Here is a 57,671-nt window from a genome sequence, read left to right as displayed (position 1 = left end):
TAGGCCCGGGCCAAGCAATGCACCACCAGTTGGTGACCTGAACGCGGCCTAGCGCGTCATGCTCACGATCAGCATGACCACGTTGCCCAGAAGACTTACTCCCAGCAGGATCAGAAGCAGCATCACCGCCGGGTGGCTGAAGGGCGAAGAGCCGTTGCCCACCACGGGCTGCGGGGCGGCGAGCACGCCCGTGTCCTCGAGCTGATCCGGCGGAATCATCGTCCCGCCCGTCAGGCCCGAGAGATCCATCTCCTTGTGCGCGAGACGCGGCTTGGCCCCGGCCGCAATCAGCCGCAGATCCTCGATGAGATCGCGGCAGTTGTGGTACCGCTCGCGCCGGCTCTTGGCCATCATCATCTCGATGACTTCCGACACGCCGGCGGAGAGTTTGGGATTGACGTGATCAGGCGGCGTGAGGTCGGCCTTGAGGTGCTTGTGCATCACCGCCGTCGGATTCTCGCCGTCGAAGGGCACCTGCCCCGTGACCATGTGGTAGAACATCGCGCCCAGCGAGTAGATGTCGGCCTGCGCGCCGATGTTCACTTCGCCCCGGATCTGCTCGGGGCTGATGTAGTACGGCGTGCCGAAGGCGCGGCCCTCTTCCTCCTTGGCCGCTTCGATATCCGACACCGCGCGGGCCAGGCCCATGTCCGCAAGTTTCGCCACGCCTTCCTTGGTGAACATGATGTTCTTGGGCTTGACGTCGCGGTGCACGAAGCCCTTTTCGTGCGCGTGGTTGAGCGCATCGGCGATCTGGAGGATGATGTCGATGGCGTCCTTCTCGGGGATGCGGCCCTTCTTGGTGAGGATGTCGTAGACCGTGCCGCCCTCGACGTACTCCATCACAAAGTAGTGGAACTCGCCCGCCTTGCCCACGTCGTACGCTTGCACGATGTTGGGGTGGTTGAGTTTGGCGGCGGCGCGGCCCTCTTTGTAGAAGCGGTCGATGAAATTGACGTTGCTGTTGTACTTCTTGGGCAGCACCTTGATCGCCACCATGCGATCGAGGCTGATCTGCCGCGCGAGGTACACGCTGGCCATCGCGCCCGCGCCCAGCTTCTTCTTGATCGAGTAGCCCGGGATCTGCTGGGTGGACTTCTGCGCCTCGACCTCGCGACGGAGGCGGTCAAGTTGGCGCAGCGTGACGTAGTTGTTCTGGAGGAGCAGGTCGGCGAGCGAGGCTTCTTTGGCGTCGGACTGCTGCCGCTGCACCTCGAAGCAGTGGGCGACTTCCTGGCTGGTGGCCAGACCCTGCTCGACGACGATCCGCCCCAGCAGCGTATCGACATTGCTCGCCGCGCTGGGATCTTTATCGGTCATCGATGGTTGGGTCTGACTCTGGCTCATCAAGTCGCTCAACTGCATGCCCCGTGGTTGCCGGGCCGGGAACCGAGGATCAACGCGGACCCTCAATGGGCAAAACATCGGCAATCGGCCGCGTCCGGTCCACGCAACTCACAGGGTTCTATACGCCGCCGCCGGCTGCGGCGGTTCCAGCATATTGCCCCAATCTAGATCAGGGCCGCTCCCTCCCTGAGCACATAACCCTTGGTCCGTTCAATCTTTTCCATCATCTGGCGAATTGCAGCCGCTCCGTCGGCATCCGTCCGCCCGCGCCGGGCCGGCCCGGTGAGCACCCGGCCACACTCCACGAGCCAGTCGACCAGCCCATGATAATCCGCCTGGCTCACAAACTCCGCTGCGATCAGGGCTTTGGCGCCTTTTTTCCCCTCGATGACCTCGGCAAGGTTGGCCATGTTGTGGTAGTTGCCAAGCGGCAGGCACAGGCAGATGGCCTCATACCCGTAGGCCTGAAACGTCGTCGCCTCGCAGGCGCCGCCGGGCATGAGCCTCCGCTGCCACTTGAAACCGCCGCGGCGCTTCTCCATCTCCATCGCCACCCGCGCCGTCTCAAACGCCAGGCCGTGGTGAAAGATGCTGATCCGATCGCCCACCCGCAGGATCGGCCCGCCGCCGATGGGGCTGTCGGCAAAGCTCCGAGAGTTCTCCAGCGCAATCACCTTGGCCCGCCTGGGGATGAGCCCGCTCTGCGATGCCGCGATCGCGCCGATGAAGCCGATCTCTTCTGATCGAGTCAGCAGCACCCGCACGTCGCCGGCGCCGCGGCTCTGGCGCAGCACGTCCATGGCCGAGAGCGCCGCCGCCACGCCCATCAGATCGTCGCACGCCGGCGCCTCGATGAGGCCCTTGCGCACCCGCGCGGGTTTGAGGTCCCACGTGGCGAGGTCGTCGACCTGCACCGCATCGGTCGCCTCGTTCAGGCGGATGACGACTTCGTCGAAGAGCTTTCCTTTGCCGTGTTCAATCACCGTGCCGCGATGGGCCGCGTCGCTTGCGTCGTAGACGAGCACCTTGGCCTTGCGGAAGTACGGCGGCCGCACGCCGCCGCGAAACTCGGCTTGCAGCGTGCGGCTGTCGCGCACCTTCTTGATGACAAACGCGGGGTGATCGAGATGGGCCGTGATCAGCAGCGGCCGCCCGCCGCGCCGGGCGCCCTTGCGGCTGATGAGCATGTTGCCGGCCTTGTCGCGGCGGAGCGTGAGATTGGGCCGGTCCCCGAGCCAGTCGTTGATCCAGTTGATGACGCGATGCTCGCGCGCCGCCGCCGTGGGAATGCTGGTGAGCTGCAATGCCCACCGAAGATGCTGCCGCCGAGTTCGAGCGTCAATCATGAGCGGAAAGTGTAACAGCGTCTGAATGTCGCGTCAGGTCCGCCGATCGATCTCATGCAGAGGGCGTGGCTCGCGCCCGCTCCGCCACGCGCCGCCTAACCTTCACGGATGACTGCCCACGCGCCGCCTCTGCTCGACGTCCGCGACCTGCACACCCACTTCCCCGTGCACAGCGGCGTGCTGCAGCGCACGACCGGCTGGGTCAAAGCCGTGGACGGCGTGTCATTCACCATCGCGCCCGGCGAGACGCTGGGGCTGGTGGGCGAGTCCGGCTGCGGCAAGACCACCGTCGGCCGGACCATCCTCCGCCTCATTCCTGCCACCAGCGGCCAGGTCCTCTACAAGAACCGCGACGTGCTCAAACTCAGCCGCCGCGAGATGCAGCCGCTGCGCCGCGAGATGCAGATCATCTTCCAGGATCCGGCCGGGTCGCTCAATGCCCGGCTGCGCGTCGGCCGCATCGTGGGCGAGCCCATCGAAGTGCACGGCCTGGCCCGCGGCGCCGAACTGCGCAAGCAGGTCGAGCAGCTGCTCGACCGCGTCGGCCTGCCGAGCAGCGCCGCTGACCGCTATCCGCACGAGTTCTCCGGCGGTCAGCGGCAGCGCATCGGCATCGCGCGGGCCCTGGCCCTGCATCCCAAACTCATCATCTGCGACGAGCCGACTTCGGCTCTGGACGTCTCTATCCAGAGCCAGATTCTCAACCTGCTCAAGGACCTGCAGCGCGACATGGGCCTGTCGTACCTGTTCATCAGCCACGACATGGCCGTCGTGCAGCACATCTGCGATCGCGTGGCAGTGATGTTCCGCGGCCGGATCGTCGAAATGAGCGACCGCGAGGCCATCTACGCGAACCCCCAGCACCCCTACACGCAGACGCTGCTCGCGGCCGTGCCCGAGCCCACGCCGCGCCGCCGCCGCCGGCACACGCCGTACGTGCCCGAAGATGAATTGGCGCCCGCGTCGGCGCCGGTCAGCGCCTGAATCGAGCCCTCCGATGTACCGACCCGGCACCGATCCTGAGAACGTGCAGATGTCCGACGTGCTGTGCGACTTCTGCCACGCAGCATGGACGGCGGACCTGCCGCTGGTCGAGGGGCACGAGGGCAGCGTGATCTGCGGCCGGTGCGTGTCGGTGGCGTACGCTGAAGTCGTGCTGGCGGGCGGCGGGGTGGGGGAGGTGGCTGGACTCAGGTGCCGCATGTGCCTGGAGGAGCGCGATGAGCCGCAGTGGGAGAGCCCGCTGGACGGGGCAGTGCGCATCTGCCGCCGGTGCATCGAGATGGCCGCCGGGGCGATGGAGAAGGACCCGGACACGGCTTGGCAGCGTCCGGGCGGCTGAGGCGCGGCGCCCAAAGGGATTTTGCGCGATTTTGCAACTTTTCCCGAGCCGCGCGGGGCATCCTGTGGTAAATTATGGGTACGGATGAGCGGGCGGCGTGCGCGCTGATCATGGCCGCCGCTCCGGGGCACCCATTCAATGGTCCGGGCCGCGGCCGCGCCGGTGATCCTATCGATCTCCGGTTGAGACAGGCTGTTACGCACCCGCGGAAAGGACCGTGATCATGTTCACCTCCACCACCTCCCGCCGTTTCCCGGCCCGAAGCCGCCGACCCGTCGCGCGTGCGCCCCGCGGCTTCACGCTCATCGAACTGCTGGTGGTCATCGGCATCATTGCCCTGCTCGTCGGCCTGCTGCTGCCTGCGCTGGCGGCGGTGCGCCTGCAGGGCAAGGTGACGCAGACGCGGGCCCTGATGAAGAATCTCGGCGACGCGGTGGACAGTTTCGTCCTCACCCACAACCGCCAGCCCGGCGCCTTGAGCGAGCGCGAACTCTCGAGCGACAACAACAACTACAGCGAACTGAGCGGCACCGAAAATGCCATGCTCGAGCTCATGGGCGGGATGAACTCCAACGGTGACGACACCTTCCAACTCGCCGGTATCGACATCTGGCGCGATGACATCGGCCTCGGGCCCACCATCGGCGGCACGAAGTACGATTCCTACTTCAAACCCAATCCGCGCGACCTCTATTACGTCAACGGCCAGACGGCCGGCTCGGGCGGGCAGGAAGACGTGACCAACAACCTGCCGCAGGAAGGCGACCGCGCTCTGCCCGATCTCATCGATGCCTTTGGCGCGCCGATCATTCTCTGGGCTAACAGCGGCTCCAAGCCCAAGGGCCTGCGTGACATTGGCGGCCGGCCCGCGGTCGTCGCCTTCAAGGCCCAGGCGGGCAACACCAGTCAGGCCGCCCCGTATTACTACTCCTCGTTCCAGAGTTACACCAGCGCCCCGGCCCTGGTCGTTGGCCGCAGCGGCGGCACGCCTGTGAACCAGCGCGACCGCAGCTATCTCGCCGAAACGGCGTCATCGATCGGCGGCGGACCGGCCCGCGAACTCTGTCAGGCCATCGCCGGTCATCCCACGCTCGATTCCACGCCGCGCGGCGGCTACGTCATCATGTCAGCCGGCAAGGACAACATCTACTTCGACAAGCAGCAGGTCGAAAGCCCCCAGCAGAACGGCCGCTGGAGCGACGTCGATCTCAAGCGCTTCGATGACATCGTCCAGTACGGCGGGTCGTGAGGCGCACGCATCGAGGCATGCCGACACCGAGGCATCGAACGAGAACCCCAGAGCCGTCGGCGCAAGCCGACGGCTTTTTCGTGTTCAGCGCCGCACATAACGGTCGATCGTCCGGTTGACCTGCTTGTACACCCCAAACGGACCGGCCAGGCTCAGCCACGCCGCGTCGTAGCGGTCGCTGCCTGCGGTGGCAAACGCCAGCGTCCCCAGGCCGAAGACGCGCTCGCGGATGGTCTGAATGACCGCGATGTGCTGGATCTGCTGGAGGGGGGCGTGGAAGTAAGCCCGACGGAGCACGCCATACACGGCGATGATGCGCCGGTCGGTCAGGACGTAGGTCTGGTTCCACCACTCCGCCGCCTGCCAGCCGAGGCGGACGAGGGCGACCGTCGCGCCGAACAGGAACGCATCGCGATCCGACCACGCGGCATTGGGCAGCGGCGAGATCTTCGACAGGTACGCCAGCAGCAGCGTGAGCGCGGCGATGAGCACCAGGCTGCCCAGCGAAGCGAGGATGATGTACAGCGGGCTGGGCTTGAGCCACATGATGATGATCTCGTCATCACCGAGCAGGTCGGCCGGCAGCGCCGCGCGCGCCTGGGCCACCGGCCGCGTGATGCCATCCACGGCCTCGCCGCCCGCGGCGTAGGCCGCCGGTGGCGCCGCGCCGACGCCGCCGCGCTGAGCCCCGGATTTCCCGGTTCGCCGCGCGCGGTCGGTTTCGTCATTGGGGCGGGACGTCATCGCAGCGCCTCGGGACGAAGGGTCACGATATCGGGCAGGTTGCGGTAATAGTCGTTGTAGTCCAGGCCGTAGCCCACCACGAACTCGTCGGGAATGTCAAAGCCGACGTAATCGACGGGGAACGAGCGGGCCTGCTCCCGGTCCTTGCGCAGCAGCACGCACGTGCGCACCTCGGCGGGGCGCTGCTCCGCGATGATGTCGCGCACGAGCGTGAGCGTCTGCCCCGTGTCGAGGATGTCATCGACGATGAGCACGTGCTTGCCGGCGAGGTCTTCGGGCAGCCCGCTGCGAATGAGTGCGCCTTTGCTCTCAATCGATCGGCCCGGATAGCTGCTCACGCTCATCACCCCGATTCGCAGTTTGTGCGGCAGGTGGCGAATCAGATCGGCCACGAACACCATCGAGCCTGTCAGCACCGGCACGAGCATGACCTCCGTCGGATGGTTCGCCAGCACATCGAGGTCGTCGGCAATCGCCTGGCCCAGTTCGGCCACGCGCGCGGCGATCGCATCCCGGCTGAACAGCACCCGATCGACATCATCATGCATGGCGTGAGACGCCTGGGGCATCCGGTATCATTGGAGGTCGGGCGGGCGAGTCGAGCGAGGAAACGAACGGAACCCCAATGAGCATTCCCGTGAGGCATACCGCTGCGGCGCTGGTGGCCGCCGCCGCACTGGCCCTGAACCAAGGCTGCCGGGCGCCGGCGGAAGCGATCGAGCCCTCGCCCCAGGCTCCGGGCGTCGGTCCATCGCTCCTGGACTCGATGCAGCGCGGCATGGAGGTGTATCGCCTGCTCAACCGGCCGTACCGGCACAAGGAGAAACTCGAAGACGTGCTGGCGCCCTACTCCGCCGAGCCGCTGGGGCTCAGCGCCGAGCAACTGGACCGCCTCCGCAGCGAGGGCCTGATCGTCGTCGCCATCCCCGTGGAATTGCTCGCCGACCGGAAGAAGTCGAGTGAGTTCCTCGTGGCGCTCACGGGTGAGCCGATCGTCGAACGTATTCACCTCGGCTTCGTGCCCGAGTGGAAGGCTGTGGTCACGGCGCCGCGGCTCGACAGCCCGCGGCTCGTGCGCGTGGGCGGGGAGATCGGCGAGTTCACGGACGGCCGTTTCCGCATGCTGATGCGCGACTACCCGCTGATCGACTCAAAGGCGCCGATGCTGAGGCTCGAGGCGGTCGTGCAGTTCCACCAGCCGCGCCGCGACCCGCTTTCGCCCGATCCGGTGCGCGAAGCGCGCATGGGCGTCTACGTGCCGACGTCGGCGCTGCGCGTGGATCTCGATGGCAAGTGGGCGGTGCTGGTGACGGCCATCGCGCCCGTCGGCGTCGCGGCCGGCCCGCCGTCGACCAAGCCGGCGGAAAGCGAAGCGGAGGCGCCGCCGGCGGAAGTGGAGCCTGAGGCTGAACAAAACAAGCCTGCCGGAGAGCAAGGTGCAGGGCTCGTGCCGGTTGGCGCCCAGCCGCAGCCCGCGGGTCCCGCCAGCCCGCGCATCCGCACCGCCGGGGAAGAAGCGCTGGTCAGCCCCGACGGCGACACGCGCTTCGTGCTCATCTTCGTGCCGCACGTGAAATGAATCGTCGAATGCATCGCCTTCATACCAAGCCGCTACGCCACGCCGACAGCCTGGGCGTCGCGGTCCGTCAGCCAGCCGCCGTCGCTTCGCTGCTTCACGGAGCCATCGCGCTTCCAGCTTCGCTCGCAGCGAGGCTCATCGACGAGCGAGACGACGCTTGCTGCGCCCGCACCGACGAACTTCACGCGGCTCACGCCTAGCAGGTCGGCGAATTCAGCCTCGAATGAGTCGCCCGTCGCGTCGGCAAAGCGGGTGGCGAACGCCGCCAGGGCGCCGTCGGCGTTTTCCACGTGCACCTCGGCGTCGAGGGGATTCTCGATCACCTGCGCCGCCCGCGCTGCTTCAAGCGTCTGCTGCGCTGCCTCGCGCGCGGCCATGACCTGGGGCCAGGCCGCATCCGCCGCGACGTCGAACGCCTCGATGTACGTCGTCAGCTGCACGCAGCGCGAGGTGTCTTTTGCATCGACTTTCCAGAGCGAGCGGTACGCTTCGTCAGCCGTGTGCGGCAGGATGGGCGCCAGCAGTCGGCACAGCCCGTCGCACAACTCCCACATCGCCCGCTGCGTCCGCCGCCGGCGCACGCTGTCGGGCCGATCGCAATAGAGCCGGTCCTTGGTCGCGGCGAGGTAGACGGCGCTGAGCGTGTCATTGCAGAAGTCGTAGAGCGCGCTGTGAGCCGCACGGAAGTCGTAGCGGTCGTACGCAGCGCGCACCTTCTGCGACATGCGGTTGTACTCGCCGAGCACCCAAGCATCGAGACTGGCGCCGGGCATCGTCTCGCGCTGCTCGGCCGGTGTGTAGTCGTCGAGGTTGCTCAGCAGGAAGCGCAGCGTATTGCGCACCTTACGATACGACTCGCCGGCGACGTCAAAGAGCGAGTAATCGACCTTGATGTCGCCCTCGAAGTTGATCGACGCGACCCACCAGCGGCAGACGTCGGCGCCGTACTTCTTAAGCAGGTCTTCGACTTCGATGGTGTTTCCCAGGCTCTTGCTCATCTTCTTGCCGTCTTTGTCAACGGTAAAGCCGTGGGTGAGCAGTGCCTTGAAAGGAGCGCGCCCCGTGGCGCCCAGAGCGGTCAGCAGCGACACCTGGAACCAGCCGCGATGCTGGTCGGAGCCTTCGAGGTAGAGTTCGACGCTCTTGCCGTGCGCAAGATCGGCCTGGCCGCGCTGATCCATCACCGCGTGCCACGAGCAGCCGGATTCGAACCAGACGTCGAAGATGTCGCTGGATTTGCGCAGAGCCTCACTCAGGCTTTGCCACGCATGGGCTTTAAGCGCTGGCGGCGCATCAGGATCGCTCGCGGGGTCGTAGCCTTCAAGCAGTTGCGCTGCGCTCATCGTGAACCACGCATCGCTGCCCTTAGCGCGGACTTTTTCCGCGACGCACAGCACACTGCGCCTGGTCAGCAGGTAGTTGCCGTCGGCGTCGAAGAACGCAGGGATCGGCAATCCCCACGCGCGCTGCCGGCTCAGGCACCAGTCGGGGCGCGATTCGAGCATGCCGCGCATGCGGTTGCGGCCCCACTCTGGGTAGAACTTTACGTCATCGCGCGTCTGGTCCAGCGCCAGCGTGCGCAGATCGACATCGCCGGCGCGCGGCTTATCCACGGCCGCGAACCACTGCTCGGTGGCGCGGAAGATCACCGGCGTCTTGCCGCGCCAGTCGTGTGGGTACGAGTGCGTGAACTTGTGCGAGAAGTACATCGCTCCGCTCTCGGTCAGGCGTGCGGCGATGGCGTCGTTCGCCTTCCAGATGTCCATGCCGCGCAGCCAGTCCGGCACCGTCTCGTCGTAGGTACCGTCGGCGCGCACCGGGCAGTAGATGTCGAGCCCATTGGCGTGGCCGGTCTGGAAGTCTTCGGCCCCGTGCCCCGGCGCCGTGTGCACCAGGCCGGTGCCGTCTTCGAGCGTGACGTACTCGGCCGAAACCACCGGCGAGACGCGCGGGCAGAACGGATGGCGATAGGTGAGCCCGACCAGGTCGGCGCCCTTGCAGCGACCGAGTTCAGCGCTGCCGTGCGCGCTGTTCTTCTCCCGCAACGCCTTGACCTTGGCATACAGCTCGGCCGCGACCACCGTCGGCCGCCCGCCCATCATCGCCAGAACGTATTCGTAGCGCGGGTGCACCGCCACCGCGAGATTCGCCGGCAGCGTCCACGGCGTGGTCGTCCAAATCATCTGCGACGGCCTGAGATCGGCGAACTCCTTCGGATCCTTGCCAGCCAGGCCGAACGCCTTGAGCAGCCCTGCGACATCTTCGACCTCAAACCACACGTACACCGACAGGTCCTGCCGGTCGTAGTACTCAAGTTCCGCCTCGGCCAGCGCGGTCTGGTTGGCGATCGACCAGTGCACCGGCTTGAGCGCGCGATAGACCAGCCCGTGCTCGACGAGGTCGGCGAAGACCTCGAGCGTCGCCGCCTCATACTCGGGCTGCATGGTCAGATACGGATGGTCATAGTCAGCGACGGTCAGAAGTTGTTTCATCTGCCCCGTCTGCAGTTTGATGAACTTTTCGGCGTACTTGCGGCACTCGCACCGCACTGCCATGCGCCGGTCGTCATCGCTGAGCGTGTCGAGTTTGGCGGCCTTGCCCGACTCGACGAGTTCGGTCATCACCTTGTGCTCGATGGGCAGGCCGTGGCAGTCCCAGCCGGGCACGTATGCCACGTCTCGCCCCTGCATCGTCCGGGTGCGGACGACGAAGTCCTTGAGCACCTTGTTGAGCAGGTGGCCGAGGTGGATTGAGCCGTTGGCGTAAGGCGGGCCGTCGTGGAAGGACCAGAGGTCGCGCCTTTCGTCGGCGGACAATTGCCGCAGGGCATCGTAGAGGCGCATGCCGTCCCACCGCTTCATGCTGGCGGGCTCGTTCTGAACCAGGTTGGCCCTCATCGGAAACGCTGTCCTGGGCAGATTGAGCGTCTGCTTGTAGGACGGCTTGTCGCTCGGGGCCTTGGCGGAGGCGGGACTGGACGATTCGCTGCTCATGGCTGAATTCTCTCGAAAAAGCGACCGCAGGCGGTCAACTCGTGGGTGCAAGTCTACCGGTTCAAACGCAACAGGCCCCACCGGAGGCGGGGCCTGAAATCGGTTGTTGCTGGTGCTCGCCAGAGCCGCGCCGATTCCCCGCCGCCTCAGTGGGGCATGGTAATGCCGATGCGAATCGAGATGGCGGCGGTCAGGGGCTTCATGGTCGATCGAGTGTATTCATCGGCAGAAAAGGATCAAGTCGCCAGTTTCAACAGGACGGGCACGTCGCTCACTCACCCTGCTGCGCCAAGACCTCGAAGATCGCCTGCGAGCGCAGGACCAGGCCGCAACCGGCGTCGAGATGCCAGGCCTGGGCGTGGACCTCCCACGGGTAGCACTGCACGTCGAGCACCGAGAGGCTGTCGGCGCGGCTGTCATCCTCGCGCCAGCGGTGCATGAGCGACTTGTTCTCGACGGCGTGCTCGTGCATCTCGCGCAGCGTCGCCCGATAGAGGTTTTCGGAGACGATTTCGGTCTGCACGCTGGTGATGTAGTTCAGCCGCCCGCCGAAGCGCGACTCGTGCTCGCGCTCGCCGGCGCAGGGCAGCGACTCGACCACGCCGCGCCGGGGCACTGCGGGCTCGTTGGGCGTCAGCACTTCGACGATGTGCTCGCCGCCGTGCGTGAAGGTGATCACGTGCGCGCCGCGCGCCAGCCAGGTGTCGAGTTCATACTGGTGCGAGCGACTGGCGCGGCGCTTGCGGATCTCGAAGAACTCCGGATGCACGGCGCGGGAAAAGAGCATGAGCCGGTAGGCCTGCAGCGACGCCAGCGCCCGCGGAGACAGTGTGCTCATGTCGGCTCCTTTCAACAGAGGAAATCCCCATCTCCCCAATCTGATTCCCGCTTTCCCCCCCGGCCCTTCACTTCCCGGCAATCGATTTCATGGATCAGTCGTACGGCGTCGATCTGCACAGGACAACCGTCAAGTCTTGCAGAGGTTGCACACGACTGGCCGATGGACGACTGATCGGTGCGGGATGAATCGGGTCGATTCGATCCGGCCGAATCGGGACATTCACCAGACGGAAAGCAGCATGCCGCCTCTTGAGCACCGCTTGCGCCACGTGAACCGCCTGAGCGATGCCGCCGCCGTCGCCGCGCTGGCCGATGCGCTCGAGCACGCGGAAGTGGACGAATGTCCGGCACTTGCAGACGCGCTGCTGCAGCGGCCATGTAGCGAGGCCGTGGGGGTGCTCATCCGGCGCTGGCACGACCTCGATGATGACCTGCGCCGCCGCACCGCCGACCTGGCCGGGGGCGCGCCGGCCGCCATCGCCGCCGCGGCCGAGGCGGCCGAACCGGTCCAGCGCCGAAATGCATTAATGTTGATCGGACGAGCAGGTCAGATTCGCGGACTCGACGAGGCGGTGAAGAATCTCACGCACCACGACCCGCTCGTGAGCCGGGCGGCGGCCGAAGCGATCGATCGCCTCACGCTGCTCCACCTCGGCCGGGGGTCCGATGAGAGGGCCCGCAAGGCCGATGCCCAGCGGCTCGACGAAGCCCTGGCCGAGGCGCTCGACGCCTATCCGAAGCACCGGCAGACGGCGGTGCTCGTCGCGGCGGCGCGCTTCATCGCCACGCCGGGGCCGGCGCTGCGACGCTGGATGGCCGATCGCGATCATCCAACCCACATGGCGATGCGCGGCTTCATGAAGCGCCTGCCCGAAGAGCAGCTCGCGCCGCATCTGCTGACGTGGCTGGGAATCGATTCGCTCGGCTCGCAGGCGCTTGAACACATCGCCCGCCTCGCTCCGACGCCCCATTTCGCCGCGATGATCGCCGATCGCGCCCACCTGCTCCACCTGCCGCAACAGCAGGCGCGGCTGCGGCGGCTCGATCCGCGCCGGCCTGCGGCGCCGCCTTCGGCCATCGCACTTGAACTCGATGCCGCGGCTCAAGCCGCGCTGCCCGAGTGGATCATGACCGTGCCCATATCCGACGAGCAGCGGATCATGCGGCTGTCCGACGGCCTCGCGTTTCGCACGCCGCGCGCCCGCCTGGCGGCGTTCCGGGCCCTGGCGAATTTGCGCGATGGGCGAGCCGACGCCGTCGCGATGCGATTCTGCTTTGATGAAGACGAGCGCCTGGCGGCGCTGGCCGTGCGGCACTGCATCCGGCGGCGCGTGGCGGGCCTCGCCGAGACGCTGCGCCAACTGCTCCGCGGCCCGCACCGCAGCGTGCGCACCATCGCCGCGGCGCATTCCAATCGCGCCGACTTCGAATCGATGTGGTCGTACTGGTCCGGCAGCGGCCCGCGCGTCGAGCAGCGACTCGCGGCGCGCCTGCTCATGCGCGAACAGCCCGAGGCGATCATCAGCGAAATCCGCCGCCGCCTCAGCGCCCGGCAGCGCGAGACCTGCCTCCGCGCCATCCGCCTGGCCGGCGATCTGCAGATCCTCCCCGAGATCGAACTCGAACTGCTCGCGCTCACGCGCGGCGCCGACGTGCGCCTCTGCGCCACTGCGGTCAAGGCGCTGGGCGCGATCGACAGCGACTCCTCGCGCCAGGCCGTGCTTGCCGGCCTGCGCCACGCCGACGTGCGCACGCGCGCCAATGCGATCGAAGTTCTGGCTCCGCCGCTGATCGAAACCTGCCGCGACGTGCTCGAGCAACTCTGCAAGGCGCCCGACAACCGCCCTCGCGCCAACGCCATCGCCGCCATCGCCCGCATCGACCGCGACGCCGCGGCAGCGCGGCTTGAGCAGATGCTCGGCGATCCGCGGCCGCTGCACCGTCTCAGCGCCCTGTGGGCGGCGGAGGTGTCGGCGCTGACGCCCTGCGCCACGCGCGTGGCCGAGCTGGCCCGGCGCGATGCGAGCCGCCCGGTGCGCGAGCGCGCCCGCCGCACTGCCCGCCGCCTGCTGGCCGCGATGACGGCACATCGACCCGCGCCGCAGCAGTCTGCTCAAGACGCCGGGCCCGCGGAGCGGGAGGTCACGCCTCGCGAGGTCGTTGCGCTTCATCCAGCAAACGCAGCCGCGCCGGCGGCGGCCGGGCCCCTTTCGCGCCTGGTCGCGCTGCCGCTCATGCCGGTGTCCCTGGCGCAGTCCTCGCGCCTCGAAGACATCTCGCGATCGTTTGTCGGACGCGAATCAGACTGGCCGTGGCTGTCGTGGAGCGCACTGGGCGTGGTGCTGCTTGGCGCCGGCGTCATAGGTGCGACTCTCATGGCGCTGCGCTGGAGCGTTCGCGATGCCCGCCGTCACGGTCCGGCGTACCGCGCCGTCGCGGCCGGGCTTGGCCTGAGCCGCCGGCAGCGCCGCCTGCTCGACGCCCTCGCCGTGCGCAGCGGCCGCATCAATGCAGCGGGCCTGCTGCTCAGTCGCGGCACGTTTGATCATCACCTCCGCGCCTGGCGCCAAAGCGGCGCGAAGCACGCCGATGCGCAAGGCGACCAACTCGCCATTATCCGCGCGCGTCTCTTCGGGTGATCGGCTCCGGCGTGCGCCGCTGCGGGGTCGGCCCGTCATGCCTGCGCAGGCAGACATCCAGTCGAGCGTGTTGCTGCGATCGCTTTCCGGCTCACCGGCTCTCGGCATCGCAACGCGACTTCGACACGCTCGGTTCAGGGAATCGCCACGCCATGCCACGTGAACTTACGGCGATAGATTCTCACTCGCGACCGGCCGCAGCATCACCGTCGGCAGCAGGTAGTTCACGTTGTGGTACGCGTACACTTGGCCGGAGATGATGATCCGCGCCGCATCGCCTTCAGACTGCGCCACGCGCACCAGGCGCTCGAGCAGTCGGCAGGGCAGCAGCACCATCGGCGGATCCATCAGTCCGCTGCTGTCCGAGTCAAACGTCACCATCCACTCGCCGCCGGTGTCCGAGCGGCTGATGCGCCCGGCGCGCGAGACGATGAACGCCCCCTCGCGCACGAGGTCCGCATGATTCGTAGTGACCATCGTGCCTGTGCGGAACGGGTTGGTCGTGGGCATGAAGTAGTTGCGGCCTTCGTAGGCGTACACCCGCCCCGAGATCTCCACCGGCCCGCTCGTGGCGACCTCGTTCAGGTTCGCCTCGATGCGCTCGGTGACGCGGCTGGGCATGAGCATCATCGCCTGGTTCTGCTGGCGCGGCCGATTCGGATCGGCATCGGGAAGAAAGTGCAGCACGCCCAGCGACTCAGTGCGCGTGAGCACGCCGGTGCGCGACATGAGATAGGATCCCTCGGGCAGCAGCCGGCCGCGCGGCGGCAGGAGGGGGTCGAACTCGATCGCCGCCGCCTCGCGCGGCGCTTCCACGCGCGTGGTCGGGTTCGTCGGATCGTCCCGCTCGAGTTGGCGACGGATCTCCTCGATGGAGCGCTGCGGCGGCGGCTCGCTCGGCTCGGTCTGCTCCGCCGGCTTCTCAGCGGGCGGCGTCGCAGGCTGGTCCTGCGCAAGGACGGAACCAGCCGTGCAGAGCAGCGCCAGGCCGAGGCAGGCAAGATGAATGCGGCTGAATCGAAAGTCTGAAAACATGGCGTGCTCCTGCGGGCTCCACGGCCTCCCGACGGCCCAATGAAATCCTAGCGGCCGCAAAACCGCGGCTACAGGCGATTCCATCAATAACGGCGCTTGTTTGTCGCCCGCTTCAGTTTAGACTTGGTTGATGGCGATACTCGCGGCGGCGCATCGCATCGACTGGCCAGCCATTGCTTTGTGGCTCGGTGTGCTCGCGGCCCTGATCCTCGCTGCCGCGTTCGTCGTAGTAATGGTGCGGAGGGCACTGCGGACGGATGAAAACGGCGCCGCGCCCGCCTTTACGCTTCAGGATCTCCGCGAGATGCGATCGCGCGGCGACCTGACCGAGGAGGAATACCAGGCGGCCCGGGCCGTCGCTCTTGGACACGCGGCACAGACAACTGATGCGGCCCCATACGCGTCGGTTTCGCGCGGGCTATCGGACACTGCCCGCAAGGGGAAGAAATGAACGCCGGCCCTGATGCTCTGTGGCGAGCGTTGAAGAGAAGGGCCCGGCTCGACGATAAACTCTCAGGCTCTGCGCCTTGCGGCAAATAACGCGATCGGTTGCAGTTACAGACAAGGGGAACGTGGATCAATGGCCAAGAATCGGGATGGCGACTCCGGCGGGACTGACCCAAACAACCGTCAGGCCGGCGATGGCGCAGACAGCAAGAGCGGCTTCCGGGGCCGGCGGGTCACCACCTGCTCGTTCTGCGGCAAGACCTCGCGCGAAGTCGGCCCCATGGTCGAGGGGCCTAACGACGTCTACGTCTGCTCCAACTGCGTGGACCTCTGCCAGAACATCTTTCGGCAGGAGCGGCGGCGCATGTCCGCCGGTCGGCAGACGTTTTCCACCATCCCCAGCCCCCGCCAGATCAAAGAGTTCTGCGACCAGTACGTGATCGGCCAGATCGAGGCCAAAAAGGCCCTCTCTGTCGCCGTCCACAACCACTACAAGCGCCTCAGCCAGCTCGACAAGGACACTGGCATCGAGATCGACAAGAGCAACGTCCTGTTCATCGGGCCCACCGGCTCGGGTAAGACGCTGCTGGCCCGCACGCTGGCGCGCATGCTCAACGTCCCGTTTGCCATCGGCGACGCCACCACGCTCACCGAAGCGGGCTACGTCGGCGAGGACGTTGAGAACCTGCTGCTCAAGCTCCTCCAGGCCGCCGACTACGACGTCGAGGCGGCGCAGCGCGGCATTATCTACATCGACGAGATCGACAAGATCGGCAAGACCAGCCACAACGTCTCGATCACGCGTGATGTGTCCGGTGAGGGCGTGCAGCAGAGCCTGCTCAAGATGCTCGAAGGCACCGTTGCCAACGTGCCTCCTCAGGGCGGCCGCAAGCACCCCGAGCAGCAGTACATCCAGATCGACACGACCAACATCCTCTTCGTCGTCGGCGGCACGTTCGTCGGCATCGACGAGATCGTCAAGAAGCGCCTGGGCAAGCGGCGCATCGGCTTCAGCGCCGATCAGGGAGTCGATGAGCAGCGCGCCATCGACGAAAAGGCAGCGCTCATGAAGCAGGTGACCGCCGACGACGTGCTCGAGTTCGGCCTCATTCCCGAACTCGTCGGCCGCCTGCCGGTCATCACGCCGCTGCTGCCGCTGGACTTCGATGCGCTCATTCAGATCATGACCGAGCCCAAGAACGCGCTGATCAAGCAGTACCAGCACCTGTTCACGCTGGAAGGCGCGCAACTGGAGTTCACCGACGACGCGATGCGCTGCCTCGCCGAGCGGGCCATGGCCCGCCAGACCGGCGCCCGCGCCCTGCGAGCCGTGTTCGAGGAGGTCATGCTCGATCTCATGTACGACCTGCCCGACGCCGACTCCGAGGGCGTGACCTACATCATCGACCGCCCCGCGATCGACGCGAAGTACACCCTCGCCCAGCTCACCACCAAGCGCAAGAAGGAATCGGCGTAAGCCGCGCTCGCATCGACACTTGCCACACTGAGGCGGCCGCACGTCGGCCGCCTCGTCCGTTTCTCACACGCGCGGGCGTTGTCTCGATGCGGACACCGACGTATCTTCATGCGTCGTCTGTCTCGCCGCGCGGACGCGGCGAGGGTTTGGATGTGTGGCTGAGGAGCGCGCTCGACCGCACCGGCCGGCCGCGCCCCGAACAATCAGGAAGCAAAACCATGTTCAGGAGAGAGAAGAGTCATCCCCTTGCGGGAAGGTGGTTCGTGCGCGCGCTCGCGGTCGGCGCTGTCCTTGCCGCCGCCTCGTCTTCATTGGCGCAGTGGAGGACGGTCTGGCAGACCCGCACCGACAACGGCGCGGGTCAGGAGGAAGTCGATTTCAACGTGAAGATCGACAGCCAGGGTAATGCCGTGACCGTTGGCTGGGCCTACGACCCCGCCACGGATTACGACGTGCTGCTGCGCAAGTACGACCGCACTGGTCGCCTGCTGTGGACGCAGACTTACGACGGCCCCGGCCACGGCTACGAGTTCTTCGGAAGCCTCGCCATCGACGCCAACGACAACATCATCATCTGCGGCTCGTCTGCGGGAGTCGGCGGCGACAGCGACATCACGACGCTCAAGTACGATCCCAGCGGTCAGCTCACGTGGGCGCGCCGTTACAACGGGCCCGGAAACGGCGACGACGAGACCTTCGGGATCGAAGCGGTCGGCCTCGATGCCGCCGGCCGTGTCTATGTGACCGGCTATCAGTACGCCGCCGACGGGTACTGGGAATACGTCACGATCAAGTACTCCGCCGCCGGCAGCCAGTTGTGGGTGCGGACTTTCCGGGGCCCGCTGGACAATTCCTACGGCTGGGTGATCGCGGTCTCGCCATCGGGCAACGCCTACGTCGGCGGCGACGTGAGCAACAACAACGGAGATCGCGACTACGGCCTGCTCAAGTATGACCCCGCCGGCAACCTCCTCTGGTCCCGACTCTTCGACAGCCAGTACCACGGCGACGAATCGCTCTACGCCATCTCCATCGACGGCTCCGAAAACGTCTTTGCCACCGGCATCTCCGATTCCGCCTTCCTTAACAGCGACTTTGAATACTGCACTGTCAAGTACGACACCAACGGGTCGTTCCAGTGGGAAGGACGCTACGGCGGCAACAGCGGCTATCACTACAGCTGGCTCGTCCTGCCCGATGGCGCCGGCGGCGCCTACGTCTCCGGCTCAACCATGACCACGGGCGGCGAAAACGACGCCGGCACCGTCCACTGGGACAGCAATGGCAACCTCGCCTGGGCGCAGATCTTCCGCAGCGACTGGTTCGGCGACGACTGGGGCAACGACCTCGCCCTCGACGCCGACGGCAACCTGCTCGTCGCCGGCTTCGGCTGGTACGGCTATGGCCGCGGCGACGACGCCTGGCTGCTCAAGTATTCACCCGACGGGCAATTGCTCGACACCGTGATCACCGACGGCCCCGCCCACGCGGACGACTTCTGGTCCGCCGTGGACGTGGATGATCTGGGACGCGTCGTGGTCTGCGGCTCTTCGGTCGGTATCGGCACAGGAACCGACTCGCTCGTCGCCAAGTACACCACCGCGCCGCCACCGCTGCTCGTCGTCAATCCTGACCCGCTCCTGCCCGGTCAGCCCGCGACCTTTACCTTCTCCAACGTGGAGCCCTCCTCCGACTGCTACCTCGGGTACAGCACGTCCGGGACGAGCAACCTCTTTGTCCCATTCCTCAATGTAACGCTCTCGCTGCAGAACCCGCGGCAGGCGGGGGGCGTGGCGGTCAGCGATCCGGCGGGCACCGCGGTCTGGACGCTGCCCATTCCACGGGGATCTTCCGGGGCCAGCGTGTGGTTCCAGGCCGCGCAGTACAACCAGGCAAGCAATGTCGTGGCCACGCAGGTGCAGTAGCGCGCCGGAAACGATCGTCGAAATCAAGCCGGGGCAAGGCTCAGCGCCGCCCCGGTTTTTCTTCGCGCGCAGACGGTTCGCCGCCGAATCTCATGAGGTCGCCATGAAAGCGCCAGATCAGGGCGACTTTCTCATAGCAGGTCCGATGCGCCGGCGGCATACTCATATCATGTAACATCGGCCCAAAGAGGTTTCAGCCATGTTCACGAGAGTCCTGACCGCCGTCGTCGCGAGTCTGGCAACGGTGCTGGCTCCGGCGCGCTCGGGTCTGGCGCAGCCCGTTCTCACTCTCGAAGGTGAATGCCCGGGTCTGCTGCGGGCGGAAGTTCGAAATGCACGGCCTGAGAAGTTCATTCTTCTCCTCTTCGCGCCTCACGAAGGGACTTTTGTGCTGCCGCGCGGCAACTGGTGTCAGGGCGTTCAACTCGGGCTTGGTTGGCGAGGGCTGCGGCAAGTCGCGGGAGTCGTGGCGGATCAGAACGGAGTGGCGCTCTTTGAAGGCGAAGTGAACTCGCTGGCGTGCGGCGGATTTCTCCAGACACTGAACTATCCAAGCGGTGGCTGCGAGATCAGCAACGTCGTGCGGATCCCACGATAGGAGGAACGGCCATGAAAGCGAATCGTGCATTCCAACTCGTGCTCATCGCGGCGGCGTCCCTGGCCATTTGGAGCGCGCCGGCGACAGCGCAGCCGGTGCTGACGCTCGAAGGCTCGTGCCCGGGCTTCGTGCTCGCTGATGTCCGTGGAGTGCGGCCGGATCGGTCCGTTCTGCTGCTGTTCGCTCCGATGAGCGGCTCCTATGTCCTTCCCTTCGGCCACTGGTGCGCGGGAACAAGACTCGGTCTGAACTGGCACGGGCTGCAGATTGCGACGGCAGCACGGGCGGATGAAAACGGATTCGCCTTCTTCGAAGGAACCGCCGGCCCGCGCGCCTGCGGCGGCTATCTGCAGACGCTGAACTATCCGGACGCAAGCTGTCAAACGAGCAACGTCGTGCAAATACCGCACTGATCCCGGACAGGCCGGCGCCGCCTGGCCGCGCACGCAGCGGTCCCGGGCCCCGTTGAAGGTCCTGTTCCCCGCCGCATCTCAACCTTCCCAACCCGCCGTTCTCAGGCGGGTTGTGGCTTTTCACCCGCCCGGCGGATGGGCCCTTGGCGGACCCCATATGATTGGGCCAATGCAGCGGCTGCCCGATCGGCAGCGGAGGACATCCGGAATGCAGTATGACCCGACGCCCGCGGCGCGCCCGCGGACGCTTCCCAGGCTTTTGTTTGCGCTTCTTGCCACGGCCTTGCTGGCGCCGGCCGCGCTGGCCCAGCCCGCTTCGCCCGTGGCGGTCGATCCCGTCCGCCGCGAGTCGGTCACGCGCATGCACCGCATCACGGGCGAGATCGCCGCCCGGCGCCGCTCGACGGTCGCTTCCGAAGAGCCCGGCATCGTCCTCCGCGTGCCCTTTGACGCGGGTGATACGGTCAAGGCCGGCGAAGTGCTTGCCGAGCTCGACTCGGCCATACTCGAACTCAACCTGCGCGAGCAGGAAGCCGAACTGGCCGAGGCCCAGGCGAGCGTTGATGAACATCGGGCCCGCAGCGAGTGGGCCGATGCCGATCTCCAGTCGCTCGAGGAACTGCAGGCTCGCGGCGCCGCCCAGCCCAAGGAAATCTCCGACAAGCGCAGCGAGGCCCTCGCCGAACGCGCGGCCCTGCGCCAGGCGCAGGAGAGTGTCCGCCTCGCCCAGGCGCGGATCGATCTCATCACGCAGCGCCTCGAAAACAAGACCATCCTCGCGCCCTTCGACGGCGTGATCGTCATCAAGCTCGCTGAAGTCGGCCAGTGGGTCGGCGTGGGCGGCGACATCGCCGAACTCGTCGAACTCGGCCAGGTCGATGCCGTGCTCGACGTGCCCGAGTCGCTCGTCTCGCAGTTGAGCGTGGGCATGAGCCTCGAGATCCTGCCTGCGGCGTTCGAAGACGCCGTGATCGGCTCGATCCGAGCGATCGTGCCCATCGGCGATCCACGGGCCCGGACCTATCCGGTCAAGGTCGCGCTCGAGAACGAAGACGGCCGCTATAAGCCGGGCATGGCGGTGAAGGGCTGGGTGCCGTCCAAGGAGTTTGATGAAGCGCTGACCGTTTCGCGCGATGCGGTGCTTATGTCGCCGACGGGGCCCTATGTCTACGCCGTGCGCGATGGCGCGGCGTATCCGGTAAACATCGACATCCGCTCAAGCGCGGGAATCGGGCGCTTCGTCGTCAGCGGTCCCCTCGAGGAGGACGTGCTGCTTGTAACCGAGGGCAATGAAAAACTCTATCCCACGGCCAAGGTGATGATCGTGCGCAACGAGGCCGAGGCGGCGGGTGCAACCGCATCGCCGTCCGCCCCTTCCAACTGAGAGAAACAGACCGCACCGGCGGCGGCGCCGGTTGCGCTCGCGCAGCAGCAACGGAACACGTATGGACATCATTCGAGCCAGCATTGAGAAGCCCGTCGCCGTCGTGGTCGGCGTGCTGCTCATTCTCCTGTTTGGCGTGCTCGCGCTGAACACGATCCCGATTCAGTTGACGCCCAACGTCGATTCAACGGTCGTCACGATCTCCACTTTCTGGGAAGGCGCAAGCCCGCAGGAGGTCGAGCAGGACATCATCGAAAAGCAGGAGGACAAGCTCAAGGGGCTCTCCGGGCTGCGCAAGATGACGAGCCAGAGCCGCGAGAGCAACGGCCAGATCACGCTCGAATTCGAAGTCGGGACCGACAAGGACGCGGCGCTGCGCGAAGCGTCTGACAAGCTCCGCGAAGTGTCGAGTTATCCCGAAGGCGTCGATGAGCCGGTCATCGAAGCCTCCGACCCGATGAACCGCGACTACATCGCGTGGATCATCTTCGAGACGGACGATGCGGATTTCAACATCCGCACGCTTCAGGACTTCGCCGAAGACAACATCAAGACCGCCTTCGAGCGCGTGCCGGGCATGTCCACGGTCAACGTGCTCGGCGGGCTCGAGCGCGAGGTGCAGGTGCGCACCGATCCCGTGCGCCTCGCCCAGCACGCGCTGACCTACGGCGACCTGTTCGATGCGCTTCGCCGCGAAAACGTCGATCTCTCCGCCGGCTCCATGGAAGAAGGCAAGGCGAGCATCACGCTCCGCACCGTCGGCCGCTACCGCACCGTCGAAGACGTCGAGCAGACGGTCATCACGCGCGACGCCGGCGGGCCGATCTACGTCCGCGACGTGGCCGACGTCGTCATGACGTACAAGAAGCCGTCCTCGTTCGTGCACTCCAAGGGCAACGTCGTCATCGCGATCAACGCCCAGCGCGAGGTCGGGTCGAACGTCATCGAAGTGATGGATGGCTTGCAGCAGTCGATCGCGCAACTCAACCAGCCCGGCGGCCTGCTCGAAGTCCAGTCGCGTAAACTCGGCCTGAGCCAGCCGCTCCAGCTCCGCCAGGTCTATGACCAGACCGTGTACATCGACCAGGCAATCGGCCTGGTGACGAGCAACATCTACATCGGCGGCGCCATAGCTGTGATCACGCTGCTGCTGTTCCTGCGCTCCGTTCGTTCGGTGGGCATCATCGCGTTGGCGATTCCCATTTCGGTCATCGGCACGTTTGTGGCCATGGTCGCGATGGGGCGCAACCTCAACGTGATCAGCCTGGCCGGCCTCGCGTTTGCCGTAGGCATGGTCGTGGACAATTCGATCGTGGTGCTGGAGAACATCTACCGGCACATCGAGATGGGCGCCACGCCGCGCCAGGCCGCCTACCGTGCGCCACGCGAGGTGTGGGGGGCGGTGCTCGCCTCGACGCTCACCACCATCGTTGTGTTCATCCCCGTGCTGTTCATCAAGGAAGATGCGGGGCAACTGTTCCGCGACATCGTGCTGGCGATCTGCTCGGCCGTGGCGTTGAGCCTGGTCGTCTCGATCACCGTCGTGCCCTGCGCCGCGGCGATCTGGCTCTCGCTCGGTTCCGGCATGGCCAAGCGCCGCAACACCGCATCGAACAAGCCCGCCGCCGACGAGCCGCGCGGCATCAGCGGCGCGCTGGGCCGGCTCGTTTACGCGCTGTGCGGCAGCATCATCGCGCGCGTCGCCATCGTCATCTTCTTCGCCGTCGGCTCGATCTGGGGCAGCATCGCGCTCATGCCCCCGACCGACTACCTGCCCAAGGGCAATCGCAACCTCGTCTTTGGCATGCTCGTGCCCCCGCCGGGCTACAACCTCGACAAACAGGCCGAGCTGGGCGCGCGAGTCGAGGCCGAGATTCGTCCCTTCTGGGAGGCCGGCGAACTCAAGGGCGATCCGCAGGCCTATGAAAAAGCGCTCGAACAACTGCCGCCGATCCCGACTTTCAGCTGGGCCACCGGCCAGCCCGGCCCGCCGGTCCGTCCGCCGTCGCTGCAGAATTACTTCTTCGTTGCGTTCAACGGCTTCATGTTTCATGGCGGCGTGAGCGATGACGGCAAACGCGTCGTCGATGTCGCCACGCTCTTCAACCACGCCACGCGCGCTGAAAATCTTCCCGGCGTCACCGGCTTTGCATTCCAGGCGCCGCTGTTCCGCCTTTCGGGTTCGAGCGGATCGTCGATTGACGTCGAGTTCTCCGGCGAAGACATCGATCAGGTGAACGCCGCCGCGGGCGCTGCGTTCAACCTGTTCAACCAGGAATTCGGTTACGGCAAAGTGCAGAGCCAGCCGGGCAACTTCCAGATCGCCGCGCCGCAGGTCAACGTCATCGTCGATCGCCTCCGCGCCGCCGAACTGGGCCTGTCCACGCGCGACGTCGGCTTGGCGGTGCGTGCCTTGGGCGAAGGCGCCAACATCGGCGAGTTCCGCATTGGCGGCGAGTCGATCGATCTCAAGGTTCTCGACGGCGACGCGATCGAAGACGGCCGCTGGGCCCGGCGCGACATCAGCGCTCTCTCCGACACGCCCATCGCCACGGCCACCGGCCAGAACGTGCCGCTCGCGTCGGTGGCTCGGCTTGTCCGCACCACCGCGCCTCAGCAGATCAACCACGTCGAGCGCCAGCGGGCCGTGTCGCTCGAAGTCACGCCCGACAAGGACATTCCGCTGGGCGAGGCGATGGACAAGATCACCGCGATCGTCGAAGACCTCCGCCAGCAGGGACAGATCCCCGAGACGGTGAACACCGACCTCGCCGGCTCGGCGGACAAACTTACGTCGGTGCGCAAAGCGCTGCTCGGCGACGGCACGCTCATCGGCCTGCTCTCGAGCCGCTTCTTCCTCGCGCTGCTCATCAACTACCTGCTCATGTGCGTGCTCTTCGAGTCGTTCCTCTACCCGCTGGTCATTCTCTTCAGCGTGCCGCTGGCGACCTTCGGCGGCTTCCTCGGCCTGCGCCTCGTGCACAACTGGACCGCGGGCGATCCGTACATGCCCACGCAGAACCTCGACATCCTCACGATGCTCGGCTTTGTGATGCTCCTGGGCACCGTCGTCAACAATGCGATTCTCATCGTCTACCAGGCGCTGAACTTCATGAATGGCTACGGCGAGAGCGAGCAGGACGTCGTCGAGAAACTCTCGCCGCGCAAGGCCATCGCCGAGTCCGTCCGCACCCGGCTGCGGCCGATCATGATGACGGCGATGACCACCGTCGGCGGAACCGTTCCGCTGGTCGTCATGCCCGGCTCGGGCAGCGAGCTGTACCGCGGCCTGGGCAGCGTGATGCTCGGCGGTCTGATCATGAGCACGCTGTTTACGCTGGTGCTCGTGCCGATGCTGTTCAGCCTCGTGATCGATGCGCGGCTGTGGTTGACCAACTGGCTCGCCGCGGCGGGGGGGTCATGGGGCCGGCCGACGCTCCACGTCGCCGCCCCGCAGCCGCATCACGCCGCCGCGCCACGCAACGAGTCCGATGAGGATGAATCCACCCCCGCGCGCCAAGCCGAGCCGCAGCCTGTCGCCAAGTAGCAGGTGCCGAGCGCATCGCTGAACGAGCCCCGCCGGCAGGGTCTCGTCATTTCCGCGCAGTGTGGCCCTTGCATCTGGGGTCAATCCGCCAGCACGACCACGTCGCCCGGATCGATGCTGACCTCCACCTGCGCGCCGGGCTGGCGCTGCTGCGGATTGAGTTCGAGCGCGTGGATGGTCACATCGCCGGCCAATTCGATCTCGTGTCGCGCCGCCTCGCCGTGGTAGACGCTGTCCACGATCGTGCCCTGCCACTGGTTGCCCGCTGCGCCGTTGCCCGCCGCCGCGCCCAGGCGCCACGCTTCGGGCCGGATCGAGCAGGTGAGGTTCCCGCTGCGCGGCGTGTCTTCGTGCAGGCCGCGCGCCCGCACGTTGCCCATCGGCGCGTGGAGGATGAGTTCGCCCGCTTCGGCGCCCACGACTTCGGCGCTGATGAAGTTCGTGTCGCCGAGGAAATCAGCCACGAATCGGTTGTCCGGCCGCTGGTATACATCGCGCGGCTTGCCGACCTGCATCACCCTGCCGTCGCGCAAAACCGCCAGTTCGTCGGCCATGGAGAGCGCTTCGACCTGGTCGTGGGTGACGTACACCGTGGTGATGCCCGTCTCGCTGCACAGCCGGCGGATCTCGCGGCGCATCTCGCTGCGCAGCCGGGCGTCGAGGTTCGAAAGCGGCTCATCGAGCAGCAGGACCTTCGGTTCGATCACCAGGGCCCGCGCCAGCGCGACGCGCTGCTGCTGGCCGCCCGAGAGCTGGTTGGGCGTGCGCTTGGCGTAGTCCTGCATGCGCACGGCCTTGAGCGCCGCGGCCACGCGGTCGTCGCGCTCGCCGCGGCTCACTTTGCGCACCTTCAGGCCGAACGCGACATTCTCGAAGACGCTCATGTGGGGCCACAGGGCGTAGTTCTGAAAGACCATGCCCGTCTGCCGCTTCTCGGGCGGCAGGCGCGTGACGTCCTGATCGTCGAAGCGGATCGTGCCGCGGCCGGGCACGATGAAACCGGCGATCATGCGCAGCAGCGTCGTCTTGCCGCACCCCGACGGGCCGAGCAGGAAAAAGAGGTGCCCGTCGGCGATGCGCAGCGACACCGAATCGACCGCCACGGTCGAGCCAAAGGCCTTGCGAACGCCATCGAGCGTGATCGCGGTCATGGGATCGGCATGGTAGCCCCACCCGCGCACGCCTGCGCCGACTCGGGCGTGAGATCGGTGTTGGTTGACCTGGCCCTTTCGGCGGCGCGGCCGTAGGTCGGGACAAGGCTCTGCGCCGGCCCGGCGATGCGAGTTTGACGATCAAGTGAGCAAACTTCGCCTTGCAATAACCCGAGCCCCGACCGTAAGGAAGGGTCTTCGCCGAGCCGCGTTCTTCGCGCTGCATCTCGGCGGCCGCGCGGCGCACGCTCAACACCCGTGCTGACGCTTGGTGCTCGGTTCAGGTCTTCGCCGCTCAGCGTCCTTCGCGCTGCATCCGGTCATTGTCCTTCGCGCCGTATCGCCGCGGCCGCGCCCTCCGCGGGCCGCACGGTGTACTCGCCTACCATCCGCCATGTCCACGCCCCTCCAGCGCCGCATCGACGCCATTCGTCAGGGGCGGTCCATTCGGCCGGACCGGGCTCAGGCGCTGGGCGATTTCCTGCCGCAGCAGTTCGAGCGCGAGCACCGCAAGCCGTTCGACCGGCTGGCCGAGTTCATTGAAAGGTGGACGGCGATCATGCCGCCCGGGGTCGTTGAGCGATCGCGCCTGAGCGCTTTCAGCAGGGGGGTGCTGACGATCCACGTGGATGGCTCGGCGACGCTCTACGCGGCCGAGCGGCTGCTCAAGTCCGGTCTGGAGCAGCAGTTGCGCCTCGCGGGGCGCAAGGCGATTCTCCGCCGGGTGCGCCTGGAGATCGACTCATCGCTGGCGCCGCAGCCGGCACTCGAGTCGGACGAAAATCGGCCGTTTTGAGCGCGCCAAGGCCGATTTTGGCCATCTCGGGCCAGGCCCTCACTGACAGTTCGTATCCACATTCCTATAATGGAGGTTTCATTGCTTACGCCTTTTTGCCGTCCGCCGAGGGAGCCCAGCCGAATGCTCGGAAAAGTCTTCAAGGCCTATGACGTTCGTGCCGTCTACCCCAACCCGCTCAACGAGCAGACTGCGTGGAAGATCGGCTATGGCACGGCCCGCTACCTCCTCGAGCAGGCGAGCGCCTCGGGCGACACCGACCCGATGATGCGGCACATCATCGTCGGGCGCGACATGCGGCCGAGTTCGCCCGCGCTCTCCAAGGCCCTCATGGACGGCATCCGCACCTACGGCGCGCACGTCATCGACGTGGGCATGGTCGATACGCCGTTCATCTACTTTGCAATCAACTACCTCGACTGCGCCGGCGGCGTGATGGTGACCGCCAGTCACAATCCCATCGAGTACAACGGCTTCAAGATCAGCGGCCGCCAGGCCCTGCCCATCGGCCAGACGACCGGCCTCGACGAGATCAGCAAGTACGCCGCGATGGCGGACTTCGAAAAGATCGCGCCCGGTCCCGAACCCGCCGGCCGGGTTGAAGAGCGCGATTTCTGGGATGGCTACCGCGAGCACGTGCTCTCATTCCTCGATCTCAAGGATCGACCGATGAAGGTCGTCGTCGATGCGAGCAACGGCATGGCGGCCACGATGTTCAAGAAGGTCTTCAAGGGTGCGCCCAATCTGGAGATCATCGAACTGCATTTCCGCAATACGACGGGCAAGTTCTCGCACGATCCCAACCCGCTCATTGCCTCGAACCTCGCCGACGTGCGCCAGAAGGTGCTCGAGACCGGCGCGCACTGCGGCATCTGCTTCGACGGCGACGCGGATCGCGGCATTTTCGTCGATGACAAGGCCGAGATCATCGGCTGCGACCACCTCACCGCTCTCATGGCGACGCACTTTCTCAAGAGCCATCCTGGGGCGGGAATCGTCTACGACCTCCGCTCCAGCCGCGCCGTCGAGGAAGAGATCCGCGCCGCAGGGGGCAAGCCGATCCAGTCGCGCGTCGGGCACGTGTTCATGAAGAAGATCCTGCGGGAGAAGCACGCCGTGTTCGGCGGCGAACTCTCGGGCCACTTCTACTTCCGCGACAACTTCTACGCCGACAGCGGCGCCATCATCTTCGCCCAGGTGCTCAGCCTGCTCGCGGAAAGCAGGAAGCCGCTGGGCACGCTCATCAAGCCCATCGCCCGCTACTCGCAGTCCGGCGAGATCAACTTCATGAACGAGGAAAAAGACCTCGCGCTCGAGGCCCTCGAAGAGCACTTTAAAAACGTCGCCGAGATCGACCACCTTGACGGCCTGACGATCGACTGCTTCCGCAAGGAAGGCTGGTGGTGCAACGTCCGCCAGTCGAACACCGAGCCGGTGCTGCGGCTGAATCTCGAGGCCCGCAACGAAGTGATCCGCGACCGCATGGTCAACGAGATCGCCCCGATGCTCGGCCACCGCGTCGAGCATTGATCCGGGCGGCGTCGCCGGACGGTGCGCCGTCGTCGAAGCGGCGCATATCCTCACCGATGCAACACACCCACCCCCGCCGCGGCGCGTGCGCGCTGATTGTCTTCACGTTGACTGCTGCCGCCCTGGGCCAGGGCGAGGGCATTACTTCCACAGCTCTCAAGCCGCCAGCGCCGGCGCCCGGGCCGACGATGTTCACCCAGCTCGACGCCGCGCAAACCGGCATCGACTTCGAGAACCGCATCGACTGGGACAACCCCCGCAAACACCTCTACATGCACAGTTACGCCGGCGGTGGAGTGTGCATCGGCGACTACGACGACGACGGCCGGCCCGACCTCTACCTCACCAGCCAGATCGGCCGCGACCGCCTCTACCGCCAGGTCGGCGACATGGTTTTCGAAGACGTCACCGATCAGGCCGGCGTCAATCTCGGCACGGCATGGGGCACGGGTGCGACCTTCCTCGACATCGACAACGACGGCGATCTCGATCTGTATGTGTGCAACTACGACGCCCCCAACCTGCTCTACGTCAATCAGGGCAATGGCACGTTCATCGAGTCGGCTAAGAAGGCCGGGCTCGATTTCCGCGGCGCTTCGGTCATGGCCGCCGTGGCGGACTACGACAACGACGGCTTCGTGGACATCTATCTGTTGACCAACCGCATGTATCCCGGCGCCGCCGCCGATCAGCCCCGCATGCAGCGCGATGCAGCCGGCCACACCACGCTCGCACCCGGCCAAGAGGAGATGTTCGTCGAGCAGATGCGCCGCATCAACGGCCGCGACGAGCGCTATGTCATCAAGGCCGGCCAGCGCGACCGTCTCTATCACAACAACGGCGACGGCACGTTTACCGAAGTGGGCGAGATGGCGGGCATCAGCGGCAACCACCCCGGCCTGAGCGCCACGTGGTGGGATTACAACAACGACAGCCTGCCCGATCTCTACGTCGGCAACGACTTCTGGGATGCCGACCGCTGGTATCGCAATAACGGCGACGGCACGTTTGCCGACGCCATCGAGCAGGCCGTGCCGTACACGCCGTGGTTCTCGATGGGCGCCGACTTCGGCGACATCAACAACGACGGCCGCATGGACTTCCTCGCCGCCGACATGAGCGCCCGCACGCACTATATGTCCAAATTGTGGATGGGTGACATGGGCGATTCGCGCTGGTTTCTGCTCAGCGCCGAGCCGCGCCAGTACATGCGCAACATGCTCTATCTCAATACCGGCTCGCCGCGCTTCATGGAAATCGGCTTCCTCGCCGGCCTGGCGAGCACCGACTGGACCTGGTCCGTGCTCTTCAACGACCTCGACAACGACGGGCTGCTCGACTTCTTCGCCACCAACGGCACGACGAACCAATCCTTCGATCCCGATCTCACCCGCAAACTTCAGTCACTCGAAGCCGAGATGGACAGGATCGGCGTGCGCGACCCCGTGCAGCGCTGGGAGGCGCAGTGGAACGTGTACCGCCAGGTTCCGCCAATCCGCGAGCCCAACGCGGCATTGCGCAACGACGGCGACTACCACTTCTCCGACGCCGGCGATCAGTGGGGCGTCAATCAGGAGACGCTCAGTTACGGCGCCGCCATGGCCGACTTCGATCGCGATGGCGATCTCGATCTCGTCGTGTGCAACGTCGATGAACCCGTGGGAATCTACCGCAACGACTCGAACACCGGTCGGCGCCTTCTCGTCAGCCTGCGCTGCACCCGCGACAACCGATTCGGCGTCGGCGCCCGCATCGCGCTCAACGGGCCGAACCTCCACCAGGTGCGCCAGGTCTTTCCGGCACACGGCTTCCAGTCCGCCACCGAGCCGGTCGCGCAATTCGGCCTGGGCGAGCGCGCGATGGTCGCCGAACTGACCGTCATCTGGCCCGACGGCTCGCAGCAGACTTTCGAGCGGCTCGAAGCCGACCGCTGGTACACCATCACGCAATCCGCGCAGTCCGCTCGCGTGGCCAGCGAGCCGAACGCTCCTCCGCAGTTCATCGCGCTGGATGCGTCATCCGGCTTCACCACCGACGCGGCGCCTGAGCGCGAGTTCGACGAATATGAAACCCAGCCGCTGCTTCCGGCTCTGCTCTCGCAGAACGGGCCGGGCATGGCATGGGGTGATGCGGACGGTGACGGCGACGACGACTGCTTCATCGGCGCGCCGGCCGGGCAGGTCGGGCAACTCCTGCTCGATGACGGCAACAGCCACTTCACCAAAGCGCCCGACGGGCCGTGGGCGGACGACCGCGAATCCGAAGACATGGCCGTGCTGTGGATCGACGTCGATTCGGATAACGACCTCGATCTCGTCGTCGCCAGCGGCAGCGTGGAGTGGCCGCAGGGCGATCCGGCGCTGCGCGACCGGCTCTATCTCAACAACGGCAGCGGGCACTTCACGCACGCGCCCGCCGGCGCCCTGTCGGATGTTGCCACGAGCACCTCGTGCATCGTCGCTGCAGATTATGATCGCGATGGCGACGTTGATCTTTTCGTCGGCGGCCGCACCGTGCCCGATCAGTATCCGCTCGCGCCGCCCAGCCGCCTGCTGCGCAACGACGGCGGTACATTCACCGACGTGACCCAGACCGATGCGCCGGGCCTGGCCGACTCGGGCATGGTGACCTCGGCCGTGTGGTCCGACGCCAACGACGACGGCTTTATCGATCTGCTCATCGCCTGCGAGTACGGCCCCATCCACTACTGGCAGAACGCGGGCGGACGACTTGTCGAGCGCACGAAAGAAGCCGGCCTGGCCGAACTCACCGGCTGGTGGAACTCCGTTACGCCCGGCGACTTCGACGGCGACGGCGACATGGACTACCTCGTCCTCAACGCCGGCCTCAACACGAAGTACAAGAGCCCCGCGCCCGACAAGCCGGCGATGATCTACTACAGCGACTTCGACGCCAACGGCCAGTACGACATCGTCGAAGCCAAGAGCGGCAGCGACCACGTCCTGCTGCCCGTGCGCGGGCTGAGTTGTTCGAGTGAAGCCATGCCGCTCGTCAAGCAGCGCATGCCGACCTACCACGACTTTGCCGGCGCCACGCTTGAGCAGATTTACACGCCCGACTCGCTCGAACAGGCGCACGTGCTGACCGCCAATACGCTCGCCAGCGGCGTTCTCGTCAACGGCGGAACGCCAGGCGATGGCGCTGCAGCGTTCACCTTCCAGACGCTGACGCGCATTGCGCAGGCGTCGCCAGGCTACGGCGCCGCCGTGGCCGACTTCGGCGGCGACGGCACGCCCGACGTTTATTTCGTGCAGAACTTCAGTCATCGCGAGCCCGAGACCGGCCGGTGGACCGGCGGCATCGGCCAGTTTCTGCTGGGGGCATGGGAGTGCCACTTCATGGCCAACCCCACCGACGACCGCGGGCTGTTCGTGCCCGGCGACGGGCGCGCCGCGACGGTGTGCGACATCAATCACGACGGCCAGCCGGACATAGCGCTCACGCAGAACGGTGGCCCGATCCGCGCCTTTATCAACAACTCGGCGGCGCTTGGCGTCGCGGGAGAAATGCTGGTCATCACGCTCAAGGGCAAGCCGGGCAATCCCGCGGCGGTGGGCTCGCGCATCCGTCTCTACGGCACCGGCAACGTCAGCAGCCAGAGCGCCGAGATCACCGCAGGCTCGGGCTATCTCTCGCAGTCCGTGGCCCAGGTCTACTTCGGCCTGGGATTGCCGCCCACCGACTCGCTCCAGTTTCAGGTCCGCTGGCCCGACGGCAGCAGGAAAGACTACGAGATCAGGCCCGGCCAGTTCCGCATCATGATTGAGCAGCCCTGATCAACGCAGCGCGCACGCCAACTTCCTCCCCGGCTGTGTGGGGGAGGGCCGGGGCGGGGGCGATTTGATCCCGCCATTTCGTGAATCCGAATTCCGCGCTCATTTCGCGGTGGCGGCCGGCATTCGCTACCCTTAAAACATGGCCATGATCAACCAACTGCTCCCCAGCGAATCGGCCATGTACAGCGCCCTCGTGCAGCGCGACTCGCGCAGCGAAGGCGTCTTCTTCGTCGGCGTCAGGACCACCGGCGTCTTCTGCCGGCCCACCTGCAGCGCGCGCAAGCCGCGGCGCGAAAACGTGGAGTTCTTCCAGCGCGCTTCCGATGCGCTGCACGCGGGCTATCGGCCGTGTAAGCGCTGCCGGCCGCTCGAACACGGCCGCGCGGCGCCGCAGTGGGTCGAGCAACTTCACGCGCGGCTGGACGCCGACCCCGCCACGCGCCTTGCCGACCGCGACCTGCGCGCTCTGGGCGTGATGCCCACCCGCGCCCGCGCCTACTTCAAGCAGCACTACGGCATGACGTTCCACGCCTACGCCCGCGCCCGCCGCCTCGGCCTGGCCCTGCGCGAGATCCGCAACGGCAAGTCGCCTGATCGCGTCGGCGCGACCACGGGTTACGAATCGCTCAGCGGCTTTCGGGATGCGTTCGCGCGCGTGTTCGGGCAACCCGTCGGCCGCGGCCGCGAGATCAACGTCCTGCTGGCCGACTGGATCGACACGCCGCTGGGCGCGATGCTCGCCATCGCGTGCGATGATGGCCTGTGCCTGCTCGAGTTCGTCGATCGCCGGGCCATCGAGAAGCAGATCACGACGCTGCGCCGCCGCATGAATGCAACGGTGGTGCCTGGGAGCAATGCGCACCTATCGCGGATTCGCGAAGAACTCAAGGCGTACTTCGACGGCAGGTCGCTGGCGTTCCGCACGCCGATCGTCGCGCCGGGCAGCGAGTTTCAGCAGCGCGTGTGGAGCGAACTGAGGCGCATCGCGCCGGGCGAGACGCGCACCTACGCGCAGCTCGCCAAAGCAGTGGGGCGGTCCGGCGCTCACCGCGCCGTCGGCCGGGCCAACGGCGACAACCGCATCGCGCTGGTCATTCCCTGCCACCGCATCATCGCCACCGGCGGCGCCCTCGGCGGCTACGGCGGCAAAGTCTGGCGCAAACAATGGCTGCTCAACCACGAAGCCAGCGTCGCCGGGGTTCCAACATTCAGCACAAAGTCACCAAGACACCATGACACAAAGCAGTAAAGGGTGTGTAGCGCGCGGCGGCGAAAGAGTATTTTCTTCTTCGTGCCCGCTTTGTGCCTTTGTGCCCTTTGTGGTGAGCGCCTGGCGTGCGTGCGCGAAGGCTACTTCCCGCCGCGGCCCATGGCGCAGACGATCTCGAACTGCCTGGGCTCGATGGGCATGACCGACAACCGCTGGCCGCGCTGCAACACAGACATGCCTTCGAGATCCGCGCGTTCTTTCATTTCCTTGAGCGACACGACGCGCGGAAACTTCTCGACGAATTCCACATCGACCATCATCCAGATGGGATTGTCCGTGCTCGCCTTGGGGTCGTAGTGCTGCTGCTTCGGGTCCAGGGCGGTGTGATCGGGATAGCCCGCCTTGCATACGCGGGCCACGCCGACGACGCCGGGCGGCTCGGCGCCGCTGTGGTAGAAGAGCACGCCGTCGCCCACGCGCATGTCATCGCGCATGAAGTTGCGGGCCTGGTAATTGCGCACGCCGTCCCAGAACGTCTTGCGGTCGCGCTTGAGATCGTCGATCGAGTAGCAGTCCGGCTCGGCCTTAACGAGCCAGCACCGCGGTTTGTCGTTGGATTTCTTCGCCATGCACGATGATCGTCGTCGCCGCGGCGAGGTCAAGCGGCACATGCACGATCGAGGTTGCCATCCGGGAGGACTCGAGCCCGTCACGAGCCGCAGGTCAGGTGCAACCTGACGGTTCGCCGTGTACGCGCGGCTGACGTGCGAACAGCACACCGCCGCATCGTTGCGACGCACGCGCACGCCCTCGTGCGCCGAAGCGCGGTACGCTTCCAATCGTCAGGTCTCGACCTGACCTACCTGCTTGACCTGCCCCGGCTCAACCCGCATCGCGCTGGAAGTGATACAGCCGATCGTCCCAGTTTTTCAGGTCGAGGATGTAATCGTCGGTGCGATACTCGGCGTGGCCGTCGAGGTAGAGTACGTTGGACCCGGTCTTGTGGCGCTTGTTGTTGATGCGCCGTCCGCCCGTGCCCTGGTACTGGCCGGTGATGTGGACCGCTCGCCACGTGTCCAGCCAGCCCGCCGGACCACGGTCGCCGTTGCTCGGCCACGACTGGTTGTACATCACGTTGTAGAAGTAGTTGCTCTCGTCATCTTCGAACTCGGTGATGTACACCAGGCTGCTGGCGAAGAGCGCTTTTTCGATCTGGTGCGCGTAGCGGCCGTTGCCGTGCGTCGCATTGCCCTCGTTCACCACGCCCGGCCGATCGAAGCGCAGGCCGTTGATGATGTAGGAGATGTTGTGGTTCCGGTTCGGATGCGAGGGGCACTGATACGCCTGCCGCGCGTTGACCCACTTGTCGCAGCGGCTCGGCGGCGGGTTGTGGTAGTTGCCCAGATACTCGTTGCGCGGCGCGAGATACTTGCGAAACGCCATCGCCCATGTCACGTGCGACACCGTCGTCCAGCCGCCTTGCCGCTCCTGCGTCGCCACCTCGTTGCCTTCGCGCGGCACAAAATCATTCTCATCCGACGCGTAGATCATCATCGCATGTCCGATCTGCCGGAACTGCGACAGGCACTGGGCCCGCCGGCTCGCATCGCGCGCCGTCGCCAGACCCGGCAGCAGCAGTGCAATGAGCAGCGCGATAATGGAAATCACCACCAGCAGTTCGATGAGCGTAAATCCTCGGCCTGATGTGCGTCCCACGCGGCTCTCCTTCTTCTCTCAAACTCCGCGGCCCGGCCGGCCGCCGCTGACATCCCACGACTCCCGCGACCGGCAGACGATCCGCCCCGCCGGCCTCGGGGTTCACCCCTACGAGCATACCAGATCAGTCGCCGTTCGCAACCGGAAATTGCGGCAAATGATCTTTTTCTCCGCAACCTGTGCCCGCCGCCCAACGCCTCCGCAGACGCCGGCCGGCCTGCCCAACTCCCTCCCGCCGCCCGGGTCGCCGGTCCCAATCCCGCGCCGCCCCGCCCGCAACTACCCCATCCCATCCAGTAACTCCTGCACCCGCCGCTCGAGCCGGGCCGTCAGTTCGCCGGCCGTCATCCTCCCGCCGCCGCCCGCCGCTTGGCCGGCTGGCTGTTCACCCCCGCCAACCTCGATCGCCTCACCGAACTGCACCACCGCCCGCCGCCGGGCCCGCACCGTCGCCGTCGCCGCCCCGAGCACATCCTCCTCGAACTTGTCCAGCGTCTCGGCGAGCCGCTCGACGCTGGGCCGCTCATCCACATAATCACCCGGGTAACTGAACGCCTGCACCACCAGGAACAGATCATCCAGATCCGCCGCGATCTGCGGACGCTCGCTTTCACCCGCTCGGCTTTCGCCTTCTTCAATCTCCGCCAACCTCTTCAAACACGCGGCCCGCGCCTCCTTCACGCGCACCGGGATCGCGCTGGCATTGGCTGGCGCCTCCACCCGCCGCACCCCGTGCCGCCCCTCGATCCCGCTGAGGATGTGATCCGCCAGCACCAGCCGCCGCGCCGCGATCGTCCCCTGCATCGTCTCGCCGAGGTACTCAATCTCCTTGAGCGCCAGCAACGCCTCCGCCAGGCGATACACCCGCTGCGCCAGCGGCAGGTCCGGCCGCGGCCGCCACAGCACCTTCTTCTCCAGCCGCCCCATCAACTCCACCAGCGCCGGCTTCGGATCTTCCAAGTACGCATACTTGATCGCGCAGGGGATCGCCACGATCGGCCGCGGCGCCTTCCTTGCCGCGCTGAGCGCAATCGCCGCCGCCCCATCGCGAAACGGCGTGACGCGATCGTTCTGGTGGTACACCTCGCCTTCGGGAAAGACGACCAGCGGCTCGCGCTTCTCGCGCACCACCTCCACCGCCGCGCGAAACGCGTCTTTGTCCGCCCCCTCGCGATCGACGCTGAAACACCCGTGCCGCGTGAGCAGCCAGCGCCCGATCGCCCCGTGCATCTCAAACACCTGCCACGCCGACATGTAATAGAACGGCACGCCCACCGCATCGGCCGCCTCGAACATCACATACGCATCCGCATGTCCCGGGTGATTGGGCGTGATGAGCACTCCCGCCCCGCGCTCGACCGCCTGGCGTGCGAGATCGGCCCCGCGCACATCGACCTCGACAAGCCGCTGCTCGCGCGCTGCCTTGCGCCGCCGCAGTGCGCGAAACAGCCGGATCACCGTCGGATTGAGGCGAGCTTCCCATCGCTGGGGTCTGCGGTGAAGGGGATAGCGGTTCATGCGACGTATTTCGGCGTAAAGGCGCCGTGAGGGGCAATCGGCGCGTCGGGGCGACGCTGAGGATCTGCCCGCGAGTGCGCGCTCTCAAGCGAGAGTTCGCCCCGTCGCAGCGCCTTTCACCAGGGCCATGAACCTGGCCCGATCCGCTGGCGGGCGACAGCCGCGACGACTGAAAGCCCGAATTCCGGTTCCGGGATAAGGCATTTGTTTTCTGCAGGAATTATCAACATTTTTCTATACAGGATATTGACATCCAATTCTCATTATGGTACCAATGTCCGCGCTCTGGAGGTGGTCGAGTCGCATGAGATCAGCGGCGCCGCCTTGTCGCGCGGTCCGCGATTCCTCGATGTGTTCGAATCGATGTGCTCCAATGCTGCTGGCGACGAGTGACGCGCGCCGCAGGCAGACCTTCCCACCGCGTCGCTGTTCGCACACCGTGCGAAGAGAGGAGATAGTTCCATGTGGAAAAGTAACGTGGTCTGCTTCTTCGGACTGACGGTCGCACTTGTCGCGGCCGCCGCCCGGGGCGACCTGGTGGCCAGCGGCAACCCTCTGCCAGGAAACAGTTGGGGCCAGGCCTTTAACGAAAGCGGCGTTGGTCCGTTCGACCTCGTGGCCGTTCAGATGGTTTCGGGCGGCACGTTTAAGTCGCCCACTCATCGGAGTTTCAGCGTCGGAGGCTGGAGCAACGGGCTGGAGTGGGGAGGCGCTTCGCCGTATCAGGCGACCGCATTCGGGCCATCCACTTCCAACCTGACGTGGGCCATCTGGTTCGACACGCTTCAGTTAACCGATCGTCTTTGATTTCGTGGCGTTCAACGGAAACGTCAAGCAGGAAGAAGCGAGGGCGAGTTGGAGCGGATCGGCTTGGTCTATCCAGGCATCATCGAGCTGGAACCCCACGCGGGGAGAACTCACCTCAATTCCATTGCCGACTCCGATGGCTCTGGCAGTGGTGGGGATGGCTGCCGTTGGGCTGGCGTACCGCAAGCGGCGACTGTGATCTGGTCATCACCGGCGAGCCGCCGCACGACGCGGCGGCTCGCATCCTCGTTGCCGCTTTCCGCTCCCGCGGCACCGGCCGAACTCAGCGCACCTTCAACTTCACCGGCGCCTCTTCCGTCACCGGCGCGAGACACGAGGTGTCGTTGCACGCCTGGAACGTCACGACCAGCACCGGCTCGCCGGTCACCTCGCCCACCCGGCGAATCAACATCGGCACCGTCACGGACTGTTCGTACACGCGGATCGTTTCACCGCCCACGCCGAATTCCGTGCCTTCCGGATAGGCCGGCGCCAGCGCCAGGCCGGCGCCATCGCGCAGTTCGAATGACAGCGGCACGACCTGATCGCTGCCCGGCTCGGCGGCATTGATGTGATAGCCGCGCCGCGCCATGAGCGTAATCGCGAACTCGAAGGACATCTCGCTGGTCAGGTCGATCTCCTCGACCGACGCCGCCAGTTCGACAATGCGGTTCGGATCGACGCCGTCGCGGCCGATGTGATGCACGCGCTGGGGATCAACCTCGAGCAGGCGGAGCAGGGCGCGCGTCGAGTTGGCCATGGCCGTGGGGTTCTGATGCAGGTCGCCCGAGATGGCCGTGAGCGCTGCGATCGCGTCATCGAGCCAGCGCTGCTCGCCGGTGATCTCGTGCAGGTCGATCAGGTTGTTGAGCATGATGCTCGTTGCCGCGGGCAGGGCGCCGTCGTGCAGCGAGCGCGCGCGGAAGAAGACGTCGGTGCTGCCTTCGCGCGTGTCGAACCATCCGCCGCGATTGGAATCCCAGAAGAGTTGCCGTGCTTCATCCATGAGGTTTGCGGCGGCGTCGGCATAGCCCGCTTTGGGATTGCAGCGGTGCAGCGCGAGCAGGCCGTGGGCGAGCAGCGCGTAGTCCTCGCAGAAGGCGGGAATGGCCGCGCGCCCGGCGCGCCAGGAGCGCAGCAGCGTGCCGCCTTCATCGCGCATCGAAGTGTTGATGAACGTCCACGCCCGAGCGGCCGCCTCGCGGTATTCGGGTTTGTCGAGCGCGCGCGACGCCTCCGCCAGGCCGGCGATCATCAGACCGTTCCACCCGGCGAGGGTCTTGTCATCCGTGCCCGGCTGCTCGCGCGTAGTGCGTACCTCGAGCAGCGCTGCGTCAATGCGATCGAGGCGCTCCATGACCTGCTCGGCGCTCAGGTTCATCGCCCGCGCCAGCGGCTCGGGATGCATCATCAGCGCGAGGATGTGCATCGGCTCATCCTCAGGGTGGTGCGGGTCGCGGAAGTTGGGAGGCTGGTCGAGCCCGTAGGCGCGAATGGCCAGATCGACGAGTTCGCCCTCGCCCGCTTTCGTCAGTGCCTCGCGCACCTGATCGGGCGTCCAGAGGTAGTTGAGCCCCTCGCGGTGATTCACCTCGGCATCCTGCGCGCTGTAGAACGCGCCGGTCTTCTCGTCCGTCATCTCGCGCAAGACATAGGCGCAGATCTCATCGGCGATGCGACGGTAATACGCATCGCCGGTGCTCTCGGCGGCCTTCGCATAGACCTCGGCGAGTTGGCCGTTGTCGTAGAGCATCTTTTCAAAATGCGGCACGATCCACTGCGCATCGGTGCTATAGCGGTGAAAGCCGCCGCCCGCCTGGTCGTACATCCCGCCCATGGCCATGCGGTCGAGCGTCAGGCTCAGTGCCTCATCGACGCGCTGTTGAGTGTCGGCGCCGCTGACGGAGTCGCGGCTGGCCATGAGCAGTTCGAGGAAGACCGGCTGGGGAAACTTGGGCGCCTGCCCGAAGCCTCCGTGAGTGCGGTCGAAGATGCGCAGCAGGGTGACGACGGCGGCGCTCACGTCGCCCGGGCCGATCGGCGCAGCACTGCTCTGGAGCGACAATTGCTCGCGCACGGCGTCGGCGAGGCGCCTGGACTGTTCGATCACGTCGGCGCGCTGGGTTTTCCAGGCTTCGCTGAGCGACTCGACGACGCGCGACCAGCCGGGCCGGCCCATGGCGTCCTGCGGCGGAAAATACGTCCCGCCCCAGAACGGCGCCAGCGCCGTCCACTGCTCGCCCTCGGGCAGATCATCAGGCGGCGGAGGCGTGAGAAACACATTCATCGGCCAGCCGCCCTGACCCGTCATCGCCACGACCGCCGTCATGTAGAGGTCATCGACATCCGGCCGCTCTTCGCGATCCACCTTGATGCACACGAAGCGCTCGTTCATCAGTCGGGCGATGTCCTCGTTTTCGAACGATTCGCGCTCCATGACATGGCACCAGTAGCACGTCGAGTAGCCGATGGAGACGAGAATGGGCACCTGTCGGCGGCGCGCTTCGGCGAACGCCTCCGGTCCCCACGGCCACCAGTCCACGGGATTGTGGGCATGTTGGAGCAGATAGGGACTGGTCTCCTGCGCCAGACGATTCGTGTGCTTCGGCTGGGCGGAGTCTTGAGCAGGCATGGAAACCTCACCTTCGGGAGGGGGAGTCGTACCGGGCGGGGGGTTGTGCGGATCGGGCGAGGCGCCGGCTGCAAGCGCGGCGGCGAGCCACACCGCGGGTCCGCGGCCGAAGCGCTTGACTGGTTTGATCATCGCGATCCCCGTACATTGTTGGGATGAACGCATCCGAGGCCCCTCTCGATGATTGGGCTCCACTCGAGCCCGTGCTACGGCAGTCGCAGATTTCCGCGCTTCGCCGCTGGCTGGAGAGCCGGCCCGCCGCCGCGCGGCAGGTGCTTGATCTGGGCTGCGGCGACGGATCGGTGCTCGAGCAACTGGCCCCCCTCAGCACGCGCGCGGTCGGCGTCGATGTCGATCCGCGAGCCCGTAAGGCGGCGCGGCAGCGGCTGAGCAGAGCATCGCGCCCAGCCCGCGGCCACCAGCGCGTGCAGATCATTGACGCCGATTTCACCGATTCCCGGCAGGCCTCGCGCATCCCCGGCCGATTTGATCTCATCCTCTGCCTCGGCCACACGTGGATGCTGGTGACCGAGGACGACACGGCCGCCGAAGTGTTCAGCCGTATGAACGGCACGCTGGAAGACGGCGGCGCGCTGGTCATCGACAACTTCCCGGGCGAACTGTGGTCGCTCGTCGAATCCGGCGACTGGCAGACAGGGTTGAGCGAAGACGGCTCGTGCCAGATGATCCTCGATGCCCAGCGCGGCCTCATCGCGCTGCGCTGCGGCGATGAGATTGATGAGGCTTGCGAGCACTTCAAGGACAGCGACACGCTGCATCGCCTGTGGCGCACGGATGAACTGGCAGCGCTGGCGCAGCGCGCGGGGTTCCAGCCGCCGCGCGTCGAAGAGGCGCATCATCTCATCTGGTTTGATTGCGATGGCGGATCAGGCTGAGGCCGCGGGCGGCGCGCCGTACATGAACTCTTCCTGCACGATCTTGCCGTCCTTGACGGTGTACACGCCGACTTCATCCATGATGCTGCGCCGGCCGGTGGCGATCTCCTCGACTTCGAGGTGAAACTTCACGGCAAAGCCGGTCGCGCCGACGAAGGGGCCTTCCGCGCTGCCCGCGACCATGCGGTTGGTCTGAGCCCACCACTGGTTCTTGCCATCCACGGCGGCGCGACCGTCCCACGCCTGGCCCATGCCCTCAATCGAAACGATTCCGGGCGACCACCACTTTGCTTCGATCTCGTGAAGCAGGCCGCGATTGAACATGTCCACCAGAGAAGCGCCGATCTCACCCGGGCTCGGCCCCTTGCCGGTCGTCACCGTGCGCGGCGCGAGCGGATCGCGCTTCGGCTTTGCCTTGCTGCTGTGGCTGCCGGCCCTCGTCGGTTTTTTCTTCGCCGTCGTCGTGCGGCTGGATTTGGCTGCGGTCGTTTTTCGAGCTGGGCGCTTACTGCCGCTCGATTGCTTCTTCTTGCTGGCCATCGCTGAGATCGCTTTCCTGATAAGATGAGTGGGCGTCGGTCGCTCGGCCGACAGGGCAAATGGTATCGACCGCAACGCATCCCGTTGGGTGCGGCTGCGGCTCAGCATGGCGGACACGCATGCCTCTGGCGCGACTCAAACCGGAAACGACCTGCCTGCTGATCATCGATGTGCAGGAGCGGCTGACTGGCGAGATGATTGAGTCGGAGCGTCTGGTCGAGCGCTGCCGTTTTCTGGCCCGCTGCGCCGGCGTGCTCGGCCTGCCGGTGGCCGTGACAGAGCAATACGTCAAGGGCTTGGGACACACGGTGAGGCCCATCTCCGAGGCGCTGCCGCCCGGAACGCCGGTGTTCGAAAAGACGCGTTTCAGCGCCTGCGTGGAGCCCGTGCGAAACTGGCTGGTGAGCGCTGGCCGGCCAAATGTGCTGATCTGCGGCATCGAGGCCCACGTCTGTGTGCTGCAAACCGGGCTCGATCTGCTGCATTTGGGGAAACTCGTTTTTGCGGTTTCAGACGCGATTTCAGGCGGCGAGGCGGATCAGATCGCCCCGGCACTGCGGCGCCTGGAGAGGGGAGGGGCGGCGATAACCGGTTGTGTATCAGCGACTTACGAGTTATTGCGCGACGCCGGCCACCCGCAGTTCCGCGAGTGCCTCACGCTGGTGAAGGAAATCCGCACAGGCCCCCAATGCTGATTTTTGGGCTTCTGGACTCGTCCGCAGCCGCCTGAGCGGTGCTATATTGTGATGCGGCCACTGCGCCGCCCCAGGGAAACCATACACCTCGTTGAAAGTGGGTAAGGAGAACCATGGAAGCATATGAGAACCTGAAGCGGCTCGTGGCTGATGCGGAAGAAGACATCCGCAAGGCTGAAGGCGGCAACAAGGCCGCCGGAACGCGTGCCCGCAAGACCATGCAGGACATCAAGGCCGCGTGCCAGGAAGTCAGAAACGCCATTCTGTCGATGCGTGACCAGCCCTCGACGCCGGGCTCGTAAACAGGTCAACCACACCTGCCGACCGTCCCGCGTCGCACGGTCGGCGCATTTCCGAGTGAGGCCAACGTGAGTAGACAGGCTACGGTCTCGCAGCCGAGGGCCGTTTTCGTGGGGTCCGAAGACCGAATTCCGTTGAGCCCGCTGCGACCCGCAGCGCCGCCGCTCCTGTTTGACATTGAGGGAATCGACCTCAACGCCACCGCGGTCGATCTCGATGGCATCCAGGCCATCAACAAGCACCGCGGCGAGGCCCAGCAGATTGACCGCATCGCCTGGGTCGGCGAAGGTTTCGCCCAGGCCATCGCCACGCGCTACGTGCGCGGCGACGAGTGGTGGTGCGCCGGGCACATTCCCGGCTATCCGGTCATGCCTGCCGTGATGATGGTCGAGGCCGCCGCCCAGCTGACTTCGTGGATGTTCCAGTCCCGCAAGATCATCGAATACGAATTCGTGGGCTTTACCCGCATCGAAGACACGAAGTTCCGCAGGAAAGTCACGCCCGGCGACACGCTCATCATCCTCGCCAACCAGGTGAAGTTCCACATCAAGCGATTCGTCTGCGACACGCAGGGGCTCGTGGACGGCCAGATCGCCTTCGAGTCGCGCATCACGGGCATGCCGATTCTGTAGCGGGGTCGCCAAACCCGTCGTCCCCGCGCAGAGCCGGCCTTGAGCGAAGGCGGGGCGGGAATCCAGGAGCGGGCGATGACGTCCGCTGCCTCTCGACGAAGTCGTGCGCGCACGAACGCTCGTGGATGCCTGCCTGCGCGGCTATGACAACAGTGCCGGGCGGCTAACCGCCGATCCGGCCTGACCGGATCAGTTTCGTAATGGCTTCGATGTCCGCCGTCATCGGGCGGTCGGCAGTCAGGCGCGCCACGACGCTGCGCACCGTTTCGTGCGCTGCCTCCACCACAGCGCCGCTGCGCAGCGGCCGGTGGTACTCGAGCGCCTCGGCCGAGCAGAGCAGTTCGATCGCGATCACGCTCGTCGCCAGTTCGACTGCCCGGCGGAGTTTGTAGCCCGCGTTGGGCCCGAACGAGTTGTAATCTTCCTGGCCGGCCGAGGTGGGGATGTTCGCCACGCTCGCCGGCGCGCACAGCGTCTGGATCTCGTTGCAGCAGGCCGCGGCCGTGTACTGCACGATCATCAGGCCCGAGTGCAGGCCCGGCTGGGGTGAAAGGTAGGGATTCAGCGGGTTTTCGCTGTCGCTCGCGGCGAGCAGGTAGTACACGCGCCGCTCGCTGATGCCGGCAATGTGGGCCACCGCGATGGCGGCGGCATCCATCGCCAGCGCCAGCGGCAGGCCGTGGAAGTTGCCGCCGCTGATGATCGCATCGGCCTGTCCATCCTGACCCGCAAAGACCAGCGGATTGTCGGATACACCCTGCAGTTCTCGCTCCACAATCGTGCGCACGTGCTCGATGGTGTCCAGCGCGGCGCCGAGCACTTGCGGGCAGCAGCGCAGCGAATACGGATCCTGCACGCGCGGATCATCGATCTTGTGCGACGGGATGATCTGACTGCCGCTGAGGCACTTTCGCAGGCGCTCGGCGATGAGGCGCTGGCCGACCTGGTGCCGCGCTGCGTGGAGGCGGTCATCGAGAAACGCGTCGGTCGCGAGGCAGGCGTCGATGGACATGGCTGCGGCGACGACGGCCGCGTCGATGAGCCGGCCGAGGTCGTCGAGCGCCAGTGCCGCGAGCGCCGCCATGAGGTGCGTGCCGTTGATCAGCGCGAGACCTTCTTTGGCTTCAAGCGCGATGGGCTTGAGGCCGGCGTCGGCGAGGGCCTTGCCCGCGGGCTTGTAGGCGCCTTCGTGCATGGCGTGGCCTTCGCCGATGAGCGTGAGCGCGCAGTGAGCCAGCGGCGCCAGGTCGCCCGAGGCGCCAACCGAGCCGCGCGACGGCACCACGGGAACGATCCGATGGTTGAGCAGGTCCACGAGCCGCTCGACGACGACGGGCCGCACACCCGAGCAGCCGCGGCACAGGCTCGCGGCCAGCAGCAGCAGCATGGACCGCACGACGCTCTCGCTGAGCGGTTCGCCGATGCCTGCGGAGTGGGAGCGGATGAGGTTCTGCTGCACCTGGCGGACCTGGTCGGGCGCGATGCGCTGTCGGGCGAGGCTGCCAAAGCCGGTATTGACGCCGTAGATGGCGTCGCCGGTGCTCAGGGCGCGTTCGACGACGGCTCGGCTGCGCTCGAGTGCGGCGCGGCCGGCAGCGCCGAGGCGCACCTGCCGCCCGCCGCGCGCCACCGCCGCGACGTCATCCGTCGAGAGTCCTTGCCCGTCGAGCACCAGCGGCTGGCTCATGGGCGTGAGCATAGGCGTCGAGCCTCCCGGGCCGAAAAAGGCGCCAGGCGCCTTTTTTTGGAACGCAGGGGTGGCGGTGCCGTATAAGGGTGCCGGCGGCGGCCGGGGACGGTGCGCCGCGGTCGGTCGGGCCGGCCGGCGGGGCTACCATCAACGGAATGCGCGCCGGCGGGGCTCGTCTTTGTGTCTGTCGGCCAGCCGCGCCCCGCGGAGGGGGCCGGTGGATGAAGTTCTTCGCACCCGCCCGCCAATCAACCCGACAACCGTCAATCAACCCTGATACCCAGGAGACCCCAATGAACTTCCGATCGATGTCGACCACCAGCCTGGCGGGACTGTGCCTCGCCTCGGGCCTGATGTGCGCCGCCCCGCTGGCCAAGGCCGATCTCCCCGACGTGCTCGCGGCGGCCCCGAAGAACACCAAAATCTTCATCGGCACCACCAGACTGAGCGAGGTGGACAAGCAGTGGAAGCAGCTCATGGTCGCCATCGAGCAGGACGCCGTGGGCCAGTTCACGCCGTCGTCGATGCTGAGCCAACTGGGCGTCAGCGCTTCGGCGCTCGATCTCTCAGGCTCCATGGGCGTGGCGATGATGGATTATGAAATGGAGGGCGATGCGCCGCCCATGATCATGCTGCTGCCGGTCGCCGACTACTCGAAGTGGATCTCCGCTTTCGGGCCCGACGTCAGCGCCGACGGCGTGTCGGAAGTGACCACCGCGATGGGCAGCACGGCCTACGTCCGCTCCGCCGGCAAGTACGCCGTTCTCAGCCCGCGCAAGGAACTGGCCGAGGGATACGTCGCGCAGGACAACGCCGTGGCCCGGTTCAAGGAGCGCATCGGGCAAGTCGGAACCGGCGTGATCGAGCGCTCGCAGGCGTTTGCGATCGTCGATTTCGACGGGCTGGCCGAGCGCCGGCAGGAAGTCATCGAGTGGTTCAGCGAGGCGGTGTCGCAGCAGGTCGCCCAGGCGGGCGCGATGGGCATGGGCATGCCCATGGGCGAAGACATCGCCCGGATGAACGAGGCGTTCATCGGAATGATGATCGACGAGTGCAGCGGCGTCGTCGCCGGCCTGAATTACGGCGAGCGAGGCTTTGCGTTCGATCTCGCCGTGCAGACGCGCGAAGGCAGCAAGATGAGGGCGCTGCTCCCGGGCGTCGCCGAGTCGCGCAACCTGCTCAAGGGCTTTGAGGATGCGCCGTTCCTCATGGCGATGTCGATGGATTACAAGGCCGTCAAGGTCGGCCCGCTGCTCGACGAGATCAAGGCGCGTCTCGGCGTGGAGCCCGCCGGCGGCGCTCCGAACATGATGAACAACATGGAACTGCTCCGCCACACCGACGGGATGGGCATGGCCATCTACCCGCCGCCAGGCGGCCTGTTCGCCGGGCTGCTCAGCCGCAGCGTTACGCGCATGAGCGGCAACCAGGAGCAGATCCTCGCGGCGGTGCGCGAGACGATCGGAGCCATGGGCGAGACCGAAGCGCCCGGGGGCATGAAGATCACGACCGATTACCAGCAGGGCGCCAAGGACATCGCCGGCATCAAGGCCGACACCTACGCCGTCAAGATGACCGTGCCTCCCGAAATGATGCAGATGCAGCAGATGATGTCGATGCTCTACGGCCCGGGCGGCATGCAGGGCTACGTCGTGCCCGTCGAGGGCGGCGTGATCCAGACGACGAGCCGCAACGCTGAAGTGATCGAGAAGTCGATCGCCGCGATGAAGGGCGAAGCGCCGAGTCTTGGCGACAACAAGACGCTTGCGGCGGTGGACAAGATGCTTCCGCCCAATCCCTCGCTGCGCTTCTATATCGGCATGGGCGCCATCGCGAAGATGGCCGCGCCGCTCGCGGCCGGCTTTGCGCCGGGCGTCGATTTTGAAGAACTCGCCGCCCTGCCGCCCGTGGGCATGGGCGCGACCGTGAGCAGCGGTGGCTTTGCCGGCTCATTCGTCGTTCCGGCGCCGGTGATCAAGTCGATCATGAACATCGCCCAGCAGGCCGGCCCGATGGGCGGGAACGGCATGGACGAAGAGGAGCCGCCGCTGTTCTGACATTCGCGACTCCGATCACGTCGTAAAGGCTTTTCGCGCGGGACGGGTCGCATGGCCCGTCCCGCTTTGTCGATGCCGCCAGGAAGCCTTGCCGCGTGCAGGCCCGCCTCTATGATGCCCGCGACCATGAATACACCGCGATCCACGCTGCCGCTTGCCGCTGCCGGCTTCACTCTGGTACTGGCGCTGGCCGCTGCGCCCGCTGCGGCGCAGCAGGTCGAGCGCGACCTGACGGCCGAGGGCACGTGGCAAATCGTCGATGAGCCGCAACTCGACACGCCCGCGGGCGAACTGCACCTCGCGCGGCAGGCGCTGGCTCAGAAGCGCTACGGCGACGCCCGGCGGCGCATGGACAACTGGCTCAAGAACCACAAGGGCGATCCGCTCGAGGCCGAGGCGTACCTCATCCGCGCCGATTCACTCTTCCTCGCCAAGGACTACTACAAGTCGCTCTTTGACTACGAGGCCATCTGCCGCATGTTCCCCGGCAGCGAAGCGTTCATGATCGCGCTCGAGCGCGAGTTTGAAGTGGCGCAGCTCTTCGCCGGTGGCCTGCGGCGCAAGCTGTGGGGGATGCGGTGGTTTCGCGCCTACGACGAAGCGGAGGAACTGTTCATCCGCATCCAGGAGCGGGCCCCGGGCAGCAAACTCGCCGAGCGCGCCGGCCGGGCCCTCGCCGACTTCTACTACGATCGGCGCAACATGGAGCTTGCGGCGACGATGTACGACATCTACATCAAGAACAACCCCAAGGCCGCAGATAACCCAGACGCGATGCAGCGTCTCGTCTACTCGCACCTGGCGACGTTCAAGGGGCCGGCCTTTGACGTCTCGGGCCTGGAGGAGGCGGATGGCTGGCTGAACATCCTGCGCACCCGCTACCCGGCCCAGGCGCAGCAGATGCGGGCCGAGGCGCTGCAGCAGCGCATCGAAGAAGCGCGGGCTGAGAAGATGCTCGTCGATGCCGATTTCTATCTGCGCCGCAAAGATGAAGTCTCGGCCAGGTTCGTGCTCAAGCGGCTCATCGACAAGCACTCTTCCACCCTCGCCGCCCAGCGGGCCTACAAGGCGATGAAAGAGCGCGGCTGGGTGAGCGACGAAGTGCCCGAGGAGCTGCTCCAGGACGCACCGCCGGTGACGGCCGATGCGGCGGCCCCGGAGGCGACAGGGCCCGAGTCGGCCGAGCCTGAGCCTGCCGGCCCGCCGGTGGAGGATCAGCCATGAGAACGCTGGTGCGAATCGCGGCTGCCACCGCCGCGCTGAGCGCGGCCGCAGCCATCACCGGCTGCGCCTCGACCGACGGCTCGGGCGATCGCACGGGCTACACCGCCGACAGTCTCTACCCCGAGAAATACCACAGCATCGCGGTGCCGATTTTCGACAACCGCACCTACTACACCGGCGTCGAGCGAGAGATCACCGATGCGCTGATCAAAGAGATCCAGAAGCGCACGCCCTACGCCGTGGTGAATACGAGTGACGCGGCGCAGACGGAACTGTCGGGCACGATCACGGGCGTGGAAAAGACGCGATTGAACCGCTCCCGGGGCAGCGGGCTGGTGCGCGAAATGCTGCTGAGCGTGACGGTCGATTTCCAGTGGCGGGACGTGCGCACGGGCAAGATGATCGTGCAGCGGCAGAACTTTTCGGTCGGCGACGAGTACATGCCTTCACGACCCGTGGGCGAGAGGCCGGAAATCGCGGAATTCGGCGTCAGTCAGCGGCTGGCCGAGCAAATCGTCGCGGCAATGCGCGATCAATGGTGAGACTTGAGGCGTAGGATTAACCGTCGGCCGGGTGGAGCCGATAAACCAACACGGGCATCGCACGCGCGGCACAGGGCCGGGCTGCAGGGGCTTGTGGGAACAGCACCTCATGGCTGACAATTCTCCGAAGAATCAGAAACGCGACTCGCGCGAGCCGGGTGGCCCGGGTCGTCGCCCCGATCAGCCGCCTCCGCCGCCGAACATGCGCATGAGCCGCAGCCTGCTCATGTGGATCATGCTCGTGGCGCTGGCGCTGCTGCTTTTCGTCGTTTTCAACAGCAAGCAGCCGGGCCAGGCCCTGCTCTGGGGTGAGTTCCAGACGCTGTATGAGCAGGACAAGATCGATCGCGACAGCGTCGTGCTCCGCGCCAACGGGATCTACGGCGAGCTGCGCGAGAGCACCGGCAACTATCCAAAGGGCACCATCCGCGTTCCCATCAGCAAGCCCGACGAGTTCTACAAGCAGCAACTGAATGAACTCACCAACGGGGCATGGAAAGACGACGCGAATCCGTCCCTCTGGCCCAGCCTGCTCGTGGGCCTGCTGCCGTGGATCCTCATCTTCGGCGTGATCTGGTTCTTCCTGTTCCGCGGCCTGCGCAGCGCCGGTGGCGGGGCGGGGATGTTCGGCAGCTTCGGCCGCTCGCGGCACCGCCTGACCAGCAAGGAACACACCAACGTCACCTTTGCCGACGTGGCGGGCATCGAAGAGGCCAAAGACGAACTCACCGAGATCGTCGAGTTCCTCAAGAATCCCAAGAAGTTTCAGCGCCTGGGCGCGCGCATCCCGCGCGGCGTGCTGCTCAACGGCCCGCCGGGCTGCGGCAAGACGCTGCTGGCCAAGGCCATCGCCGGCGAGGCGGACGTGCCTTTCTTCTCGATCTCCGGCTCTGACTTCGTTGAGATGTTCGTGGGCGTCGGAGCCAGCCGCGTGCGCGACCTCTTCAAGCAGGCCAAGGAAAATAATCCCTGCATCATCTTCCTCGATGAGATCGACGCCGTCGGCCGCAAGCGCGGCAGCGGATTTGCCACCGGCGGCAACGACGAGCGCGAGCAGACGCTCAACGCGATTCTCGTCGAGATGGACGGCTTCGAAACCAGCGACCAGGTCATCGTCATCGCCGCGACCAACCGCGCCGACGTGCTCGACCCGGCGCTGACGCGCCCGGGCCGCTTCGACCGCCAGGTCATCGTCTCGCTGCCCGATCTCAAGGGCCGCACGGAGATCCTCAAGGTCCACGCGCGCAAGGTGAAACTGGCGCCGACGGTCAACCTCGAGCGCACAGCGCGCGGCACGCCGATGTTCTCGGGCGCCGATCTCGCCGCGATCATCAACGAAGCGGCGATCATCGCCACCCTCGCCGGCAAGGACTACGTCGATCAGGACGACCTCGACGAGTCGCGCGACAAGATCAAGTTCGGCCGGGCCCGCAAGAGCCGCGTCATCGAAGAAAAGGAAAAGGTGGCCACGGCCTACCACGAAGCAGGACACGCCGTGGTGCAGTCGCTGCTGCCTGACGCCGATCCGCTGCACAAGGTGACGATCATTCCGCGCGGCCAGTACGGCGGGGCGACGTTCAGCCTGCCCGAAAAGGACCGCTACGGCTTTGGGCTCAAGTACCTCCAGTCCACCATGCGCGTCATGTGCGGCGGCCGCATCGCTGAGGAGATCATGACCGGCGACGTGTCGTCGGGCGCGGCCCAGGACATTGCCCAGGTCACCGCCTTCGCGCGGATGATGATCCTCGAATGGGGCATGAGCAAGCGGCTGGGATTCGTGCGCTACGGCCACGACGAAGCCGGCGACTTCGCGCTGCCCGAGAAAGGCTATTCAGACGAAACGGCACGCATCATCGACGAGGAGATCAAGCGCCTCAGCGACGAGGCGTACACCGACTGCGAAAAGCTGATCCGCGAGAACTGGCAAAAGGTCGAGGCCGTCGCCGATGCGCTGCTCAAGTTCGAGACGCTCAGCGCCGACGAAGTGCACCGCCTGATGCGCGGTGACACGATCGACAAGCCCACGGTGAGCGACCTGCTCGCCGCCGAGCATCGCAAGAAGCGAGCCCCCGGCGAGTCGATCGTCGGCAAGAACGCCCCGGCCGCAGACGGCGAAGAACCCGGCTCGGGAGTGGTGCCGAGTCCGGCGTGACGCGGCGAGCCTGTTCCAGATCAGGTCCAGCTCAATTTCGGTCTTGCTGGGCATCGATCAGAGAGCGCAGCAGAACCTGTTGCGCTTGCACCGCCTCTTCCATTTCATGGATCAGGTCGTCGTACTTGGATGCAAGGTCTTCAGCCTCGATGACGATCTGATTCGTCTCGCTGTCGAACGACCAGTAGCCCCACCGCGTTTCGAGAAACTGAAGTTGCTGCCGCTGGAGTTGGAGAATCAGTGTTTCCAGACGGCGAATCTCCATGGCCTCGACGAGACGCATTGCAATGAACGCGCTTGCAAGGAACTTTCCCGCATAGTCATCCGGAACGCCGCGCTGGAGCATTTTCGTATGCAGCGTTTCAGGCGCTGCTTCGAGCGCGTCTGAGACTGCCCCGCTGCACTTGAGAGCCGCGTCAATGAGATCGATCCGGGCGGTGATCACCTTCGCATCGGTTATCGTGCTCACCTCGTTGCCGCCGGCGCTGCCGAATGCCTCGACGGCCTTCTGGTACTGTGCCGCCAGCTCAATCAGCTCGTTGTTGAACTCGACCATGATCTGGCCCGTAATCTTCTCGATGCCGGACTTCGAGTTGACGAACTCGGACAGGGCGGTGTTCGCCTCGTGCACCGCATCAACGTCTGGGATGATCACGCCGGTCTCGTTGAATTGTTTCTCGCGATCCGCGTGGATGTTGTGCACGATTTCATGCACCCGCGCCTCTGCTCGCGAATTCCGTGATTCGATCAGGCCGTTGACCAGCGTGCCAAACGCCAGAATGCTGGACAGCACGAGAACGACACTGCGTCCAATGGTGCGGCTGCGGCGCGAAACGCGATAGAAGCACCATCCGATGCCCCACAAGATCATCGCCAGCAGCGCCGACGTGCCGAGCGTTCCGACGACGAATCCCGCCAGATAGGCCATCTGCAGGTCCGCATTCGCATTGACTTTCCGGCGAATCGTCATCCCCGCGATCAACGCCACCGAGATGAGCAGCAGCGTCCGCGCGAAGGTTCCGAGCGTGAACGTGGCAGGTGGCAGGTTGTTGGGAGACGCCGTCGGTTCAGTCATGGCAAATTCCAATGCAGTGCTCCCGAACACAAAGCGCGAGAGTGTGAGTCAACGAGGCAGAATCGAAAACGGACCCGCCACATCCACGGCGCTGCCGCTGGACGTCGTCACCGTCGCGCGGAGGTACGCTTCGGCGTTGTACTGCGTCACATCGACCCTTGCCTGATAGCGCCCGCTGTTGGGCAGGTTGTCGCCGAGGGTCATCCATGGCCCGAGCCGGCCCGCTTCGCTCAATTCGATTTTCACGCGCGCCGGCACGTTGCCGGGCACCGCGCACGTCCAGTCGATGAAGACCACCGCGCCTTCGCGAATGGTGCGATACCTCGGCGGCCCCGTAACGCGGATGCGCAGCGCCCGCGGCTCGGTCGTCTCGCGGAAGAACTGCAGCTTGTTGCGCGAGTTGAAGAGGCTGCCCTGGTCGCTGACGATGGCGATGTCGGGCCGGCCGTTGTGCGTCGCGTCGCCAACCACCATCGCCGCGTAGTCGCCGGGGTTGGGCACGGTAAACGTCGCCGCGCCCCTCCACGTGCGATCGCCGTCGAAGAGCCACACGGCGAGTCGCCCGTTGCCGAACGCGACGACGTCGGTCCAGCCGTCGCTGTTCATGTCGGCGAGTTTGGTCGCCTCCCACGCGCCGCTCGCGGGCAGTCCCTCGCTCCAGAGCACCCACTGCGATGAGCCGGGCGCCTGGAGATAGACCTCGACGCCGCCGGCGCTGTTGACCAGCGACAGGTCGTCGAAGGCGTCGCCGTTCACATCGCCCAGCGCGACGCCGCGCCGCCCCAGGTTGCCGCCGGGCGGCAGATTCTCATCGCCGATGGTGAAGCCCCCTTGCCCGTCGCCGAGGTAGATCGTGCCGTTCTGGTGCGCGATGGCGAAGTCGGCGTAGCCGTCGTTGTTCACGTCGCCGGCCGCGACATCCATCGTCGAGTTGCCGCCGAGGAAGCCAAACGAGCGAGTCCACGTGCCGTCGCCGTTGTTGAGGTAGGCGTGAAACCCGTCGCAGCAGCCGAACGAGACGGACGCGATGTCGAGCCGGCCGTCCACGTTGATGTCAGTGAACTCGGTGCCGAACATGCCCCACGACTGGCCATTCTCGCCGAGGCCCTGGTCCCACGGCGTCCAGTTGCGGCCGGTGCCGTCGCCGAGCGCGACGCCCATGACGCGATCGCCAAAGCCGCCCGAGCCGTAGTCGTGATGCACGCCCCAGCCGACGTCGGGCAGGCCGTCGTTGTTCACATCGCCGACTGCGACTCCGCCGTAGCCGAAGTTGCCGCTCTGGAAGGATTGCCACTGCCCGGTGCCGTCGCCGAACCACACGGTGATGCCGTGCATGTCGGTGTTGACAAACGGCGAGCCGTGATCGCCGACGGTGACGATGTCGGGATTTCCGTCGAGATTGAGATCGGCCAGGCGCAGCATCGTGCGGCCGCCATCCCACTGCGGCGAGCCGAGGCCGATGGACGATTCGACGTAGCGCGGCGGCAGCGTGTCGCGGACGCTGCCAAACGGCGGGCCGGCAGCCGCGGCGAGTGCGAGTGAAATGGCGATCAGGTTCATGATTCTTCCTCCGCTGCTGGGCCCCGTGACATTGTACCGGTTGATTCGCGGCGGCAGGCCTCAATCTGCCCGGCGACTTGCCTTAGACGGCCGGCGGGCGCATCATCGTGCCGTGTCCGCGGCCGCACCGACTCTCTCTGACTGGCACAACCGCCTTGCGGGGCAGTTTATTGTCTTCGATGGGCCGGATGGATCAGGGAAATCGACTCAGTTTCGCCGGTTTTCGGACTTTGCGTCAGCGCGCGGGCTGACGGTGTGCGAAGTGCGCGAGCCGGGCGGCACGCTGATCGGCGAAGAAATCCGCCACGTGCTGCTCGATCATCGCCACGTCGATCTCGACGTGCGGGCTGAGATGCTGCTCTACATGGCCAGCCGGGCCCAGCTCGTCGCCGAGCGCATCGGCCCCGCGCTGAGCCGCGGCGAGGTCGTGCTCGCCGACCGGTTCGTGAGTTCGACACTGGCCTACCAAGGCGCCGCGGGCGGGATGGACCTGGATGACATCCGGGCCGTGGCGCGCATCGCGTGCGGCCAAGTCTCGCCGCATCTCATCGTCATCTTCGACGTGACGCCCGAGACGGCCGCATCGCGCCTCAATCCGCTGCTCGATCGCATGGAGGCCAAGGGCGCGGCGTACCACAAGCGCGTGCGCGAAGGTTACCTGTCGCAGGCGCGCGAGCAGCCGGGCCAGCATCTCGTCATCGACGCCAACGGCGACGCGAACACGGTGTGGAACGCGCTGCTCGAATCGATGGCGCAACGGTACAGCCGTTCTTAGCCCTGCGCATGCACCCACCGCGCGATCGCCATCAGCGGGAAGTACAGGCGATAGAGGTGGTAGCGGAGATAGAACACACGCGGGAAGCCCGTGCCGGTGAACTCGGTCTCGACCCAGGAGCCCGGCGGATCGCCATCGGGATTGAGTGATCGATCCGGCGCGTCGCCGGCGCTGAGTTGGGTGTCGCACAGCCAGCGGATGGCGCGGGCGAGGTCGGGATCGTGCGGGCCGAAGACCACCTGCAGCGTCATCGCGGCCCAGGCGGTCTGCGATGCGGTTGAAGGACCGATGCCCTTTAGCGAAGGGTCTTCATAGGAGTTGGCGGACTCGCCGAACGAGCCGTCGCTCTTCTGCACGCTCTTGAGCCAGTGGCCGGCTCGCTGGATCCACGGCTGATTCATGTCCACGCCGATGTGGCGCATACCGCCGATGGACTGCCACGTGCCGTAGATGTAGTTCACGCCCCAGCGGCCGAACCAGCAGCCCTCCGGCTCCTGCTTCGATCTGATGTACTTCACCGCGCGCTGCACGGCGGGATGATCGGCGCGGATGCCGTGCCACGCGAGGCATTCGAGCACGCGGCCGGTGATGTCGGGGCATGACGGATCCTGCATCGCGTTGTGATCGGCGAAGGGGACCTTCTCGAGGATGGGCCGATCGCGCGTCTTGTCGAACGCAGCCCAGCCGCCGTCGTCATTCTGCATGGCGAAGATCCACTGCACGCCCCGCTGGCCCGCAGCGCGATTCGCTTGCCCGCCGGCGCGGTGCAGGGCCATCGCGACCATCGCCGTGTCATCGACATCGGGATACCACTCGTTGTGATACTCGAAGAACCACCCGGCCGGCGCGGCGTCCACCGTGCGCGGCCAGTCGCCGGCGAGACGGTTCTCTTTGGCCAGCAGCCACTCGCAGGCGCGGGAGACCTCGGGTGAATTGGAAATGGTCCTGCCGCACTCGGTCAGGGCGTAGAGCGCGATGCCCGTGTCCCACACCGGCGAGAAGCACGGCTGGATGCGAATGTGATCCTCTTCCTCGATGATGAAGTCATCGAGGTCGCGCTCGGCCTGCTGCATGACCGGGTGCGAGCGTTCGTAGCCCAGCGCATCGAAGGCGATCTGCAGATACACCATCGGTGGAAAGATGGCGCCCAGCCCCGCCGTGTGCCTTGCATCGGCGCGATCGAGAATCCATTTCTCCGCCTTTCGCAGCGCGCTGCGGCGCAGCGGCGACGCATCGGCCCGCTGGATGATCTTGAGCACGCGATCAACCGCGAGAAAGAAGTTGTTCCACGTGAACGGGAACGAATCGAACTTCTTCGACAGCGTCTTCTTGAACCGAATGTCATTGAAGAGATGATCGATGCTGATCTGCGCCGACAGGGCGCGCACGGGGCGCAATGCCGTGCAGATCGCCAAGGGCAGGATCATCGTGCGTGTCCACGCCGAGACCTTGTCGAGGTGGAAGTAGAACCAGCGCGGCAGGTAGATCATCTCCGGCGGGATGGCCGGCACGGCGTCCCAGTCGATCAGCCCGAGCGCGGCGAGATAAAAGTTACTGAAACTGTTGCACGCCTCGGCGCCGCCATGCGAGCGGATCGCTTCCGCCGCGCGCTGCATGTGCGGCTCGCTCGGGCTGTCTCCATCGAGCAGCAGGCACACATACGCCTTGACCGTGGCGCTCACATCCACGCCGCTGCCGGGGTACTGGCCCCACGCCCCGTCACTGCGCTGGAGGCGGCGGAGATAGGTCATGATCTTCGGCAGGCGCGGATCGTCTTCCTGGCGGAGGATCCACTTCATGAGCGTGTATTCGCTGTTGAGGATCGAATCGCCTTCCAGTTCAGCGCACCAGTGGCCATCGGGTTTCTGCAGCGAGAGCAGCGCGGCGGCAGCACGCTCGACCGCCAGTTTCGCGGCGTCGAGGGCGGCGTCGGATGGCCGCTGCTGCGGCCGTGTTTCGGCTTGGAGGCTGGCCAGTGTGGTCACGATCTCTCCTGCTTCCGCGATCAGCACAAGGGCGGGCCAGAAGTTTAGCGCCACCGCCCGGCGCGGTTGCTGGGGTCGATGCCGCGCATCTCGCTGTCGCCGGTCCGGAAACGAAGAAGGCCCGCGCTCGGTGGGAGCGCGGGCCAGCAAAAGGAGTGTTGAACGGGCAGGTCAGCTGTTGTCATCCTTGACTTCGTACTCGGCGTCGATGACATCTTCACCCTTGTCGCTCTGGCCGCCGCCTTGCCCGCCGGGCGCAGCGCCGCCGGGGGCCGCCTTGGACTGCGATTCGTACACGGCCTTGCCGAGTTCCATGGAGACGCGCTCGAGTTCCTTGAGCGCGGCTTCGATGGCGTTCTTGTCGTCTTCCTTGAGTTTGCTCTCGACGTTGCTCAGAGCCGACTCGATCTGGCCGCGCACGTCGCCCGAGACCTTGTCGCCGTGCTCGGTGAGGTGCTTGCGGGTCTGGTAGACGATGTTCTCCGCGCGGTTCTTGAGATCGACGAGTTCGCGCTGCGCCTTGTCCTCGGCCGCGTGGGCCTCGGCGTCGCGGCGCATCTTCTCGACCTCGTCCTTGCTCAGGCCGCTGGATCCCTTGACCTCGACCTGCTGGCGCTTGCCGGTGGCCTTGTCGGTCGCAGAGACGTTGAGGATGCCGTTGGCGTCGATGGCGAACTCGACTTCGATCTGCGGCATGCCGCGCGGCGCCGGGGCGATGTCCGCCAGGTCGAAGCGCGCCAGCGTCCGGTTGTCGCGGGCGAATTCGCGCTCGCCCTGCAGGACGTGGATGGTCACGCTCGTCTGGTTGTCGGCCGCAGTGGAGAAGATCTCCTTGCGCGACGTGGGAATGGTCGTGTTCTTCTCGATGAGGCGCGTCATGACGCCGCCGAGCGTTTCGACGCCCAGCGAAAGCGGCGTGACGTCGAGCAGGAGCACGTCCTTGACGTCGCCCTGAAGCACGCCGCCCTGGATGGCCGCGCCGACTGCCACGACTTCGTCGGGGTTGATCGACTTGTCGAGTTCCTGCGTCTGGAAGATCTGCTTGGCCATCTCCTGCACGCGGGGCATGCGCGTCGAGCCGCCGACGAGGACAACCTCGCCGATGTCGCTCGGGTTGACGCGGGCGTCCTTGAGCGCCTGCTCGCACGGGCCCTTGAGCCGGGCGAACAGCGGTTCGCAGAGCGACTCAAACTTGGCGCGCGTCACGGTGACGAGCAGGTGCTTGGGGCCGTTCTGGTCCGCCGTGATGAACGGCAGGTTGATGTTGGTCTCCATGGTGCTGGAGAGTTCGCACTTGGCCTTTTCGCACCCTTCCTTGAGGCGCTGCAGGGCCATCGGATCCTTGCGGATGTCGATGCCTTCCTTCTTGCGGAACTCTTCGGCCACGAAGTCGATGAGGTACTGGTCGAAGTCGTCGCCGCCGAGGTGCGTGTCGCCGTTGGTGCTGAGCACTTCGAACACGCCGTCGCCGATGTCGAGAATGGAG

Annotated in this window: 44 protein-coding genes and 1 pseudogene (1 of these 45 running past the window's edge); 27 read left to right on the top strand and 18 right to left on the bottom strand. The window is 66.1% G+C overall.

The annotated features are described in order from the left end of the window. Positions 1-48: 48 nt before the first annotated feature. Both IT430_18740 and IT430_18735 read right to left on the bottom strand, forming a co-directional pair. Positions 49-1,320: a serine/threonine protein kinase gene (locus IT430_18740; GenBank protein ID MCC6909977.1), complete on the bottom strand. Its 1,272-nt coding sequence runs from the start codon at positions 1,318-1,320 to the stop codon at positions 49-51. A gap of 191 nt (positions 1,321-1,511) precedes the next feature. Then, a complete protein-coding gene (locus IT430_18735; GenBank protein ID MCC6909976.1) occupies positions 1,512-2,693 on the bottom strand; it encodes a M20/M25/M40 family metallo-hydrolase in 1,182 nt (393 codons plus the stop codon). A gap of 108 nt (positions 2,694-2,801) precedes the next feature. Here IT430_18735 and IT430_18730 point away from each other — a divergent pair, with 108 nt between their 5' ends. The 3 genes and pseudogenes from IT430_18730 to IT430_18720 all read left to right on the top strand — a co-directional run bounded on the left by IT430_18730 (position 2,802) and on the right by IT430_18720 (position 4,414). Beyond that, the gene (locus tag IT430_18730) at positions 2,802-3,677 is read left to right on the top strand and encodes an ABC transporter ATP-binding protein (protein MCC6909975.1); all 876 of its coding nucleotides are present in this window, start codon (positions 2,802-2,804) and stop codon (positions 3,675-3,677) included. Between the two features lie 13 nt (positions 3,678-3,690). Next, entirely contained in the window at positions 3,691-4,035 is a 345-nt protein-coding gene (locus IT430_18725) for a hypothetical protein (GenBank protein ID MCC6909974.1), read from the top strand. Positions 4,036-4,258: 223 nt separating this feature from the next. Further along, a pseudogene (locus IT430_18720) lies at positions 4,259-4,414 on the top strand (prepilin-type N-terminal cleavage/methylation domain-containing protein). Between the two features lie 954 nt (positions 4,415-5,368). On the opposite strand, the gene IT430_18715 reads toward IT430_18720, so the two are convergent. Both IT430_18715 and hpt read right to left on the bottom strand, forming a co-directional pair. After that, positions 5,369-6,028 (bottom strand): PH domain-containing protein, encoded by a 660-nt coding sequence (locus IT430_18715; protein MCC6909973.1) that lies wholly within the window; start codon positions 6,026-6,028, stop codon positions 5,369-5,371. Then, the gene (gene hpt, locus IT430_18710) at positions 6,025-6,597 is read right to left on the bottom strand and encodes a hypoxanthine phosphoribosyltransferase (protein MCC6909972.1); all 573 of its coding nucleotides are present in this window, start codon (positions 6,595-6,597) and stop codon (positions 6,025-6,027) included. Before hpt ends, IT430_18715 begins: the two co-directional genes overlap by 4 nt. A 56-nt stretch (positions 6,598-6,653) precedes the next feature. Here hpt and IT430_18705 point away from each other — a divergent pair, with 56 nt between their 5' ends. Further along, the gene (locus IT430_18705) at positions 6,654-7,607 is read left to right on the top strand and encodes a hypothetical protein (protein MCC6909971.1); all 954 of its coding nucleotides are present in this window, start codon (positions 6,654-6,656) and stop codon (positions 7,605-7,607) included. 32 nt (positions 7,608-7,639) lie between these two features. Here IT430_18705 and ileS read toward each other — a convergent pair whose 3' ends face one another. Both ileS and IT430_18695 read right to left on the bottom strand, forming a co-directional pair. Continuing rightward, positions 7,640-10,600, bottom strand: coding sequence for an isoleucine--tRNA ligase (gene ileS, locus IT430_18700; GenBank protein MCC6909970.1), 2,961 nt, complete (start codon positions 10,598-10,600; stop codon positions 7,640-7,642). A gap of 271 nt (positions 10,601-10,871) precedes the next feature. Then, the gene (locus IT430_18695; GenBank protein ID MCC6909969.1) at positions 10,872-11,438 is read right to left on the bottom strand and encodes a hypothetical protein; all 567 of its coding nucleotides are present in this window, start codon (positions 11,436-11,438) and stop codon (positions 10,872-10,874) included. Between the two features lie 241 nt (positions 11,439-11,679). Here IT430_18695 and IT430_18690 point away from each other — a divergent pair, with 241 nt between their 5' ends. Then, complete coding sequence (locus tag IT430_18690) at positions 11,680-14,079, top strand: hypothetical protein (GenBank protein ID MCC6909968.1); 2,400 nt, start codon at positions 11,680-11,682, stop codon at positions 14,077-14,079. A 165-nt stretch (positions 14,080-14,244) separates the two neighbouring features. Here IT430_18690 and IT430_18685 read toward each other — a convergent pair whose 3' ends face one another. Further along, a complete protein-coding gene (locus IT430_18685; protein MCC6909967.1) occupies positions 14,245-15,114 on the bottom strand; it encodes a hypothetical protein in 870 nt (289 codons plus the stop codon). A gap of 130 nt (positions 15,115-15,244) precedes the next feature. Between IT430_18685 and IT430_18680 the strand changes: the two genes are divergently transcribed. The 7 genes from IT430_18680 (at position 15,245) to IT430_18650 (ending at position 24,905) form a co-directional block, all read left to right on the top strand. After that, positions 15,245-15,565 carry an SHOCT domain-containing protein gene (locus tag IT430_18680; GenBank protein ID MCC6909966.1) on the top strand — a complete coding sequence of 107 codons (321 nt, stop codon included), beginning with the start codon at positions 15,245-15,247 and terminating at the stop codon, positions 15,563-15,565. A 129-nt stretch (positions 15,566-15,694) separates the two neighbouring features. Further along, positions 15,695-17,038 (top strand): ATP-dependent Clp protease ATP-binding subunit ClpX, encoded by a 1,344-nt coding sequence (gene clpX, locus IT430_18675; protein MCC6909965.1) that lies wholly within the window; start codon positions 15,695-15,697, stop codon positions 17,036-17,038. Between the two features lie 218 nt (positions 17,039-17,256). After that, positions 17,257-18,963, top strand: a complete 1,707-nt coding sequence (locus IT430_18670) for a hypothetical protein (protein ID MCC6909964.1) — start codon at positions 17,257-17,259, stop codon at positions 18,961-18,963. A 199-nt stretch (positions 18,964-19,162) separates the two neighbouring features. Further along, positions 19,163-19,561, top strand: coding sequence for a hypothetical protein (locus tag IT430_18665; protein ID MCC6909963.1), 399 nt, complete (start codon positions 19,163-19,165; stop codon positions 19,559-19,561). 11 nt (positions 19,562-19,572) lie between these two features. Beyond that, positions 19,573-19,974 (top strand): hypothetical protein, encoded by a 402-nt coding sequence (locus IT430_18660; GenBank protein MCC6909962.1) that lies wholly within the window; start codon positions 19,573-19,575, stop codon positions 19,972-19,974. A 169-nt stretch (positions 19,975-20,143) separates the two neighbouring features. After that, positions 20,144-21,358, top strand: coding sequence for an efflux RND transporter periplasmic adaptor subunit (locus IT430_18655; GenBank protein ID MCC6909961.1), 1,215 nt, complete (start codon positions 20,144-20,146; stop codon positions 21,356-21,358). Positions 21,359-21,419: 61 nt separating this feature from the next. Then, a complete protein-coding gene (locus tag IT430_18650; GenBank protein MCC6909960.1) occupies positions 21,420-24,905 on the top strand; it encodes an efflux RND transporter permease subunit in 3,486 nt (1,161 codons plus the stop codon). 80 nt (positions 24,906-24,985) lie between these two features. Here the strand turns inward: IT430_18650 and IT430_18645 are convergent, their stop codons facing one another. Then, entirely contained in the window at positions 24,986-26,056 is a 1,071-nt protein-coding gene (locus IT430_18645) for an ABC transporter ATP-binding protein (protein MCC6909959.1), read from the bottom strand. 394 nt (positions 26,057-26,450) lie between these two features. Here IT430_18645 and IT430_18640 point away from each other — a divergent pair, with 394 nt between their 5' ends. The 4 genes from IT430_18640 to IT430_18625 all read left to right on the top strand — a co-directional run bounded on the left by IT430_18640 (position 26,451) and on the right by IT430_18625 (position 33,428). Next, complete coding sequence (locus IT430_18640) at positions 26,451-26,852, top strand: DUF721 domain-containing protein (GenBank protein ID MCC6909958.1); 402 nt, start codon at positions 26,451-26,453, stop codon at positions 26,850-26,852. Between the two features lie 123 nt (positions 26,853-26,975). Then, complete coding sequence (locus tag IT430_18635; protein MCC6909957.1) at positions 26,976-28,382, top strand: phosphomannomutase/phosphoglucomutase; 1,407 nt, start codon at positions 26,976-26,978, stop codon at positions 28,380-28,382. Positions 28,383-28,438: 56 nt separating this feature from the next. After that, entirely contained in the window at positions 28,439-32,179 is a 3,741-nt protein-coding gene (locus IT430_18630) for a VCBS repeat-containing protein (GenBank protein ID MCC6909956.1), read from the top strand. Positions 32,180-32,357: 178 nt separating this feature from the next. Further along, positions 32,358-33,428: a bifunctional transcriptional activator/DNA repair protein Ada gene (locus IT430_18625; GenBank protein MCC6909955.1), complete on the top strand. Its 1,071-nt coding sequence runs from the start codon at positions 32,358-32,360 to the stop codon at positions 33,426-33,428. A 101-nt stretch (positions 33,429-33,529) separates the two neighbouring features. Here the strand turns inward: IT430_18625 and IT430_18620 are convergent, their stop codons facing one another. The 3 genes from IT430_18620 to IT430_18610 all read right to left on the bottom strand — a co-directional run bounded on the left by IT430_18620 (position 33,530) and on the right by IT430_18610 (position 36,623). Continuing rightward, positions 33,530-34,018 carry an EVE domain-containing protein gene (locus IT430_18620; protein MCC6909954.1) on the bottom strand — a complete coding sequence of 163 codons (489 nt, stop codon included), beginning with the start codon at positions 34,016-34,018 and terminating at the stop codon, positions 33,530-33,532. A 253-nt stretch (positions 34,019-34,271) separates the two neighbouring features. Continuing rightward, complete coding sequence (locus IT430_18615) at positions 34,272-35,105, bottom strand: DUF1559 domain-containing protein (GenBank protein MCC6909953.1); 834 nt, start codon at positions 35,103-35,105, stop codon at positions 34,272-34,274. Positions 35,106-35,384: 279 nt separating this feature from the next. Further along, positions 35,385-36,623 (bottom strand): 1-acyl-sn-glycerol-3-phosphate acyltransferase, encoded by a 1,239-nt coding sequence (locus IT430_18610; GenBank protein ID MCC6909952.1) that lies wholly within the window; start codon positions 36,621-36,623, stop codon positions 35,385-35,387. 462 nt (positions 36,624-37,085) lie between these two features. On the opposite strand from IT430_18610, the gene IT430_18605 reads away from it, so the two are divergent. After that, on the top strand, positions 37,086-37,430 hold the full coding sequence (locus tag IT430_18605) for a hypothetical protein (protein MCC6909951.1): 345 nt from the start codon (positions 37,086-37,088) through the stop codon (positions 37,428-37,430). Between the two features lie 283 nt (positions 37,431-37,713). On the opposite strand, the gene IT430_18600 is transcribed toward IT430_18605, so the two are convergent. Next, the gene (locus IT430_18600; GenBank protein MCC6909950.1) at positions 37,714-40,194 is read right to left on the bottom strand and encodes a DUF255 domain-containing protein; all 2,481 of its coding nucleotides are present in this window, start codon (positions 40,192-40,194) and stop codon (positions 37,714-37,716) included. 23 nt (positions 40,195-40,217) lie between these two features. Between IT430_18600 and IT430_18595 the strand changes: the two genes are divergently transcribed. Then, positions 40,218-40,958, top strand: coding sequence for a class I SAM-dependent methyltransferase (locus tag IT430_18595; protein MCC6909949.1), 741 nt, complete (start codon positions 40,218-40,220; stop codon positions 40,956-40,958). On the opposite strand, the gene IT430_18590 is transcribed toward IT430_18595, so the two are convergent. After that, positions 40,950-41,288 (bottom strand): nuclear transport factor 2 family protein, encoded by a 339-nt coding sequence (locus IT430_18590; protein ID MCC6909948.1) that lies wholly within the window; start codon positions 41,286-41,288, stop codon positions 40,950-40,952. The genes IT430_18595 and IT430_18590 overlap by 9 nt on opposite strands. Here IT430_18590 and IT430_18585 point away from each other — a divergent pair. The 4 genes from IT430_18585 (at position 41,281) to IT430_18570 (ending at position 43,125) form a co-directional block, all read left to right on the top strand. After that, positions 41,281-41,526 (top strand): hypothetical protein, encoded by a 246-nt coding sequence (locus IT430_18585; protein MCC6909947.1) that lies wholly within the window; start codon positions 41,281-41,283, stop codon positions 41,524-41,526. The two genes, IT430_18590 and IT430_18585, sit on opposite strands and share 8 nt — an antisense overlap. 91 nt (positions 41,527-41,617) lie before the next feature. After that, positions 41,618-42,193 (top strand): isochorismatase family protein, encoded by a 576-nt coding sequence (locus tag IT430_18580; protein MCC6909946.1) that lies wholly within the window; start codon positions 41,618-41,620, stop codon positions 42,191-42,193. A gap of 113 nt (positions 42,194-42,306) precedes the next feature. Further along, on the top strand, positions 42,307-42,495 hold the full coding sequence (locus IT430_18575; GenBank protein ID MCC6909945.1) for a hypothetical protein: 189 nt from the start codon (positions 42,307-42,309) through the stop codon (positions 42,493-42,495). A gap of 132 nt (positions 42,496-42,627) precedes the next feature. Continuing rightward, a complete protein-coding gene (locus tag IT430_18570; GenBank protein ID MCC6909944.1) occupies positions 42,628-43,125 on the top strand; it encodes a hypothetical protein in 498 nt (165 codons plus the stop codon). Positions 43,126-43,288: 163 nt separating this feature from the next. Here IT430_18570 and hutH read toward each other — a convergent pair whose 3' ends face one another. Next, positions 43,289-44,812: a histidine ammonia-lyase gene (gene hutH / locus IT430_18565; protein MCC6909943.1), complete on the bottom strand. Its 1,524-nt coding sequence runs from the start codon at positions 44,810-44,812 to the stop codon at positions 43,289-43,291. A gap of 296 nt (positions 44,813-45,108) precedes the next feature. Here hutH and IT430_18560 point away from each other — a divergent pair, with 296 nt between their 5' ends. From IT430_18560 to ftsH, 4 genes are all read left to right on the top strand, one after another. Next, a complete protein-coding gene (locus tag IT430_18560) occupies positions 45,109-46,872 on the top strand; it encodes a hypothetical protein (GenBank protein ID MCC6909942.1) in 1,764 nt (587 codons plus the stop codon). A gap of 126 nt (positions 46,873-46,998) precedes the next feature. Then, positions 46,999-48,096, top strand: a complete 1,098-nt coding sequence (gene bamD, locus IT430_18555; protein MCC6909941.1) for an outer membrane protein assembly factor BamD — start codon at positions 46,999-47,001, stop codon at positions 48,094-48,096. Further along, positions 48,093-48,638 (top strand): LptE family protein, encoded by a 546-nt coding sequence (locus tag IT430_18550; protein ID MCC6909940.1) that lies wholly within the window; start codon positions 48,093-48,095, stop codon positions 48,636-48,638. Before bamD ends, IT430_18550 begins: the two co-directional genes overlap by 4 nt. A gap of 109 nt (positions 48,639-48,747) precedes the next feature. Beyond that, entirely contained in the window at positions 48,748-50,790 is a 2,043-nt protein-coding gene (gene ftsH, locus IT430_18545; protein ID MCC6909939.1) for an ATP-dependent zinc metalloprotease FtsH, read from the top strand. Positions 50,791-50,821: 31 nt separating this feature from the next. Here ftsH and IT430_18540 read toward each other — a convergent pair whose 3' ends face one another. After that, positions 50,822-51,865 (bottom strand): hypothetical protein, encoded by a 1,044-nt coding sequence (locus IT430_18540; protein ID MCC6909938.1) that lies wholly within the window; start codon positions 51,863-51,865, stop codon positions 50,822-50,824. Positions 51,866-51,913: 48 nt separating this feature from the next. Further along, entirely contained in the window at positions 51,914-53,425 is a 1,512-nt protein-coding gene (locus IT430_18535; protein ID MCC6909937.1) for a VCBS repeat-containing protein, read from the bottom strand. A 112-nt stretch (positions 53,426-53,537) separates the two neighbouring features. On the opposite strand from IT430_18535, the gene tmk reads away from it, so the two are divergent. Further along, positions 53,538-54,200 (top strand): dTMP kinase, encoded by a 663-nt coding sequence (gene tmk / locus IT430_18530; GenBank protein ID MCC6909936.1) that lies wholly within the window; start codon positions 53,538-53,540, stop codon positions 54,198-54,200. Here the strand turns inward: tmk and shc are convergent. After that, positions 54,197-56,185, bottom strand: a complete 1,989-nt coding sequence (gene shc, locus IT430_18525; GenBank protein MCC6909935.1) for a squalene--hopene cyclase — start codon at positions 56,183-56,185, stop codon at positions 54,197-54,199. The genes tmk and shc overlap by 4 nt on opposite strands. A gap of 171 nt (positions 56,186-56,356) precedes the next feature. Then, positions 56,357-57,671: the 3' portion of a molecular chaperone DnaK gene (gene dnaK / locus IT430_18520; GenBank protein MCC6909934.1), read on the bottom strand. It continues 596 nt past the right edge of the window; 1,315 of the gene's 1,911 nt are visible here — the last part of the coding sequence; the start codon falls outside the window, past its right edge; it ends in the stop codon at positions 56,357-56,359.

The organism is Phycisphaerales bacterium (assembly GCA_020852515.1).
GTDB lineage: Bacteria > Planctomycetota > Phycisphaerae > Phycisphaerales > UBA5793 > UBA5793.
The sequence above is the reverse complement of the archived record's forward strand: the minus strand, read 5'-3'. Positions and strand labels throughout refer to the sequence as shown.

Excerpts from the sequence above, each read along its gene's own strand:
- IT430_18705 (MCC6909971.1), top strand. The coding sequence starts at position 6,654 with ATGAGCATTCCCGTGAGGCATACCGCTGCGGCGCTGGTGGCCGCCGCC.
- clpX (MCC6909965.1), top strand. The coding sequence starts at position 15,695 with ATGGCCAAGAATCGGGATGGCGACTCCGGCGGGACTGACCCAAACAAC.
- IT430_18640 (MCC6909958.1), top strand. The coding sequence starts at position 26,451 with ATGTCCACGCCCCTCCAGCGCCGCATCGACGCCATTCGTCAGGGGCGG.
- IT430_18620 (MCC6909954.1), bottom strand. The coding sequence starts at position 34,018 with ATGGCGAAGAAATCCAACGACAAACCGCGGTGCTGGCTCGTTAAGGCC.
- IT430_18605 (MCC6909951.1), top strand. The coding sequence starts at position 37,086 with ATGTGGAAAAGTAACGTGGTCTGCTTCTTCGGACTGACGGTCGCACTT.
- IT430_18695 (MCC6909969.1), bottom strand. The coding sequence starts at position 11,438 with ATGAGCACACTGTCTCCGCGGGCGCTGGCGTCGCTGCAGGCCTACCGG.
- IT430_18715 (MCC6909973.1), bottom strand. The coding sequence starts at position 6,028 with ATGACGTCCCGCCCCAATGACGAAACCGACCGCGCGCGGCGAACCGGG.
- hpt (MCC6909972.1), bottom strand. The coding sequence starts at position 6,597 with ATGCCCCAGGCGTCTCACGCCATGCATGATGATGTCGATCGGGTGCTG.
- IT430_18560 (MCC6909942.1), top strand. The coding sequence starts at position 45,109 with ATGAACTTCCGATCGATGTCGACCACCAGCCTGGCGGGACTGTGCCTC.
- IT430_18625 (MCC6909955.1), top strand. The coding sequence starts at position 32,358 with ATGTACAGCGCCCTCGTGCAGCGCGACTCGCGCAGCGAAGGCGTCTTC.
- IT430_18660 (MCC6909962.1), top strand. The coding sequence starts at position 19,573 with ATGAAAGCGAATCGTGCATTCCAACTCGTGCTCATCGCGGCGGCGTCC.
- IT430_18550 (MCC6909940.1), top strand. The coding sequence starts at position 48,093 with ATGAGAACGCTGGTGCGAATCGCGGCTGCCACCGCCGCGCTGAGCGCG.
- IT430_18730 (MCC6909975.1), top strand. The coding sequence starts at position 2,802 with ATGACTGCCCACGCGCCGCCTCTGCTCGACGTCCGCGACCTGCACACC.
- IT430_18585 (MCC6909947.1), top strand. The coding sequence starts at position 41,281 with ATGTCCACCAGAGAAGCGCCGATCTCACCCGGGCTCGGCCCCTTGCCG.
- IT430_18685 (MCC6909967.1), bottom strand. The coding sequence starts at position 15,114 with ATGTTTTCAGACTTTCGATTCAGCCGCATTCATCTTGCCTGCCTCGGC.
- bamD (MCC6909941.1), top strand. The coding sequence starts at position 46,999 with ATGAATACACCGCGATCCACGCTGCCGCTTGCCGCTGCCGGCTTCACT.
- IT430_18600 (MCC6909950.1), bottom strand. The coding sequence starts at position 40,194 with ATGATCAAACCAGTCAAGCGCTTCGGCCGCGGACCCGCGGTGTGGCTC.
- IT430_18635 (MCC6909957.1), top strand. The coding sequence starts at position 26,976 with ATGCTCGGAAAAGTCTTCAAGGCCTATGACGTTCGTGCCGTCTACCCC.
- IT430_18610 (MCC6909952.1), bottom strand. The coding sequence starts at position 36,623 with ATGAACCGCTATCCCCTTCACCGCAGACCCCAGCGATGGGAAGCTCGC.
- IT430_18580 (MCC6909946.1), top strand. The coding sequence starts at position 41,618 with ATGCCTCTGGCGCGACTCAAACCGGAAACGACCTGCCTGCTGATCATC.
- IT430_18645 (MCC6909959.1), bottom strand. The coding sequence starts at position 26,056 with ATGACCGCGATCACGCTCGATGGCGTTCGCAAGGCCTTTGGCTCGACC.
- hutH (MCC6909943.1), bottom strand. The coding sequence starts at position 44,812 with ATGAGCCAGCCGCTGGTGCTCGACGGGCAAGGACTCTCGACGGATGAC.
- ftsH (MCC6909939.1), top strand. The coding sequence starts at position 48,748 with ATGGCTGACAATTCTCCGAAGAATCAGAAACGCGACTCGCGCGAGCCG.
- IT430_18725 (MCC6909974.1), top strand. The coding sequence starts at position 3,691 with ATGTACCGACCCGGCACCGATCCTGAGAACGTGCAGATGTCCGACGTG.
- IT430_18665 (MCC6909963.1), top strand. The coding sequence starts at position 19,163 with ATGTTCACGAGAGTCCTGACCGCCGTCGTCGCGAGTCTGGCAACGGTG.
- IT430_18575 (MCC6909945.1), top strand. The coding sequence starts at position 42,307 with ATGGAAGCATATGAGAACCTGAAGCGGCTCGTGGCTGATGCGGAAGAA.
- IT430_18735 (MCC6909976.1), bottom strand. The coding sequence starts at position 2,693 with ATGATTGACGCTCGAACTCGGCGGCAGCATCTTCGGTGGGCATTGCAG.
- IT430_18655 (MCC6909961.1), top strand. The coding sequence starts at position 20,144 with ATGCAGCGGCTGCCCGATCGGCAGCGGAGGACATCCGGAATGCAGTAT.
- IT430_18650 (MCC6909960.1), top strand. The coding sequence starts at position 21,420 with ATGGACATCATTCGAGCCAGCATTGAGAAGCCCGTCGCCGTCGTGGTC.
- IT430_18670 (MCC6909964.1), top strand. The coding sequence starts at position 17,257 with ATGTTCAGGAGAGAGAAGAGTCATCCCCTTGCGGGAAGGTGGTTCGTG.
- IT430_18740 (MCC6909977.1), bottom strand. The coding sequence starts at position 1,320 with ATGACCGATAAAGATCCCAGCGCGGCGAGCAATGTCGATACGCTGCTG.
- IT430_18595 (MCC6909949.1), top strand. The coding sequence starts at position 40,218 with ATGAACGCATCCGAGGCCCCTCTCGATGATTGGGCTCCACTCGAGCCC.
- IT430_18630 (MCC6909956.1), top strand. The coding sequence starts at position 28,439 with ATGCAACACACCCACCCCCGCCGCGGCGCGTGCGCGCTGATTGTCTTC.
- IT430_18680 (MCC6909966.1), top strand. The coding sequence starts at position 15,245 with ATGGCGATACTCGCGGCGGCGCATCGCATCGACTGGCCAGCCATTGCT.
- ileS (MCC6909970.1), bottom strand. The coding sequence starts at position 10,600 with ATGAGCAGCGAATCGTCCAGTCCCGCCTCCGCCAAGGCCCCGAGCGAC.
- IT430_18540 (MCC6909938.1), bottom strand. The coding sequence starts at position 51,865 with ATGACTGAACCGACGGCGTCTCCCAACAACCTGCCACCTGCCACGTTC.
- IT430_18535 (MCC6909937.1), bottom strand. The coding sequence starts at position 53,425 with ATGAACCTGATCGCCATTTCACTCGCACTCGCCGCGGCTGCCGGCCCG.
- IT430_18690 (MCC6909968.1), top strand. The coding sequence starts at position 11,680 with ATGCCGCCTCTTGAGCACCGCTTGCGCCACGTGAACCGCCTGAGCGAT.